General features: G+C 61.1%; 57 protein-coding genes (2 of these 57 only partly in view). 29 read left to right on the plus strand and 28 right to left on the minus strand.

From position 1 onward, the window contains the following. Positions 1-199 carry the 5' end (the start) of a cyclic nucleotide-binding domain-containing protein gene (locus AC1DPR_RS03505; RefSeq protein ID WP_112655454.1) on the minus strand. Its footprint begins 257 nt before the window's first position, so the window shows 199 of its 456 coding nt (coding positions 1-199); it begins with the start codon at positions 197-199; its stop codon lies off the left edge, out of view. A 1-nt stretch (position 200) separates the two neighbouring features. Then, complete coding sequence (locus tag AC1DPR_RS03510; protein WP_018855834.1) at positions 201-884, minus strand: response regulator transcription factor; 684 nt, start codon at positions 882-884, stop codon at positions 201-203. Between the two features lie 224 nt (positions 885-1108). Between AC1DPR_RS03510 and AC1DPR_RS03515 the strand changes: the two genes are divergently transcribed. Together AC1DPR_RS03515 and AC1DPR_RS03520 are read left to right on the plus strand one after the other, a co-directional pair. After that, the gene (locus AC1DPR_RS03515) at positions 1109-1576 is read left to right on the plus strand and encodes a L,D-transpeptidase family protein (protein WP_477815755.1); all 468 of its coding nucleotides are present in this window, start codon (positions 1109-1111) and stop codon (positions 1574-1576) included. Between the two features lie 138 nt (positions 1577-1714). Then, complete coding sequence (locus AC1DPR_RS03520; RefSeq protein WP_169683148.1) at positions 1715-2545, plus strand: aldo/keto reductase; 831 nt, start codon at positions 1715-1717, stop codon at positions 2543-2545. Between the two features lie 56 nt (positions 2546-2601). Here AC1DPR_RS03520 and AC1DPR_RS03525 read toward each other — a convergent pair whose 3' ends face one another. The 6 genes from AC1DPR_RS03525 to rplS form a co-directional block, all read right to left on the minus strand. Then, positions 2602-3138 (minus strand): SixA phosphatase family protein, encoded by a 537-nt coding sequence (locus AC1DPR_RS03525; protein WP_025658126.1) that lies wholly within the window; start codon positions 3136-3138, stop codon positions 2602-2604. Positions 3139-3249: 111 nt separating this feature from the next. Next, a complete protein-coding gene (leuC, locus tag AC1DPR_RS03530) occupies positions 3250-4659 on the minus strand; it encodes a 3-isopropylmalate dehydratase large subunit (protein WP_018855831.1) in 1410 nt (469 codons plus the stop codon). A 245-nt stretch (positions 4660-4904) separates the two neighbouring features. Further along, positions 4905-5726 carry an amino acid ABC transporter permease gene (locus tag AC1DPR_RS03535; RefSeq protein ID WP_026371599.1) on the minus strand — a complete coding sequence of 274 codons (822 nt, stop codon included), beginning with the start codon at positions 5724-5726 and terminating at the stop codon, positions 4905-4907. Positions 5727-5748: 22 nt separating this feature from the next. Next, a complete protein-coding gene (locus tag AC1DPR_RS03540) occupies positions 5749-6546 on the minus strand; it encodes a transporter substrate-binding domain-containing protein (RefSeq protein WP_018855828.1) in 798 nt (265 codons plus the stop codon). Positions 6547-6700: 154 nt separating this feature from the next. Further along, positions 6701-7570 carry an aldo/keto reductase family oxidoreductase gene (locus AC1DPR_RS03545; protein WP_477815756.1) on the minus strand — a complete coding sequence of 290 codons (870 nt, stop codon included), beginning with the start codon at positions 7568-7570 and terminating at the stop codon, positions 6701-6703. Positions 7571-7771: 201 nt separating this feature from the next. Then, positions 7772-8308: a 50S ribosomal protein L19 gene (gene rplS / locus AC1DPR_RS03550; RefSeq protein ID WP_018855826.1), complete on the minus strand. Its 537-nt coding sequence runs from the start codon at positions 8306-8308 to the stop codon at positions 7772-7774. 230 nt (positions 8309-8538) lie between these two features. Here rplS and AC1DPR_RS03555 point away from each other — a divergent pair, with 230 nt between their 5' ends. Further along, entirely contained in the window at positions 8539-9393 is an 855-nt protein-coding gene (locus tag AC1DPR_RS03555; RefSeq protein WP_477815773.1) for a cytosine permease, read from the plus strand. A 39-nt stretch (positions 9394-9432) separates the two neighbouring features. On the opposite strand, the gene trmD is transcribed toward AC1DPR_RS03555, so the two are convergent. From trmD to ffh, 5 genes are all read right to left on the minus strand, one after another. After that, the gene (gene trmD / locus AC1DPR_RS03560; protein ID WP_018855824.1) at positions 9433-10113 is read right to left on the minus strand and encodes a tRNA (guanosine(37)-N1)-methyltransferase TrmD; all 681 of its coding nucleotides are present in this window, start codon (positions 10111-10113) and stop codon (positions 9433-9435) included. Between the two features lie 8 nt (positions 10114-10121). Next, a complete protein-coding gene (rimM, locus tag AC1DPR_RS03565) occupies positions 10122-10691 on the minus strand; it encodes a ribosome maturation factor RimM (RefSeq protein WP_018855823.1) in 570 nt (189 codons plus the stop codon). A 117-nt stretch (positions 10692-10808) separates the two neighbouring features. Next, entirely contained in the window at positions 10809-11177 is a 369-nt protein-coding gene (gene rpsP / locus AC1DPR_RS03570; protein WP_018855822.1) for a 30S ribosomal protein S16, read from the minus strand. A 49-nt stretch (positions 11178-11226) separates the two neighbouring features. Further along, positions 11227-11547, minus strand: coding sequence for a chorismate mutase (locus AC1DPR_RS03575; protein ID WP_016556656.1), 321 nt, complete (start codon positions 11545-11547; stop codon positions 11227-11229). 16 nt (positions 11548-11563) lie between these two features. Further along, positions 11564-13132 carry a signal recognition particle protein gene (gene ffh, locus AC1DPR_RS03580; RefSeq protein WP_018855821.1) on the minus strand — a complete coding sequence of 523 codons (1569 nt, stop codon included), beginning with the start codon at positions 13130-13132 and terminating at the stop codon, positions 11564-11566. 303 nt (positions 13133-13435) lie between these two features. On the opposite strand from ffh, the gene AC1DPR_RS03585 reads away from it, so the two are divergent. Beyond that, positions 13436-14440: an MBL fold metallo-hydrolase gene (locus AC1DPR_RS03585; RefSeq protein ID WP_018855820.1), complete on the plus strand. Its 1005-nt coding sequence runs from the start codon at positions 13436-13438 to the stop codon at positions 14438-14440. On the opposite strand, the gene AC1DPR_RS03590 is transcribed toward AC1DPR_RS03585, so the two are convergent. Further along, a complete protein-coding gene (locus AC1DPR_RS03590) occupies positions 14441-16393 on the minus strand; it encodes an elongation factor G (RefSeq protein ID WP_018855819.1) in 1953 nt (650 codons plus the stop codon). It lies immediately after the preceding gene. Between the two features lie 206 nt (positions 16394-16599). Between AC1DPR_RS03590 and dapF the strand changes: the two genes are divergently transcribed. The 5 genes from dapF (at position 16600) to AC1DPR_RS03615 (ending at position 21677) form a co-directional block, all read left to right on the plus strand. Beyond that, on the plus strand, positions 16600-17505 hold the full coding sequence (dapF, locus tag AC1DPR_RS03595; protein WP_018855818.1) for a diaminopimelate epimerase: 906 nt from the start codon (positions 16600-16602) through the stop codon (positions 17503-17505). Continuing rightward, positions 17502-18776, plus strand: a complete 1275-nt coding sequence (gene mtaB, locus AC1DPR_RS03600; RefSeq protein ID WP_018855817.1) for a tRNA (N(6)-L-threonylcarbamoyladenosine(37)-C(2))-methylthiotransferase MtaB — start codon at positions 17502-17504, stop codon at positions 18774-18776. Before dapF ends, mtaB begins: the two co-directional genes overlap by 4 nt. Positions 18777-18791: 15 nt before the next feature. Beyond that, positions 18792-20384, plus strand: coding sequence for a signal recognition particle-docking protein FtsY (gene ftsY, locus AC1DPR_RS03605; RefSeq protein WP_018855816.1), 1593 nt, complete (start codon positions 18792-18794; stop codon positions 20382-20384). A gap of 64 nt (positions 20385-20448) precedes the next feature. Then, positions 20449-21093 (plus strand): septation protein A, encoded by a 645-nt coding sequence (locus AC1DPR_RS03610; protein ID WP_477815757.1) that lies wholly within the window; start codon positions 20449-20451, stop codon positions 21091-21093. After that, complete coding sequence (locus tag AC1DPR_RS03615) at positions 21090-21677, plus strand: DUF2585 domain-containing protein (RefSeq protein ID WP_477815758.1); 588 nt, start codon at positions 21090-21092, stop codon at positions 21675-21677. Before AC1DPR_RS03610 ends, AC1DPR_RS03615 begins: the two co-directional genes overlap by 4 nt. On the opposite strand, the gene AC1DPR_RS03620 is transcribed toward AC1DPR_RS03615, so the two are convergent. The 5 genes from AC1DPR_RS03620 to ccmA are packed head-to-tail and all read right to left on the minus strand — an operon-like array spanning position 21678 to position 24563. Further along, positions 21678-22283 (minus strand): DsbE family thiol:disulfide interchange protein, encoded by a 606-nt coding sequence (locus AC1DPR_RS03620; RefSeq protein WP_169683140.1) that lies wholly within the window; start codon positions 22281-22283, stop codon positions 21678-21680. It lies immediately after the preceding gene. Next, positions 22280-22447: a heme exporter protein CcmD gene (gene ccmD, locus AC1DPR_RS03625; protein WP_018855812.1), complete on the minus strand. Its 168-nt coding sequence runs from the start codon at positions 22445-22447 to the stop codon at positions 22280-22282. Before ccmD ends, AC1DPR_RS03620 begins: the two co-directional genes overlap by 4 nt. A 2-nt stretch (positions 22448-22449) precedes the next feature. After that, positions 22450-23211, minus strand: a complete 762-nt coding sequence (locus tag AC1DPR_RS03630; protein ID WP_018855811.1) for a heme ABC transporter permease — start codon at positions 23209-23211, stop codon at positions 22450-22452. Positions 23212-23259: 48 nt separating this feature from the next. Further along, positions 23260-23919, minus strand: coding sequence for a heme exporter protein CcmB (ccmB, locus tag AC1DPR_RS03635; RefSeq protein ID WP_018855810.1), 660 nt, complete (start codon positions 23917-23919; stop codon positions 23260-23262). Next, positions 23916-24563: a heme ABC exporter ATP-binding protein CcmA gene (gene ccmA, locus AC1DPR_RS03640; protein ID WP_018855809.1), complete on the minus strand. Its 648-nt coding sequence runs from the start codon at positions 24561-24563 to the stop codon at positions 23916-23918. Before ccmA ends, ccmB begins: the two co-directional genes overlap by 4 nt. Before the next feature lie 258 nt (positions 24564-24821). On the opposite strand from ccmA, the gene acnA reads away from it, so the two are divergent. The 3 genes from acnA to AC1DPR_RS03655 all read left to right on the plus strand — a co-directional run bounded on the left by acnA (position 24822) and on the right by AC1DPR_RS03655 (position 29252). After that, positions 24822-27512 (plus strand): aconitate hydratase AcnA, encoded by a 2691-nt coding sequence (gene acnA / locus AC1DPR_RS03645; protein WP_477815759.1) that lies wholly within the window; start codon positions 24822-24824, stop codon positions 27510-27512. 235 nt (positions 27513-27747) lie between these two features. Continuing rightward, complete coding sequence (locus AC1DPR_RS03650; protein ID WP_477815760.1) at positions 27748-28485, plus strand: DUF1223 domain-containing protein; 738 nt, start codon at positions 27748-27750, stop codon at positions 28483-28485. A gap of 365 nt (positions 28486-28850) precedes the next feature. Next, positions 28851-29252 carry a DUF2794 domain-containing protein gene (locus tag AC1DPR_RS03655; protein ID WP_018855806.1) on the plus strand — a complete coding sequence of 134 codons (402 nt, stop codon included), beginning with the start codon at positions 28851-28853 and terminating at the stop codon, positions 29250-29252. Positions 29253-29259: 7 nt separating this feature from the next. On the opposite strand, the gene AC1DPR_RS03660 is transcribed toward AC1DPR_RS03655, so the two are convergent. The 4 genes from AC1DPR_RS03660 to AC1DPR_RS03675 form a co-directional block, all read right to left on the minus strand. Beyond that, the gene (locus tag AC1DPR_RS03660; RefSeq protein WP_026371597.1) at positions 29260-29817 is read right to left on the minus strand and encodes a GNAT family N-acetyltransferase; all 558 of its coding nucleotides are present in this window, start codon (positions 29815-29817) and stop codon (positions 29260-29262) included. A gap of 109 nt (positions 29818-29926) precedes the next feature. Beyond that, positions 29927-30655, minus strand: a complete 729-nt coding sequence (locus AC1DPR_RS03665; RefSeq protein ID WP_018855804.1) for a Bax inhibitor-1/YccA family protein — start codon at positions 30653-30655, stop codon at positions 29927-29929. 178 nt (positions 30656-30833) lie between these two features. After that, a complete protein-coding gene (locus AC1DPR_RS03670) occupies positions 30834-33377 on the minus strand; it encodes an ABC transporter permease (protein ID WP_477815761.1) in 2544 nt (847 codons plus the stop codon). Then, on the minus strand, positions 33374-34081 hold the full coding sequence (locus AC1DPR_RS03675) for an ABC transporter ATP-binding protein (RefSeq protein WP_018855802.1): 708 nt from the start codon (positions 34079-34081) through the stop codon (positions 33374-33376). Before AC1DPR_RS03675 ends, AC1DPR_RS03670 begins: the two co-directional genes overlap by 4 nt. 53 nt (positions 34082-34134) lie before the next feature. Between AC1DPR_RS03675 and AC1DPR_RS03680 the strand changes: the two genes are divergently transcribed. Together AC1DPR_RS03680 and thpR are read left to right on the plus strand one after the other, a co-directional pair. After that, complete coding sequence (locus AC1DPR_RS03680; RefSeq protein WP_192241926.1) at positions 34135-34779, plus strand: arylesterase; 645 nt, start codon at positions 34135-34137, stop codon at positions 34777-34779. A gap of 68 nt (positions 34780-34847) precedes the next feature. Then, entirely contained in the window at positions 34848-35441 is a 594-nt protein-coding gene (gene thpR / locus AC1DPR_RS03685) for an RNA 2',3'-cyclic phosphodiesterase (RefSeq protein WP_083929825.1), read from the plus strand. Here the strand turns inward: thpR and AC1DPR_RS03690 are convergent. Further along, complete coding sequence (locus tag AC1DPR_RS03690) at positions 35348-35848, minus strand: low molecular weight protein-tyrosine-phosphatase (RefSeq protein ID WP_113469730.1); 501 nt, start codon at positions 35846-35848, stop codon at positions 35348-35350. The two genes, thpR and AC1DPR_RS03690, sit on opposite strands and share 94 nt — an antisense overlap. 34 nt (positions 35849-35882) lie before the next feature. Between AC1DPR_RS03690 and AC1DPR_RS03695 the strand changes: the two genes are divergently transcribed. Together AC1DPR_RS03695 and AC1DPR_RS03700 are read left to right on the plus strand one after the other, a co-directional pair. Continuing rightward, the gene (locus AC1DPR_RS03695) at positions 35883-36188 is read left to right on the plus strand and encodes a 4a-hydroxytetrahydrobiopterin dehydratase (RefSeq protein ID WP_018855798.1); all 306 of its coding nucleotides are present in this window, start codon (positions 35883-35885) and stop codon (positions 36186-36188) included. Between the two features lie 51 nt (positions 36189-36239). Then, positions 36240-36629, plus strand: a complete 390-nt coding sequence (locus AC1DPR_RS03700) for a YkvA family protein (RefSeq protein ID WP_018855797.1) — start codon at positions 36240-36242, stop codon at positions 36627-36629. A gap of 7 nt (positions 36630-36636) precedes the next feature. Here the strand turns inward: AC1DPR_RS03700 and AC1DPR_RS03705 are convergent, their stop codons facing one another. Next, positions 36637-37197 (minus strand): sigma-70 family RNA polymerase sigma factor, encoded by a 561-nt coding sequence (locus AC1DPR_RS03705; RefSeq protein ID WP_018855796.1) that lies wholly within the window; start codon positions 37195-37197, stop codon positions 36637-36639. A gap of 333 nt (positions 37198-37530) precedes the next feature. Between AC1DPR_RS03705 and AC1DPR_RS03710 the strand changes: the two genes are divergently transcribed. From AC1DPR_RS03710 to AC1DPR_RS03730, 5 genes are all read left to right on the plus strand, one after another. Continuing rightward, positions 37531-38100 carry an invasion associated locus B family protein gene (locus AC1DPR_RS03710; protein ID WP_018855795.1) on the plus strand — a complete coding sequence of 190 codons (570 nt, stop codon included), beginning with the start codon at positions 37531-37533 and terminating at the stop codon, positions 38098-38100. 227 nt (positions 38101-38327) lie between these two features. Next, positions 38328-39560 carry a dual-specificity RNA methyltransferase RlmN gene (rlmN, locus tag AC1DPR_RS03715; protein WP_018855794.1) on the plus strand — a complete coding sequence of 411 codons (1233 nt, stop codon included), beginning with the start codon at positions 38328-38330 and terminating at the stop codon, positions 39558-39560. Positions 39561-39655: 95 nt separating this feature from the next. Beyond that, complete coding sequence (locus AC1DPR_RS03720; RefSeq protein ID WP_169683132.1) at positions 39656-40609, plus strand: ABC transporter substrate-binding protein; 954 nt, start codon at positions 39656-39658, stop codon at positions 40607-40609. 122 nt (positions 40610-40731) lie between these two features. Next, positions 40732-41613 (plus strand): ABC transporter permease, encoded by an 882-nt coding sequence (locus tag AC1DPR_RS03725; protein ID WP_016556625.1) that lies wholly within the window; start codon positions 40732-40734, stop codon positions 41611-41613. Next, a complete protein-coding gene (locus tag AC1DPR_RS03730; protein WP_192241928.1) occupies positions 41610-42404 on the plus strand; it encodes an ABC transporter ATP-binding protein in 795 nt (264 codons plus the stop codon). Before AC1DPR_RS03725 ends, AC1DPR_RS03730 begins: the two co-directional genes overlap by 4 nt. A 42-nt stretch (positions 42405-42446) precedes the next feature. Here the strand turns inward: AC1DPR_RS03730 and AC1DPR_RS03735 are convergent, their stop codons facing one another. Together AC1DPR_RS03735 and AC1DPR_RS03740 are read right to left on the minus strand one after the other, a co-directional pair. Beyond that, a complete protein-coding gene (locus AC1DPR_RS03735; protein WP_018855791.1) occupies positions 42447-43088 on the minus strand; it encodes a LysE family translocator in 642 nt (213 codons plus the stop codon). 81 nt (positions 43089-43169) lie between these two features. Then, complete coding sequence (locus AC1DPR_RS03740; RefSeq protein WP_018855790.1) at positions 43170-44024, minus strand: SDR family NAD(P)-dependent oxidoreductase; 855 nt, start codon at positions 44022-44024, stop codon at positions 43170-43172. Between the two features lie 186 nt (positions 44025-44210). Here AC1DPR_RS03740 and AC1DPR_RS03745 point away from each other — a divergent pair, with 186 nt between their 5' ends. Then, positions 44211-45434 (plus strand): argininosuccinate synthase, encoded by a 1224-nt coding sequence (locus AC1DPR_RS03745; protein WP_477815762.1) that lies wholly within the window; start codon positions 44211-44213, stop codon positions 45432-45434. Between the two features lie 261 nt (positions 45435-45695). Here the strand turns inward: AC1DPR_RS03745 and AC1DPR_RS03750 are convergent, their stop codons facing one another. After that, on the minus strand, positions 45696-46880 hold the full coding sequence (locus AC1DPR_RS03750) for a multidrug effflux MFS transporter (RefSeq protein ID WP_477815774.1): 1185 nt from the start codon (positions 46878-46880) through the stop codon (positions 45696-45698). A gap of 200 nt (positions 46881-47080) precedes the next feature. Between AC1DPR_RS03750 and AC1DPR_RS03755 the strand changes: the two genes are divergently transcribed. The 7 genes from AC1DPR_RS03755 to typA all read left to right on the plus strand — a co-directional run. Next, the gene (locus tag AC1DPR_RS03755; RefSeq protein ID WP_026371595.1) at positions 47081-47722 is read left to right on the plus strand and encodes a LysE family translocator; all 642 of its coding nucleotides are present in this window, start codon (positions 47081-47083) and stop codon (positions 47720-47722) included. Between the two features lie 158 nt (positions 47723-47880). Further along, positions 47881-49968, plus strand: coding sequence for a M3 family metallopeptidase (locus AC1DPR_RS03760; RefSeq protein WP_477815763.1), 2088 nt, complete (start codon positions 47881-47883; stop codon positions 49966-49968). 138 nt (positions 49969-50106) lie between these two features. Beyond that, positions 50107-51222 carry an ABC transporter ATP-binding protein gene (locus AC1DPR_RS03765; protein WP_018855785.1) on the plus strand — a complete coding sequence of 372 codons (1116 nt, stop codon included), beginning with the start codon at positions 50107-50109 and terminating at the stop codon, positions 51220-51222. Next, positions 51215-52174, plus strand: coding sequence for an ABC transporter substrate-binding protein (locus tag AC1DPR_RS03770; RefSeq protein WP_018855784.1), 960 nt, complete (start codon positions 51215-51217; stop codon positions 52172-52174). Before AC1DPR_RS03765 ends, AC1DPR_RS03770 begins: the two co-directional genes overlap by 8 nt. 10 nt (positions 52175-52184) lie before the next feature. Then, complete coding sequence (locus tag AC1DPR_RS03775; protein WP_477815764.1) at positions 52185-53864, plus strand: ABC transporter permease; 1680 nt, start codon at positions 52185-52187, stop codon at positions 53862-53864. A gap of 128 nt (positions 53865-53992) precedes the next feature. Beyond that, the gene (locus AC1DPR_RS03780; RefSeq protein ID WP_192303238.1) at positions 53993-55570 is read left to right on the plus strand and encodes an alkaline phosphatase D family protein; all 1578 of its coding nucleotides are present in this window, start codon (positions 53993-53995) and stop codon (positions 55568-55570) included. A 125-nt stretch (positions 55571-55695) separates the two neighbouring features. After that, positions 55696-56788, plus strand: the 5' portion of a protein-coding gene (gene typA / locus AC1DPR_RS03785; protein ID WP_018855781.1) for a translational GTPase TypA. The gene runs 725 nt beyond the window's last position; the window shows 1093 of its 1818 coding nt (coding positions 1-1093); its start codon is at positions 55696-55698; the stop codon falls past the right edge of the window.

Here is a 56788-nt window from a genome sequence, read left to right on the forward strand (position 1 = left end):
GACCGGTGCGGCTGAGTTCGACATTGCCGCTGAGGATCACATAGGCGCTTTCTGCCGGCGAGCCCTCGCGGAAGAGCATCTGGCCGGCCGACATGACGCGGCGATCCGCACCAAAGGCGATCAGACGCAGCTGATCCTCGGACATGCCGTGGAACAGCGGCAGCTGCGACAGTAGCCTGATGTCGTCGTTTAGGGCCATGCTACGGTATGATCTTGTAGCCGCCGTTTTCCGTTACCAGAATCTCGGCGTTGGAGGGATCGCGTTCGATCTTCTGGCGGAGACGGTAAACGTGGGTTTCCAGGGTGTGTGTCGTCACCCCCGAATTGTAACCCCACACCTCTTCCAGCAGCACGTCACGGGTGACGACCTTTTGCTCCGCGCGATAGAGGTAGCGAATGATCGCGGCTTCCTTTTCGGTCAGACGGATCTTCTGCCCGCTGTCCATCGTCAGGAGCTTCTGGCTCGGCTTGAAGACATAGGGGCCGACATTGAAGGTGGCGTCCTCGCTCTGCTCGTGCTGCCGGAGCTGCACGCGGATGCGGGCAAGCAGGACGGCAAAGCGGAAGGGCTTCGCGATGTAGTCGTTAGCGCCAGCCTCCAAGCCCAGGATCGTATCCGAGTCCGTGTCATGGCCGGTCAGCATGATGATCGGGGCTTTCAAGCCGCCCTTGCGCAGCAGCTTCACGGCTTCGCGGCCGTCCATGTCAGGCAGGCCCACATCCATGATCAACAGGTCGATCGGCGTTGATCGCGCGCGCTCGACACCCTTGGCCGCTGTCGTTTCCTGGAGGACCGTGAATTCGTCATAGAGCGAAAGCTGCTCCGTGAGTGTCTCGCGGAGGTCGTCATCATCATCCACCAAGAGAATGGTGCGTGCGGTCATGCGGCTCTTTCCCTCGCCTACGGTCCCTCACTCCTACGCCAATTTTCCGGCATTGGCAAAGATCGGGCGACCGAGCTGTTGTCGTATACGATGCTATGTGATTTCAATCACAATCCTAGCAATCGCAAACACATGTGAGAAAAATGGAGAAAACAAGGCGTCCGACGCGGATAAAGTCGACGACCCTCCTCGTTCGTCCTGCGCCCGGCTAAAAAAGCAGGGCTTTGATCCAGTTCGGCGCCCTCAGGGTGCCTGCAGCGATCGGTCGTTCAGGCCGAACGGTTCTCAAGCGCGAGGGAGATGGCGCCACCCCAATCGCCTCGATGAAGCTGCTTTCCGGCTTCCGCCGTGGCGACCGGCCCACACATCTGGAGACGCCGCTTGCAATTCGCCGCATCCGTGAGGATATGCTCTGGTGCGACCAGCCGGACGACGCCAATTACAATCGCCTGGTCCGGGCGCCCTTCGGCCGCAGCCATGAGGAGATGAAGCGCAAGGACGGCCTCTACGACATCTGCCTCGTGCTCGACTGGAACGTCACGGCTCGGGCGCGCAATCGGGGCTCCGCGATTTTCTTCCATCTGATCAGGCCGGGTTACGAGCCGACCGTCGGCTGCGTCGCCGTTCATCCGCGCGATATGCAGCGTCTTCTGCCCTTCATGCGCAGAGGCAATGTCGTTCGTGTTCTTTGACGCTCGGGGGTGATAAACCAGTCCCGCTTACCTATATGCCCTTTCGACCGGCGCACGGCTGAAATGCGCGCAGGGAAATCCGCAAGAAGCGGATTCAATCATGCCCCGTCCAATTCTTCAAAATTACGGAGACATATTGTGGCACAGCAACCCATCATCACTTTCCATGACGGACATTCCATTCCCCAGGTCGGTCTCGGCGTGTGGCAGACGCCCCAGGAGATTGCGGCACCGACGGTGCGCACGGCCATTGCCGCCGGCTATCGCCACATCGACACGGCGTCCGGCTACGACAACGAGGAAGGCGTCGGCGAGGGCATCCGCTCGTCCGGCCTCGATCGCAAGGACATTTTCGTCACCACCAAGCTCCGCAACACCGACCAGGGCTACGACGCGACCATGCGCGCCTTCGAAGGCAGCCTGAGGAAGCTCGGTACTGATTATGTCGATCTCTACCTCATCCACTGGCCGTCGCCGCAGCGTGGGCTCTATCGCGAAACCTGGAAGGCCTTCGTGAAGATCCGGGAAGAGGGCCGCGCTCGTTCGATCGGCGTTTCCAACTTCTATCCCGACCATCTCGAACAGATCATCGGCGATACAGGTGTCGTCCCTGTCATCAACCAGATCGAGCTGCATCCGGATTTCCAGCAGCGGGCGGCGCAGGAAGCGCACAAGAAGCTGAACATTGCCACCGAATCCTGGAGCCCGCTCGGTCAGGGCAAGTTGATCGCCGATGCGACGATTGGCGAGATCGCCAGGAAGCACGGAAAGACACCCGCGCAGGTCATCATCCGTTGGCACATCGACAGCGGTCTCGTCGTCATTCCGAAGTCGGTGACGCCGTCGCGCATTGAGGAGAATTTCAAGGTCTTCGATTTCAAGCTGGATGCTGCCGACATGGCGGCGATTGCCAAGCTTGACGACAAGAGCGCCCGCATGGGGCCGGATCCGTACACGGCCAATTTCTGATCTGAACTTTGCGCTCCCTCCTCTTTATGCGGGGAGGAGGGAGACGCAGTTTTCACTCAGGCGAGCGAACGCGGCGTGACGAACCGCTCCAGCGTGCCGCTCTTTGGCTTTAGCCCTTTCCAGCGATCCACATCGAACTCGATGACGGCAAGTGCGGCTGTCGGGAATTTCTCCCTGATGCCAACACATGCCTCCGGGTCGCCTGCACCGATCAGGCCATCCGCAAGATCCTGAAAACCGGGATTGTGTCCGATCAGCATGAGGGTCCGGACCGATGGATCGATCGACTGTACGACGGCAGCGATCTTCGCCGCAGAGGCTTCGTACAAGTCCTCCGAATCTTGCTTTGCGATCGAGGGCGGCAGCTTTTTGGCGACGAGTTTCCAGGTCTGCTGCGTGCGGCGCGCGGACGATACAAGCACGAGATCGGGAATAAGCTTTTCACGCGCGAGGTAGCGGCCCATCAATGGCGCTGTCTTTTCTCCACGGCCGGCCAGCGGGCGGTCGTGGTCGGCCACGTCCTCCGGCCATGCGGATTTGGCGTGACGAAGAAGAAGCAGGCGTCGTTTGGTGGAGGGTTTTGCGGCGCTCATATGCTCACCTGAAAGGAGCCAGGGGGTCGAACGCGGCGATTGTCGCACCGAATACGTCCGGTGTCTGCTGAGATAGCCTCCCCCTCGTTTCCGAAGGGGAGGCCTTTATGCTTAGTTCCACTCGCGGATATCGACGAAGTGGCCGGCGATCGCCGCTGCGGCGGCCATCGCTGGAGACACCAGGTGCGTACGACCCTTGAAGCCCTGGCGGCCTTCGAAGTTGCGGTTCGAGGTCGAGGCGCAACGTTCGCCGGGCTTCAGGCGGTCGTCGTTCATGGCGAGGCACATGGAGCAGCCGGGCTCGCGCCAGTCAAAGCCGGCCGCCTTGAAGATCTTGTCGAGGCCTTCCTTCTCCGCTTGCTCCTTCACGAGGCCGGAGCCCGGAACGATCATGGCGTTGACGGTCGAGGCAACGGTCTTGCCCTCGACGACCTTGGCAACAGCGCGCAGGTCTTCGATGCGGCCGTTCGTGCAGGAGCCGATGAAGACGCGGTCGATGTTGATCTCGGTGATCGGGGTGCCGGGCTTCAGGCCCATGTAATCAAGCGCACGCCACTTGGAAGCGCGCTTCGTCTCTTCGGGGATTTCATCAGGGTTCGGAACGACGCCCTGAACGGAAATGACGTCCTCCGGCGAAGAGCCCCAGGATACGATTGGCGGCAGTTCGGCGGCGTTGAGCTTCACGACGCGGTCGAAATGCGCGCCTTCGTCCGACTTCAGGGTCTTCCAGTAAGCGATTGCCTGTTCCAGCGCCTCGCCCTTCGGCGCGCGCGGCTTGCCCTTGATGTACTCGAAGGTGGTCTCATCGGGCGCGATCAGGCCGGCGCGGGCGCCGCCTTCGATCGACATGTTGCAGATCGTCATGCGGCCTTCCATCGACAGCGCGCGAATGGCTTCGCCGGCGTATTCGATGACGTAGCCGGTGCCGCCGGCGGTGCCGATTTCACCGATGATGGCGAGAACGATATCCTTGGCGGTGACGCCAGCCGGCAGTACGCCGTCGACCTGCACCAGCATGTTCTTCGCCTTCTTCTGGATCAGCGTCTGGGTGGCGAGCACGTGCTCGACCTCAGACGTGCCGATGCCATGGGCGAGCGAGCCGAAGGCGCCATGCGTCGAGGTGTGGCTGTCGCCGCAGACAATCGTCATGCCGGGCAGGGTGAAGCCCTGTTCCGGTCCGATGATGTGGACGATGCCCTGGCGCTTGTCGTTTTCCGAGTAGTACTCGACATTGAATTCGGCGGCGTTGATGGCGAGTTGCTCGACCTGGATACGGCTCTCTTCGTTCTTGATGCCGAGATGGCGATCAGGTGACGTCGGGACGTTGTGGTCGACCACAGCCAGCGTCTTTTCCGGCGCGCGAACCTTGCGGCCAGTCATGCGCAGGCCTTCGAAGGCCTGCGGCGAGGTGACTTCGTGGACCAGGTGGCGGTCGATGTAGAGAAGACAGGTGCCGTCGTCCTGCTGATCGACCAGGTGGTCGTCCCAGATCTTGTCGTAAAGGGTACGCGGTGCGCTCATGGCGGTAGGTCCGTTCTTGGATGCGTATGGAAAAATGGAGTTGGTGGCGGTGAGGCCCGCCGGGCCGTCATTCGATCAACGAAGTCGGCTGTTGAGTGCACCGGAAACGGCCGCAAAGAAACGTGCCGGCAGGCGGTAGTGATCCTGCAGCACGAAAATATGCGCCCCAATGCAACTGAACTTGGATTCCATGCGCTGTCACATACCAATTTTTCGCGACGGCGGCAATTCGAATCATTCGGCCGCTAGCGCCGGTCTTTCCCGCGCATCCGTTTCTCCACCTGCCTCAGGGCAAGCGACAAACCGATCGTCAGGATGAGGTAGATATAGGTGACGATCGAATAGGTTTCAAAGAAGCGAAAGGAGCCGGAGGCATAGATCTTGCCCATCTGCGTGATGTCGGAGACACCGAGCACCGACACCAGCGACGAGTCCTTGACCATCGCTACGAAATCGTTCGACAGGGGCGGGAAGATCACCTTGATCGCCTGCGGAAAGACGACGAAGCGGAAGCGGTGATAGCGCGACAGGCCGAGCGCCTTGGCCGCCTCGATCTGGCCGTGGTCGACGGACTGAATGCCGGCGCGGAAGACTTCGGCGATGAAAGAGGAGTAGCCGATCATAAGGGCGATGATCGCTCGCCACATCAGCGAGAAGTCGCGCACCATCACTGGTTCGCTAAAGCCTGCCTGGATCAGCGGACTGGTCAGGAAGTTGTAGGCGGCGACGATGCCGGGGGCGCCGACGAAGGCGACATAGAAGAGCAGCACCAGCATCGGCACGCCGCGGATCACCTCGATGTAAAAACGCGAGATCTGGCGGAGCGCGACACTGTCGGACAATCCGAGCAACGCGACGCCGAGGCCGAGAAGGGTCGCCAGCGCAAAGCCCACCAGCGTCACGAAGATGGTAACGCCGACGCCATTGAAGACGGTGCGGAAGACCTGCGCATAGATGTCGTTGGCGATGATGACGACGGCAAGGACGATTCCGATCGCGACAAGGGCGACCAGCCACCAGGGGTAGTCGCCCTTCACATGCCCGCCAGGGGCTGGCTGCGGAGCCATCACGCGTTAACCGAAGACGGGATCATTCGCCCATCTTGTAGTCGAGGAACCACTTCTTGTTCAGCGCGTCGAAGGTGCCGTCGGCCTTCAGGCTTGCGATTGCGGCATTGACCGCGGCGACGAGATCGGAGCCCTTCGGGAAGATGAAACCGAAATCCTCCGTGCCGAGCGGGCCGCCAATGACCTTCAGGCCGCCGTTCGAGGCGTCGACATAACCCTTGGCAGCGACGCTGTCGGTCAGCACCACGTCGACGTCGCCGGCCTTGAGCGCCTGGACGGTGGCGCCGAAGGTTTCGAAGAGCTTGACGCGCGGGTTTTGCTCGTTGCCGTCAAGGATTTCGTAGACGGCGGTGTAGAAAGGCGACGTGCCCGGCTGCGCGCCGACGAGGCCTTCATTGAAGGCGCCGAAGGTCTTTGCGTCGGTGAAGCGGCTTTCATCGCCGCGCACCAGCATGAACTGCTGCGAACGCATGTAGGGATCGGAAAAATCGACCTTGGCCTTGCGATCATCCTTGATGGTGATACCGGTCATGCCGATGTTGTACTGGTTGTCGGAGACCGCCTGGATCATCGCGTCCCAGCTGGTGTTCTGGTACTCGACCTTGAAATTCAGCCGCTTGGCTATCTCGTTCATCGCATCATATTCCCAGCCGATCGCCTTGCCCGACTTCGGATCGACGAACTGTAACGGCGGATAGGCGTTCTCGGTGACGACGACGACCGACTTGCCCTTGAGGTCGGGAAGGTCGGCGGCGAAGGCGGCCAGCGGCGACAGGACGAGGGCGGTCAGTCCTGCAAGGACAGTGCGACGGAACGGCATTAAATATCTCCCCGAAATATAGCTCGCGAAACCTGTCATAGTTGCGAAGCGGATGGCAAGAGAATTGCCGTATGTCGCCGTTCAAAATCAGAAAAGGCGGTCCAAAGACCGCCCTTCCATGCGAAGATTTTTGCGGGACAGATCGCAAATGTCGTCAGCGAGACGCGATACCATCCAGTTTCTCAATGGCTCCGGTGGGCAAGGTGATATCGGCGACCGCGAGGTTCTCCCTGAGGTGGAGACGTGACGAGGTGCCGGGTATGAGCAAGATATTCGGCGCGCGCTGCAGAAGCCACGCAAGAGCAACCTGCATCGATGTTGCGTCAAGCTCCGCAGCGACATCCGACAGCGTGGACGATTGCAATGGCGAGAAGCCCCCGAGCGGAAAGAAAGGCACATAGGCTGTTCCTTCCGTCGCGAGCTGGTCGATCAGCGGATCATCCCCGCGATGCACAAGATTGTACTGGTTTTGAACGCAAACGATTTCGGTGATCTTTCTGCCATCCAAGACTTGCTTGGTGGTGACGTTGGAGAGGCCAACGTGTCTGACAAGGCCCTGGCGCTGAAGATCGGCGAGGACGGTGAGGGGTTCTTCCAGAGATCCCTCCGCCGGGCCATGGACATCAAATATGGCTCGCAGATTGACCACATCGATCACCTCGAGGCCCAGATTCTTGAGGTTGTCGTGAATTGCCAGCGTCAGCGCTTCTTTCGAGAAGGCCGGGTTCCACGACGCGTCTGGCCCACGCGTTGCTCCGATCTTCGTGACGATCACAAGATTATCCCGATAAGGATGCAGCGCCTCCCTGATGATCTGGTTGGTGATGTGCGGGCCGTAGAAGTCGCTGGTGTCGATGTGGTTGACGCCGCTTTCGACTGCTTCGCGCAACACAGCGATTGCCTCGGCGCGATCCTTCGGGGGTCCGAAGACGCCCTTGCCAGCAAGTTGCATGGCCCCGTAGCCAAGCCGCGCCACCGTGCTGTCGCCGAGTGTGAATGTGCCCGATTTTTCGAGATTGGACATGATCTGCTCCGTTTAAAGACAGGGCAGAAATAGGTCAGACCGGCTCTTGCGATAACGGCATGCATTCCGCACGGGCTGTTTGGAATTTCGGACAATGGCGGTGGGCGCGGCTGACGCGATCCGACCTGCCAGTGGCGCGCTAGCGAGCAACAAAAAAGGCGACCCGAAGGTCGCCTTCCCACAATCTCGAAGGATTGAAACTTATTCTGCTGCCGGTTCAGCCGCTGCGGCAGCTTCTGCTGCTGCCTTGGCTTCTGCAGCTTCCTGTGCTGCCTTTTCGGCTGCGAGCGCCTGAGCTGCTGCAACCTTTTCGGCTTCCAGGCGCGCCTTTTCCTCGGCAACTGCCTGACGCTCGGCGTCGTTGAGCTTGCGAGCGCGGGTGCCGGTGTTCTCGACGATACGAGCCGACTTGCCGCGACGATCGCGCAGGTAGTAGAGCTTCGCGCGACGGACCTTACCACGGCGAACGACTTCTACGCTTTCGATAGCAGGGGAGCAGACCGGGAATACGCGCTCGACGCCTTCGCCGTAGGAGATTTTGCGAACCGTGAAGTTCTCCTGCAGGCCGCCGCCGGAGCGAGCGATGCAAACGCCTTCGTAGGCCTGTACGCGGGTACGGTTGCCTTCCTTGACGCGGACGTTGACGCGAACGGTGTCGCCCGGGGAGAATTCCGGAAGCGTGCGCTGGGCTTCGATCTTGGCGACCTGTTCGGCCTCAAGCTGCTGAATGATATTCATGACTCAACCTCTTTGTTGGTTCAACAGCCAGAGCGCTCTGAACGATCTATCCTTGGTCGAGCCGCAGATATTTGCCGGTGAGGGCAGGAGCGAATTCGTCTGTTTTTCTTTACGTGGTTGATGGGAGTTTTCCCATTCCGGGCGTGCGCATACCGTATTGCGCAGGCTTTGTCACCCCTTTGGCCCGGAAATTTCGCAGCGCCGACCGCCAAACTGGGCTTTTGCCAGTGCTGCACGATATCAAGCCTGTGACTCATTTGATTAAATATTTGTCAAATGCACAACAGGGGAGCAGCATCGCCGGCGAGCCAGGCTCGTTTGCGGCTCTTGCCGCGGTTGCCGCGACATGGATCCCCTACTTTGCGGCTCTCTACCTGAATTTCTGCGATTTCTCGCGCTATACGAAGGACACCAAGACCTTGCGCAAGGGCAATCTCTGGGGCCTGCCGATCAACCTGCTCGCCTTCTGCCTCGTCGCGGGTGTCACAACGACGGCGGCATTCACCGTCTACGGCGAAGTACTGCTGCATCCGGAGGCGATCTCCGTGAAGTTCGACAACTGGTTCTTGGCATTGCTTGCGGCGCTGACCTTCGCCGTTGCAACGCTCGGCATCAACGTGGTCGCCAACTTCGTCTCGCCGGCCTTCGATTTCTCGAATGTCTTCCCCCGCCAGATCAGCTTTAAGCGGGGCGGTTGGATTGCCGCCCTGATTGCGTTGGTGCTCTATCCGTTCGCGCCGTGGGAAACGGGTGCCGCGCACTTCGTCAACTTCATCGGTTCGACGATGGGCCCGATCTTCGGGATCATGATGGTCGACTACTATCTGATCCGGAAGGGTGAGCTGAACGTCGCGGATCTTTATCAGGAGTATGGCGAGTTCCGCTTCCAGAATGGCTGGCACACGAATGCCTTCATCGCCTTCGTGGTCGGCTCGCTATTCTCATCGATCCTGCCGACGTTCACGTCGATCTTGCCGGAATGGTGGGGGACCTATGGCTGGTTCTTCGGCGTCGGCATCGGCGGTGATGTCTACTACGCATTGCGCGCGAGCGCACGCGGCTCTGCGGTGGGCGCTACCAACTGACACCCAAAACTCGAATGCCCGGGATCGGCCGGGCATTTTTTATTCTTCCAGCAGATCCGGGCGTCGTTCCCGGGTCAGCTGCAACGCCTGCTCGCGGCGCCATTTCTCGATCGCGCCGTGATTGCCCGATGTGAGGATCGGCGGAATCTCGCGGCCCTCCCATTCCTGGGGACGGGTGTAGTGCGGATGCTCCAGCAGGCCGCCTTCGAAGCTCTCATGCAGTCCGGAAAGATCATTGCCCATGACGCCAGGCAGGATGCGGACGATCGCATCCAGTATGGTGAGTGCAGCCGGTTCGCCGCCCGACAGCACGTAGTCGCCGATCGAGACCTCTTCCAGCTCGCGCGCATCGATGACGCGCTGATCGACACCCTCAAAGCGACCGCAAACGATGATGACGCCATCGCCGGAAGCAAGCTCGCGTACGCGTTCCTGCGTCAGCGGTTTTCCGCGCGGGCTCATCAGCAGCCGGGGGCGGCTGTCGTTCTCGGAGGCGCTGTCGATGGCGCGGGCGAGAACGTCGGGCTTGAGCACCATGCCGGCGCCGCCGCCAGCGGGCGTATCATCGACGGTGCGGTGTTTGTCGGTGGCAAAGTCGCGGATCTGCAGGGTATCGAGCGACCATTGGCCACGCTCCATCGCCTTCCCGGCGAGGGAGTAGCCGAGATGGCCCGGAAACATTTCCGGATAGAGGGTCAGCACGGTCGCGCGAAACGCCATCGACGGCCTCACTTCTTCTTTTTCGGCTTGTCGGGCGTGAAGTTCGGTGCGTCATCCTCACTATCGACGAGGCCAGCGGCGAGCGGATCGATGGTGATCCTGCCGCTTTCAAGGTCGATGTCGAGAACCGAGGCTTCAGAGAAGGGGATCAATACCGGGCGCTTGCCGGGACCCTTGAGCTCCAGCAGATCGCCGGCGCCGAAGTCGAAAACGCCGGTCACGGTGCCATAGCTGACGCCCTGGTCGTCGAGCGCTTCCAGACCCTCGAGATCGGCGTAGAAGAATTCGTCTTCTTCCAGCTCCTCGTCCGGCAGGTTGTCGCGCTCGATGTAGAGCTCCAGTCCGTTCAGCGCCTCGGCGGCATTGCGGTCGTTGATGCCGCGGAATCGGACGACGACGACGTTCTTCATTTCCCGGATATCGAGAATCTCGAAGGTGCGGCCATCAAGGCTGTGCAGGTTGCCGTAGTCGCCGAGCGCGGTCGGATCGGCGGTATAGGCCTTAGCGCGTACTTCGCCGCGCAGGCCTTGGGCGCCACCGATCGTTGCCATCAGAACCGGATTTTCAAGCTTTGGCATGACGTCCTTCACATGAAGCCGCAAATCTGGGCTTCTCTTAAACGAAGTGCAGCGGAATGGAAACGAAAACGGGCGGCATGTCGCCATGCCGCCCGTTCGATAAGGGAAGGTTCCCGATTATTCTGCGGAAGCAGCAGCTTCAGCAGCGTCGGCGGCCTTCTGAGCCTTTTCAGCAGCGCGCTCCTGAGCCTTCTTGCCCGGCTTTGCCTTTTCCGGGTTGTTCTTGGCATCGCGCTTTGCGAGGCCGGCCTCGTTGAGGAAGCGCAGAACGCGATCGGTCGGCTGTGCGCCCTGATCGAGCCAGTGCTTGATGCGGTCGTTGTTCAGCGTGATGCGAGCGCCGTTGTCCTTGGCGAGCATCGGGTTCCAGGAACCGAGGTTCTCGAGGAAGCGGCCATCGCGCGGCGAACGGGCGTCGGCGAGAACGATGTGGTAGTACGGGCGCTTCTTGGAACCACCGCGTGCGAGACGAATTTTCAGTGCCATTTTCTTTACTCCTTGGACTTTTCTGGACCGCCTGATCCGGCGGTATGGTTCATTTTGCTGCGGCGCCGTTTTCGGCGTGGTCTGCAGCGATCTGCTCATGATGCCGGATGACTTCCTTGATGATGAAGTTCAGGAACTTCTCGGCGAAATCCGGATCCAGATTGGCATCCTTCGCCAGATGGCGGAGACGTTCGATCTGGTATTCTTCGCGCGCCGGATCGGCCGGCGGCAACTTGTACTTGGCCTTGAGAACGCCGACCTCTTTGGTGCAGCGGAAGCGTTCGGCCAGGATATGGACCAGCGCGGCGTCGATGTTGTCGATCGACTGGCGATAGTTCGAAAGTTGGGCTTTGATTTCAGGATCAATCATTGTCTACGCGACCCCTTCACTTCTTCTTGGGCAGGCCGGGAAGGCCTGGGAAACCACCGCCGAGACCCGGCAGCTTGGCGCCGCCCAGACCCGGCAAACCGCCACCGCCGAGGCCGGGCAGCCCGCCGCCCGGCTTTCCTAGACCGGCAGCTTCAGCTTGCTTCTGGAGCGCTTCGAGCTGCTTGGGGTCGATATTCGAAAGATCGGGCATGCCACCGCCAAGGCCACCAAGGCCCATCTTGCCGGCAAGGCCACCCATCATCTGCTTCATCAGGCCGCCCTTACCCTTGCCGCCCATCATCTTCATCATGTCCGCCATCTGGCGATGCATCTTCAGAAGCTTGTTGATGTCGGCGGCATCGGTGCCAGAGCCGGCGGCGATGCGCTTCTTGCGGGAGTGCTTGAGAATATCGGGGTTGGCGCGCTCGGCCTTGGTCATCGAGCCGATGATGGCGAGCTGACGGCCGAACAGGCTGTCGTTCAGACCGGCCGAGGCCATCTTGTCCTTCATCCCAGCCATGCCGGGCATCATGCTCATGATGCCGCCCATGCCACCCATCTTCTGCATCTGGCGCAGCTGGTCGGCGAGGTCGTTGAGATCGAACTTGCCCTTGGCCATCTTGGCGGCCATGGCAGCCGCCTTCTCGGCGTCGATGTTTTCAGCGGCGCGCTCGACGAGCGAAACGATATCGCCCATGCCGAGGATGCGGTCAGCAATACGGCGGGGATGGAACTCTTCGAGTTCGCCCATACGCTCGCCGACACCGATGAGCTTGATCGGCTTGCCTGTCACCGCGCGCATCGAAAGTGCTGCACCGCCACGGCCATCGCCGTCCATGCGGGTGAGCACGAGGCCGGTGATGCCGACGCGCTCGTCGAAGTTGCGCGCCAGGTTGACGGCGTCCTGACCGGTCAGCGAGTCCGCGACCAGCAGGATTTCATGCGGATTCGACTTCTTCTTGATGTCGGCCATTTCGACCATCAAGGGCTCGTCGATATGCGTGCGGCCGGCGGTGTCGAGGATGACGACGTCATGGCCACCGAGCCGGGCTGCTTGCACGGCGCGCGCGGCGATATCGGTCGGCGACTGGCCGGCAATTACGGGCAGCGTGTCGACACCAGTCTGGACACCAAGCTGGCGCAGCTGCTCCTGGGCGGCCGGACGTCGCGTATCAAGCGACGCTATCAGCACCTTCTTCTTCTCGCGGTCGGTGAGCCGTTTGGCGATCTTCGCGGTCGTCGTCGTCTTACCGGAGCCCTGCAGACCGACCATCATGATGACGACGGGGGCGGCCGCATGCAGGTCGACGCCGACGCCTTCGCCGCCGAGCATCTCGATCAGCTCGTCATGGACGATCTTGACGACCATCTGGCCGGGCTTGATCGACTTCAGGATCTCGGCGCCGACGGCCTTTTCGCGGACGCGATCGGTAAAGGAGCGCACGACATCGAGCGCCACGTCAGCCTCCAGAAGCGCGCGGCGAACCTCGCGCAGCGCTGCGGAAACATCGCTTTCCGAAAGCGCGCCACGGCCTGTCAGTCCATTCAGAATGGATCCAAGACGGTCCTGGAGGTTCTCAAACATCGGCTCTTCCTTGTGATTTCCTGAAGACGGAAACCTTGTGCTTTTCCTTGACGAAAACAAGACGCATAGCCAAAAAGCACCCGAGGGCGCATCGCGCTGTCGGGTGTGGACCTCCGGGATCTCTTTATACCTCTACGGGTCCCGGTCGGTGGCTCGAGTCTTGAAGCTCGTCGCAGATTGAGCGGCGGTAAACAGGAAAACGGACCGCGAGTCAAGGGAACGCCGAGAAAAGACGGCGTTTCGACCTTTCAAAAGCGCGCGCCCGATCCCAGATCTGCTTTCCCTGCAACGGAATCGCTTTGTATGCCTACGGCCAAAAGACGCAATCCCTACTATCAAGGGCCTGTCTCCGATCACTTCGACGGCACGCATTTCTTCAATCCGGATGGTATCGAGCCTCTCGGTTTTCGAGATCTGATGCGATGGCAGTTTGGCGGCAACCGCGATCGCTGGCCGAAGTCGGTTCCGAGCCCCTTCGTACCGGCCAAGCCGGATGCGCGCGTTGATGGCGACGATCTGCGGGTAACCATGGTCGGCCACGCGACGATGCTGGTGCAGGTCGCGGGGCTCAATATCCTGACAGATCCCGTATGGTCCGATCGGGCCAGCCCCTTCGCCTTCGCCGGACCGAAGCGCGTCGTGGCACCCGGTATCGCGTTCGACGACCTGCCGCCGATCGACCTCGTTCTCGTTTCGCATAACCACTACGATCATCTCGATGTCGCGACGCTCAGGCGGCTGCAGGCGAGGCATCGGCCGCATGTCGTAACGCCGCTTGGCAACGATACGATCATTCGTCGCGCCGTTCCCACCATGCAGGTGACGGCGATGGATTGGGGCGAGCGCATCCCGCTTGCCGGCATCCGCATCGATGCCGAGCCGGTGCATCATTGGTCGGCACGCGGCACCGGGGATCGTCGCATGGCGCTCTGGGCCGCCTTCGTCCTGTCAACGCCAGCCGGGAAGATCTACCATGTCGGGGATACGGGCTTTCATGGGGGCGTCAACTACAGGGCTGCCCAGCAGAAGCATGGTGCCTTTCGCCTCGCCGTCCTGCCTTTCGGAGCCTATGAACCGCGCTGGTTCATGAAGGGCCAACATCAGAATCCTGATGAAGCGGTGATGGGAATGGAGCTTGCCAATGCTGCCTATGTGGCCGGCCATCACTTTGCGACGTTCCAGCTGACCGACGAGGCAATCGAGACGCCGGTCAAGGCGCTAAAGACAGCCTTGGCCGAGCGCGAAATACCGCAGGAGCGGTTCAGGCCGCTTAGAGCCGGCGAGGTATTCGACGTGCCAGCGGCATGATCAATGCGCGTGGGCTCCGGCACCATGCGCATTGATGATGGTGTCGGCCTCCTTGCCGTAGAGTTCTTCGAAATGATCGAAGGTCTTGGAGAAGTGGCCGATGCCCTGCGTTGCCGATCTGAGCGACCGGGCCAATTCATCAAGCACGCCGCCAGGCACGAGCGCTCGAAATATATCCCAGCCCTTCGCGTTCTCGTCCCGGTCGAAGCCGAGCACCTGTCCCTTGAGCGAGGAGACGAGCGTCACCATTCCGCCGGAATAGACCGAGGGGATATGGATCTCCACCCGCACCACAGGCTGCATGAGAACGGCGGAAGCTTGTGAAAGCGCTTGCTTGACGCCCATTTTCCCAGCGGTCCGGAAGGCGAAATCGGAGCTGTCGACCGAGTGATACTGGCCGTCGGTCAGCACGACGTCGACATCGACGACCTGGAAGCCGAGCGGACCTTTCTCCATGGCTTCGCGGGCGCCGGCTTCAACAGCTGGGATGTAGTTTCGGGGCACGGTCCCGCCCTTGACGCTTTCGCCGAAGGTGAAGCCCTGGCCGCGCTCGTTCGGCCTGACGCTGAGTTGCACGTCTGCGAACTGTCCGGCGCCGCCCGTTTGCTTGCGGTGCCGGTAGCGCACATCCGAAGGTTTGGAAATGGTTTCTCGGTATACGGGGTTTGGTGCGCGTTCGGAAACTTCGACGCGGAAGACCTCCGACAGTGTTTTGCGGAGATCACGCAGATGGACCGGCCCCTGGGCGCAGATCAGCGCCGCGCCTGTGCCTTCCTCCTGCATCACCTTCAAGCCGCGATCGGTTTCCGCCAGTTTCGCCAGCGTCGCGGAAAGCTTGGTTTCGTCCCGTTCGCTGCCGGGAACGAGAATTCTTTCCAGCATCGGTGTCGGCGGTGTCGTCCAATCGGGCGGCTCGACGCTGGCTGTCTGCGTCAGCAGGGCAGTCGCTGGCAGATGGTCGGATTTGAGTGCGGCAAAGACGCTGCCAGCCTCCACGCTGCCACTGATTGGCTTTCCGTTGCCGGCCTCCTGCAGCGGACCCAGCGTGGCGCCGCCCAAGGGAGCGCCCTGCTTCAAGCCGTCGGCGAGCGCCCGCACCAGCACCGTCTTGCCGACATTAGCCTTGTGGTAGGCGTGGAAACTCACGGCAGAAAGGGCCGCTTCTTCCACACTTCCTGCGAGCCTCGACCGCAGTGCCGTTGCCGGCGGCGCTTCGTGGCGAAGGGCCTTCATCAGGCGCATGATGCCGTTGCTGTGCGAGGCTGAGCCGAACAGCACGGGGATAACCCGGTTCTCCTTGAGAATTCGCGAAGAGATCGTAAACAGCGTATCGCTTGCCGGCTCCCGGTCTTCGATGAGCTCCTCGAGAAGCCAGTCATCGAACTCCGAGAGCTGTTCCAGCATTTCGGCCCGCGCCTCGTGCTCCCGCTCGACGGCATCCTGCGGCAGCTCGATCAGCGCGGACGGCTGACCTTCCCGATAGCGCCAGGCGCGTTCGGAAATCAGGTCGCAGCTGCCGACGATCCGGTCGCCTTCGCGGATGGGTACTTGCCGCAGGACAAGCGGATGGTTGGAATAGGTCTGAAGTGCGGCAATGACATCGCGCAACCGGCCGCGCGGCTCGTCCATCCTGTTGATGAAAATCAGGCAGGGCGTGCCGGAGGCCTCGATGGCGCGCAGATAGGGTGCTGCCAGCACGGCTTCATCAGGCGTCGGCGATATGCAGAGGATACAGGCGTCGCTGACGAGCAGGGCATCCTGCGCCAGGGCCAGTGCCTCATTTGCCCCGGGAGTGTCGATCGCACACCACGCTTCGTCCTTGAAGTCAAATTCCGTCAGGCTTGATCCATATGGAGAGGCTGACTTTCTGGGCGTTCCCTCGAGCGAGGCCAGCTTTGCGACGAGTGTCGTTTTTCCCGTCTGCGAGGGCCCAAGTACGGTGACGCAGCGCATCGGCGATCCTCCCTGCCAAAAGCACCATCCCAGAGCAAGAATGCCCCGAAGCGGCGAAAAGCGCTAGATATCTGCACTCATTCTTAAATATGAGGTCACGGCATTTGCTCTCTGGCAATGTGTGGCTCATCCACCGCCAGTCAAGCCACTGGTAATTCCCCCGCATTTCCGCCATATACAGCCCAAACAGAGACGGACATGACACTATGAGCGCAACGGTCGAATTCGCGAAGATGAACGGGCTTGGCAACAAGATCCTGGTCGTCGACATGCGCGGCCGCACAGACAAGGTAGCGCCTGCGGCGGCAATCGCGCTGAATGCCGCTGACGACACACAGTTCGACCAGATCATGGCGATCCATGATCCAAAGGCAGCTGGCACAGATGCCTGGATCGATATTCTGAACTCCGACGGCTCGAAGGCGCAGGCCTGTGGCAACGGCACGCGCTGCGTTGTGCAGGCGCTTGCTTCGGAAACCGGCAAGAAGGTTTTCACATTCCAGACGGTGGCCGGCATCCTCAATGCCACCGAGCATGAAGACGGGACGATCTCCGTCGATATGGGCAAGCCGGTCTTCGACTGGGACAAGATCCCGCTTGCGGAAGAATTCCACGATACCAGCCGCATCGAGCTGCAAATCGGGCCGATCGACAATCCCGTGCTGCATTCGCCCTCGGTCGCTTCCATGGGCAATCCGCATGCGATCTTCTGGGTTGACCGTGATCCGATGTCGTTCGATCTCGGCCGCTTCGGGCCGCTTCTCGAAAACCATCCGATGTTTCCGGAGCGCGCCAATATCACGCTGGCGCAGGTGACTTCTCCGAACTCGATCACGACGCGCACCTGGGAACGGGGCGCGGGACTGACGCTCGCCTGCGGTTCGGCCGCTTGTGCGACGGCCGTTTCCGCCGCCCGCACCGGTCGGACAGGGCGCGAAGTCGCGGTGAAGGTTGCAAGCAGCCCCAATCAGGGCGTTCTGACGATCGAATGGCGCGAACGCGATGCTCACGTCATCATGACGGGCCCGGCTGAATGGGAATGGTCGGGCACGCTCGATCCGTCGACGGGTGCGTGGTCGCGCGATGCGGCGCCGGGAGCCGAAGCGCGGTGAGCGGCGTCGAGGTCATCACCTTCGGCTGTCGTCTCAATACCTACGAATCCGAAGTGATGCGGGCGGAGGCCGAGAAGGCCGGGCTCAATAATGCCATCCTCGTCAATACCTGTGCGGTTACCGGCGAAGCTGTGCGTCAGGCACGCCAGGCGATCCGACGTGCGCGGCGCGACAATCCTCACGCCCGCATCATCGTCACTGGCTGCGCGGCCCAGACGGAAAAAGAAACCTTCGCCGATATGGCCGAGGTCGATGCTGTCCTCGGCAACGAGGAGAAACTGAAGAGCGCTTCCTATCGCTCCCTGCCGGATTTCGGCGTTTCGGCGGAAGAGAAGCTGCGCGTCAACGACATTATGAGCGTGCGCCAGACGGCGCCGCAGATGGTCAAGCATATCGATGGTCATGTGCGGGCTTTCATCCAGGTCCAGAACGGTTGCGACCACCGCTGCACTTTCTGCATCATTCCCTATGGCCGCGGCAATTCGCGCTCCGTGCCGATGGGGGCGGTCGTCGACCAGGCGCGAAAGCTCGTCGAAACCGGCTACCGGGAGATCGTGCTGACCGGGGTCGATGCGACCAGCTATGGCGCTGACCTGCCCGGTGAGCCGACGCTCGGGCTGCTTGCCAAGACGCTGTTGAAGCAGGTGCCGGATATTCGCCGCCTGCGGCTTTCGTCGATCGACAGCATCGAAGCGGACAAGCATCTGTTGGACCTCATTGCCGACGAAGCGCGGTTCATGCCGCATCTCCACCTTTCGCTGCAGCATGGCGACGACATGATCCTGAAGCGGATGAAGCGTCGCCATTCGAGCGCGGATGCCCTAGCTTTCGTCAACGACGTGCGCCGTCTGCGGCCGCAGATGAGCTTCGGCGCGGACATGATCGCCGGCTTTCCAACCGAGAGCGAAGAAATGTTCGCCAATGCGGTGCGGCTGGCGGAAGAGGCCAATATCGCTCATCTCCACGTGTTCCCTTACAGCCCGCGGCCGGGGACACCTGCCGCGCGCATGCCGCAGCTCGATCGCGCGCTGGTCAAGGAGCGGGCAGCGCGACTGCGCGCCACTGGACATCGCCTGCATCAGTCCCATCTCGACGGAATGGTCGGAACGCAGCAATGGCTGCTGGTGGAAAACAACGGTTTGGCGCATACCGAGAACTTCACGCTTGTCGCAGCGGCGGGACTTGCGCCCCGAAGCTTCGTGCAGGCTGTCATCACCGGACACAACGGCAAACACCTCGACATGCAATTGACGGCCGCCGACGCGGCCTGAGTTTACGGAATCCTCATGGCGTTCAATTTCATCAAAAAGGTCTTCACCTTCGGCCCCAAGCCGGAGGAAGAGCAGGCGCCGGGGGCGGTCGAGACGAAAGCGCTCGAAACCGAGCTGGAGCCGCATTCGCGCGAGGAGAACCTTCCGGTTGCCGCAGACCTGGTTCTGGCGGAAGAGGTGGATACGGCCGGCGGGCCTGCCGATGACGTAGCTGAGGACGCCTCGATCGAGGAGCTTGCCGAGCAGGCCGAAGCGTTCACACCCGTTGAGGACGACGTTTCCGAGGTCTTGCCGCCTGAGATGCAGGTAGGCGATGTGGGTCTTGTGCCGCTCTCGTTGCTTGAAGACGAAGCGGAGCTCGATACTCCTGCTGGAAGCACGCTGGGAGAGACGGTTCCTGTTGCGCCTTCCCTGCAGCCGGAAATCGGCGATGAGGCAGAGGATGATAGTGTCGCGGAACTAGCATCTCTCGGCGAAACCGAAGAGACGTCGGCTGCAGAGCTTACAGCTGAAGCCGATGTGGAACAGCAGCCTATCGCCGATCGGGCCTCTCCCGCCGAGCATGAGGTATCTACGCCGGCGGAGGATGATAGCGTTTCCGGAGATATCTCCGTGACTCCCGTTCTTCCAAAGGGATTTGCCACCGGTCCCGCGGCTTCCGAGTCCGCGCCTCTGGTGCCGGCCTCAAGACTTTCCTGGTTCCAGCGCCTGCGCGCCGGCCTTGCCCGCACCTCGTCGCAACTTACCGGCCAGATCGCGGCCCTTTTTACCAAACGCAAGCTCGATGACGACACGCTGCAGGATCTCGAGGATCTGCTGATCCAGGCCGATCTTGGCGTCGAGACGGCCATGCGCGTCACCGATACGCTGGCCTCCGAGCGCTACGGCAAGGACGTCACCGGCGAGGACGTGAGCCGCATCATGGCAAGCGAGATCGCCAAGGTGCTGAAGCCGGTCGCCAAACCATTGCAGCTCGATCTCACCCACAAGCCGCACGTCATCCTCGTCGTCGGTGTCAACGGAACAGGCAAGACCACGACGATTGGCAAGCTGGCGGCCAAGCTCTCGGGCGCTGGCCTCAAGGTGATGGTTGCCGCCGGCGATACCTTCCGCGCCGCTGCCATCGAGCAGCTGAAGATCTGGGCCGACCGCACCAAGTCTGAATTCATCGGCACCAAGCTCGGTGCCGATGCGGCGGGTCTCGCCTACGATGCCTTCGAGCAGGCCAAGGCGAAGAAGTGCGATGTGTTGATCATCGATACCGCCGGCCGCCTGCAGAACAAGGCGGAGCTGATGGCAGAGCTCGAGAAGATCGTTCGGGTTCTCGGCAAGCTCGATCCGGATGCGCCGCATACGGTGCTGCAGACGCTCGATGCGACGACGGGGCAGAACGCCCTGTCGCAGGTGGAAATCTTCAGGAACGTTGCCGGCGTGAACGGACTGATCATGACGAAGCTCGACGGCACGGCGCGTGGCGGCATTCTCGTGGCGATCTCTGCCAAGCACAAGCTGCCGGTCTATTTCATCGGCGTCGGCGAAGGTGTCGATGATCTCGAACCTTTCGAGGCCGAGGATTTCGCGCACGCCATTGCCGGGCTCGGTCAATAATGCCACAGATATGCCGACAAACACGGGCAAGCGTCTCGTGTGGCACAAACGGATTTGAGATAGAATGACGACCGAGAGCGATATCACCCCAAGCGCGGCCGACCGGCATCACCCGATGCTGAAGCTGGCGCTGGAGCTTGGCCCGCTGCTGATCTTCTTCTTCGCCAACCTGCGCGGCGCCTGGCTGGTCGAAAGGTTTCCGGCTCTGTCGGAGCTTGGCGGACCACTGTTCGTGGCGACGGCCCTCTTCATGGCGGCGACGGTGACCTCGCTGGTGGTCTCGAAGATCATTCTCGGGCATCTGCCGATCATGCCCTTCGTGTCGGGCATCGTGGTCGTCATCTTCGGATCGCTGTCGATCTACCTGCAGAACGAGACCTTCATCAAGATGAAGCCGACCATCGTCAACGCGCTCTTCGGCGTTGCGCTGCTGGGCGGCCTGGCTTTCGGCAAGTCGCTGCTCGGCTACGTCTTCAATGCGGCCTTTCAGCTCGATGCCGAGGGATGGCGCAAGCTGACGATCCGCTGGGGAATCTTCTTCCTCTTCCTGGCGGTGCTGAACGAGGTCGTCTGGCGCAACTTCTCCGATGACTTCTGGATCGCCTTCAAGGTCTGGGGCACGATGCCGATCACCATCATCTTCACCATGGCGCAGATGCCGCTCATCATGAAGCACACTGTGACCTCGGCGGGAGAGGCCGAGAAGTGACGACACTGGATACGGCAGAGAGAGCCAAGCACCAGACCTTCTGGTTCGCCGCATGCGGTGCGGTCCTGCTGATCCAGATCATCGCCGAATATATGATGGGCCGCACCCCCATCTGCACCTGCGGATACATCAAGCTTTGGGAAGGCACCGTCAATTCCAGCGGTAACTCTCAGCATATTTCCGACTGGTACACGCCGTCTCACATCATTCACGGCTTCATTTTCTACGGCGTTACGCACCTTCTTTTGCGCGGCAAGCCGATTGCCGTGCGGCTGCTTCTGGCGCTCGTCATCGAATCCGGCTGGGAACTGCTGGAAAACTCGCCTGTCATCATCGACCGCTATCGAACGGCGACGATCTCGCTCGACTATTACGGCGACAGCATCGTGAACTCGGCAATGGACACGGTCTTCATGGTGATCGGGTTCTTCTTCGCCTCGCGGGCGCCGGTCGCACTGACGGTCGCAATCGCGATCTTCTTCGAGCTTCTGACCGGCTACCTGATCCGTGACAACCTGACGCTCAACGTGCTGATGCTGATCTGGCCGGTCGAGGCGATCAAGACCTGGCAGAGTGCGCTCTGATCAGGAGGCCGGCTTGCCGAGCGCCGTCTCCACGGCGTGGAAGAGGCCTTCCCTGAGACTGACATCGTCGAACGGGCCGACCCGCTTGTAGAGGATCGTGCCATCAGGGGCGACGAGATAGCTTTCGGGGATGCCATAGACACCCCAATCGATGGCCGCCTGCCCTTTGGGATCGACGCCGATGGCGGCGAAGGGATTGCCGAGTTCGCCGAGGAAGCGAAGCGCGTTGTCGTTCTTGTCCTTGTAGTTGATGGCAACCACATTGAGCCGGCTGTCCTTTGCCAGTTGCATCAGGATCGGATGCTCGTCGCGACAGGGAATGCACCAGGAGGCAAAGACGTTGACGAGCGTCAGTTTTCCCTTGATGGCACTGTCGGTCAGCGCCGGCAGGTTGGCGCCTTCGAGCGGCGCAAGGTTCAGCGCCGGCGCCTTCGTGCCGATCAGTGCGGAGGGGATTTCCGAGATATTCTTGCCGTGGACGTCCTGATCGTAGAGCATCTTTGCTGCGGTGGCTGCGATGCCGGCGAAGACAACCAACGGGATCAAGGCGACGGCATAGCGTCCAAATCCGCGCTTGGCGGAGTTCGTTTCAGGGGTGGTGCTCATTTGCCATCCGTTGTTCGCGATGAGCGGCGGCGGATGCCGGAGGCTTCAAGGGCTGCCAGTTCTTTCCGCCGAGCGCGGCCATCGGCCCAGGTCCAAAGGGTAACCGCGGCCGCGATAAGGGCGGCAAAGCCGTAAGCGCCATAGACATAGAAAGCGTGTGTCATGACTATCCCTCGCGGCTTGCCAGGCGGGCGGCCAGTCGACGCTGAGCGGCGACGCGGCGACGCCAGATCTCGTTGCGGATCGCCATGATGTGCAGCGTGAGGAAGAGCGCGGTAAATGCAACCGCCATCACCAGCAACGGCCGCAGGAACTCGGGATCGATGGCCGGACCATCGAGGCGCAGCACACTCGCGGATTGATGCAGTGTATTCCACCATTCGACCGAAAACTTGATGATCGGGATGTTGACGAAGCCAACGAGAATGAGGACGGCGCTGACGCGGGCGGCCTTTGAAGGGTCGTCGATCGCGCGATTGAGGGCGATGAGCCCGAGATACATCAGGAACAGAACGAAGACGGAGGTGAGCCGGGCGTCCCAGACCCACCAGGTGCCCCACATCGGCTTGCCCCAGAGGGACCCAGTCACCAGGGCAATCAGCGTGAAGGCGGCGCCGAGCGGGGCTGCGGCCTTCGCCGACACATCCGCCAGCGGATGGCGCCAGACCAGCGTGCCGACGGCCGAGAGGCTCATGATCGTGTAGCCCATCATCGCCAGCCACGCGGCCGGCACGTGGACATACATGATGCGAACCGTTTCACCCTGCTGGTAGTCGCCTTCTGTCGTGAAGCTGAGATACAGCCCCACGATAAAACAGAGGGCCGTGAAACCGGCCATCCACGGGAGGATGCGTGCGGCCAGCGCCAGAAACCGTGTCGGATTGGCGAGATCGCTGAATTTCGTGATGGCAAGGCTCGTTTCGCTCATGCCGTTTTCCTTACCGCGATATGCCTGACGCCGCAATCGAGTGCCCGATCAATCCGACGTGTGACGCAGCGCAAGCGCGGCAGCCACCGGTCCGATCACCGCGAAGAAGAGGGTCAGCGCCATCAGGATGAGGAAGGGCGGCAGAAAGGGCGATGGCCCCTCGACCGCCGCGTAAGTGGCACTGACGCCGAAGATCAGCACGGGGATCGTCAGCGGCAGCACCAGAATCGACACCAGCAGACCGCCACGCGGCAAGGCGACGGCAACGGCAGCGCCGACGGCACCGATGAAGGTAATCGCGGGAGAACCGACGAGCAGCGTCAGCATGGTCGCGCCGATGGCGGTCTCGCTCATATTCATGAAGAGGCCAAGCAACGGCGAGGCGATAACCAGCGGCAGGCTGGTGGCGACCCAGTGCGCCAGGCATTTGACGAGCACCGTCAGCACCAGCGGCGTTTCCTGCATCAGCATCAGATCGAGTGAGCCATCATCGCGCTCGGCTTGAAACAGGCGGTCAAGACCGAGCAGCGCCGCAAGCAGCGCACCGATCCAGACGATTGCCGGGCCGATGCGGGACAACAGTGCGAGATCGGGCCCGACACCGAAGGGGATGACCGCGACAATGGTCAAGAAAAAGAGAACGCCGATCAGCGCGCCGCCGCCGGCGCGTATCGAAAGCTTGAGGTCTCGCAGAAGCAGGGCAGTCATTCCCACACTCCCGGTCCGGCGTGGGCAAATCCCGCCATCCGCAATTCCTGCGCGCCTTCCAGTCCTAGCGGCTGGTGGGTTGCCGCGAGCACGATGCCGCCGTTGCAGCGATGCGCTTCAACAAGCTCGGCAAACAGACGGTCGCCGCTTTTATCCAGCGCAGCAGTCGGCTCATCAAGGATCCAGACCGGCCGGTGGGCGATAAGCAGCTTGGCGAACGCGAAGCGGCGCTGCTGCCCGGCAGAGAGGTAGCCGAACGGAAGGTGCGTGATGCCCTCGAGACCGACCGCCTCGGCTGCCTCGTCGATCGAGACGGTGGAAGCGCCATGGCTATCGCCAAGAAAGCACCGCCAGAAATCGAGGTTTTCGGCGACCGTCAACTCGCTCTTCATTGCATTGCGGTGACCGAGATAGTGGCTGACTTCCCCGACGCGCCGGTGAGTGTTGCCGAGCGAATCGGTGAAGCTGACCGAGCCCTTTTCCTGATGCAGCAGACCGGCGACGACGCGCAGCAAAGTCGACTTTCCTGATCCATTTTTGCCTGTCAAAACCAGTGCTTCGCCCGATTCCAGGCGAAAGGAGAGGCCTTCGAAAATCAGGTCTTCGCCCCGGCGCGCAGCCAGATTGGCGGCCTCGAGAGACATGACTTTTCCGTGGTTTAATTTTTCAGTCATCGCAACGCAAAAAAATCCGAAATGGGTCACGCACTCTCTGGCACCTTTCATAGAAATTATCTATAAGACCCGCAACCACGCCAGCGGTCGGCGTGAATATCATCCTTGCGCCGAACATGGGCTTCGCTCCACGTGCGGACAGCGGAAATGGCCGTACCCGCATCCTGATGTGCATTACGTGCATAGGCGTCCGCACGATTGTGTTCGCTATCAGAAACGGGGTCTCTCGTGTCTAAATCTCTTGACAGCTTCAATTGTCGTTCCACGCTTTCCGTGAATGGTAAGGACTACGTCTATTTCAGCCTGCCCAAGGCTGAGGCGAATGGCCTGCCGGGTGTTTCGAAGCTCCCTTACTCGATGAAGGTTCTGCTTGAGAACCTGCTGCGCTTCGAAGACGGTCAGTCCGTGACGAAGGACCACATCCTTGCTGTTGCCGAATGGCTGAACAACAAGGGCGCTGTCGAAAACGAAATCGCTTATCGCCCGGCGCGCGTGCTGATGCAGGACTTCACCGGCGTTCCCGCCGTCGTCGACCTCGCTGCAATGCGCGACGCGATGGTGTCGCTCGGCGGCGATCCGGAAAAGATCAACCCGCTGGTTCCCGTCGATCTCGTCATCGACCACTCGGTTATCGTCGACGAATTCGGTACGCCGCAGGCGTTCGCCAAGAACGTCGAGCTGGAATACCAGCGCAACGGCGAGCGCTACCGCTTCCTGAAGTGGGGCCAGCAGGCATTCAAGAACTTCCGCGTCGTTCCTCCGGGCACCGGCATCTGTCACCAGGTCAACCTCGAATATCTCGGCCAGACCGTCTGGACGAAGGAAGAGGACGGCGAGACGATTGCTTATCCGGACACCTGCGTCGGTACGGACTCGCACACCACGATGATCAACGGTCTCGGCGTTCTTGGCTGGGGCGTCGGCGGCATCGAAGCGGAAGCGGCCATGCTCGGTCAGCCGGTCTCGATGCTCCTGCCTGAAGTCATCGGCTTCAAACTCACCGGCAAGCTCAAGGAAGGCGTCACCGCGACCGATCTCGTGCTGATGGTCGTGCAGATGCTGCGCAAGAAGGGCGTTGTCTCGAAGTTTGTTGAATTCTTCGGCCCTGGCATGGACAACATGCCGCTCGCCGACCGCGCGACCATCGGCAACATGGGTCCGGAATACGGCGCGACCTGCGGCTTCTTCCCGGTTGACGGCGAAACCATCAACTACCTCAACATGTCCGGCCGCAGTAAGGACCGTATCGCTCTCGTCGAAGCCTACTCAAAGGCACAGGGCATGTGGCGCGAAGGCGATGGTTCGGACCTCGTCTTCACAGATACGCTGGAACTCGACCTCGGCGACGTTGTGCCTGCCATGGCCGGCCCGAAGCGTCCTGAAGGCCGTATCCCGCTCGAAAACATCGCTTCCGGTTTCGCCGGCTCGATGGACACCGATTACAAGAAGCCCGGTCAGCTCTCCAATCGCTACGCGGTCGAAGGCACCGACTTCGATCTCGGCCATGGCGACGTGGCGATTGCCGCCATCACTTCCTGCACCAACACCTCCAACCCGTCGGTTCTGATCGCTGCCGGTCTTCTTGCCCGCAACGCCGTTGCCAAGGGCCTGAAGTCCAAGCCGTGGGTCAAGACCTCGCTGGCACCGGGATCGCAGGTCGTTGGTGAGTATCTGGCGAAGTCCGGCCTGCAGGCCGACCTCGACAAGCTCGGCTTCAACCTCGTCGGCTTCGGTTGCACGACCTGCATCGGCAACTCCGGTCCGCTGCCGGCGCCGATCTCGAAGACGATCAACGACAAGGGCCTGATCGTTTCAGGCGTGCTCTCGGGCAACCGCAACTTCGAAGGCCGTATTTCTCCGGATGTTCAGGCGAACTACCTGGCTTCGCCGCCGCTCGTCGTTGCCTACGCTCTGGCCGGCACGGTCCAGAAGGATCTGACCAAGGAGCCGATCGGTGAAGACCAGAACGGCAACCCTGTTTATCTCAAGGACATTTGGCCGACCTCGCACGAAGTGCAGGACTTCATCCAGAAGTACGTCACCCGCGAACTTTACGAAACGAAGTACGCCGACGTCTTCAAGGGTGATGAAAACTGGCAAGCCGTCAACGTTCCGGCCGGACAGACCTACGCCTGGGATGACAAGTCGACCTACGTGCAGAACCCGCCCTACTTTGTGGGCATGGGCAAGACCGGCACCGGCATCTCCGATATCAAGGGTGCGCGCGTTCTCGGCCTTTTCGGCGACAAGATCACCACCGACCACATTTCGCCTGCCGGTTCGATCAAGGCTGCGTCTCCGGCTGGTGCTTACCTGCTTGAGAACCACGTCGGTGTTGCCGACTTCAACCAGTACGGCACGCGTCGCGGCAACCATGAAGTCATGATGCGTGGCACGTTCGCCAATATCCGTATCCGCAACCACATGCTCGGCCCGAACGGCAAGGAAGGTGGCTACACCATCCACTATCCGTCGAAGGAAGAGGAATCGATCTATGACGCGGCTATGCAGTATAAGGCCGAGGGCGTTCCGCTCGTCATCTTTGCTGGCGTCGAGTATGGCAACGGCTCGTCCCGCGACTGGGCAGCGAAGGGCACCAACCTGCTCGGCGTGAAGGCGGTCATTGCACAGTCCTTCGAGCGTATTCACCGATCGAACCTGGTCGGAATGGGCGTCATCCCATTCGTCTTCGAAGAGGGCACGACGTGGCAGAGCCTCGGCCTGAAGGGCGACGAAATCGTCAGCATCGAGGGCCTTGAGAACATCAAGCCGCGCGAAAAGAAGATTGCCAAGATTACCTACGGGGACGGCACCGTGAAGGAAGTTCCGCTGTTGTCGCGCGTCGATACGCTCGACGAAGTGATCTACCTCAACAACGGCGGCATCCTGCAGACGGTTCTGCGCGATCTCGCTGCCTGATTGTTAACAGACTTGCATGACAATGACCGCCGGAGAGAGATTTCCGGCGGTTTTTTGTTTGAGTACGAGGTATTTAGATGCCCGGTCACGCTGATGTGTTTCAGCTTGGCTTCTCCGAAGCTTGGTCTCACCCCTTCGTGACTTTCCGTTTAGATCGGGAACCATTATCTCTACGTTCAGACATCGGAACCTATGGCGAAGGGTGGCGGTGGTTGCTGAAGAAAAGGTGCAGTGAATGTCCCCGCGGTTTCTGATTTCTCTGGTTGCAGGTGTGGCGCTTGCCGGCCCACTGTTTGCCCAGGACGCGCCAAAAGGCGTGGTCGAACTCTTCACCTCGCAGGGATGTTCTTCTTGTCCTCCAGCCGATGCGGCTTTCCGCAAGATTGTCGAGGCTGGCGGCGTTATTGCCCTCGCTTATCACGTCGACTACTGGAACTACATGGGCTGGGCCGACACGCTGAGTTCGAAAGAAAACACCGAGCGCCAGTATGGCTACGCGCAGACCATGGGCCGCGCCAATGTCTATACGCCGCAGGTGATCGTCAATGGTCGTGATCATGTGGCAGGGGCCGACCTGGGCGCGATCAATAAGAAAATCGATAGCTATGCAGCCGAAGGCAAGGGATTGTCGGTGCCGRTCACCGCACAGATGCGCGACGACCAACTCGAGATCAAGATTGGCGCGGGCCAGGGCAAAGCCAATGTCGTCATGGTCTATTTCAACCGCGAGAAGACCATCGAGGTCGAGAAGGGCGAAAACAGCGGTCAGAAGATTGCTTATCTGAACAGCGTTGCCGATGTCGAAACCGTCGGCATGTGGGAGGGCAAGGAAACGAGCTTGACGCTGCCGGCCAGCGTGATGCAGAAGCCGGATCTTGAGGGCTGCGCGATTCTACTTCAATCCTCCACCGCCGACGGCAATCCATCGGCGATTCTCGGAGCGACGGTCGTCATGGCTGGGAAGAATATCTGACCGTTTCATCTGCCTTGCGGATGGAAAACGGGGCGGCCCGGCTGATCGTATTCGGGGCTGGGGTTAAGGTCGATACGGTCAGCCGGGCCCTTTGGCGCGCTGGCGCCAAACTCGCACAAAACCTTTTCAGCAGACCAAATCCGGCAAAAAGATCATGCGCAAATCAGGTGCGACGCGGGTCCGAACGGCCCCGCGGCGCAGTCGTGAGGGAATTTCTCCTCCAAATGAGGCGCTGTTTTGACTGAATTGCGGCGCTCGGGAGATTGCACAGACTATGATTAATGTGACTGATCGCCCGCTTGCAATTTGTAAACGCTAAGGCAAACTGTCATGTACCCGTCACAAGCGGAGGCACAGGGAGACTGATGACAGATCAGCCGGATTTGCGGCGCGGCGAGAGCCGGTCAGCCGACAACAGTTCCTCAGTCGTCGTAGATCTCAAGGAATACAAGCAGAGCAAGGATCCAGCGCCGGTTACATTCCACCGACGCGAGCTCGACGCGATTTTATGGATTTATGGCCGCATGGTCGGCGAGGGCGAGTGGCGGGACTATGCGATCGATCATCTGAAGGATCGTGCCGTCTTCTCCGTTTTCAAGCGATCAGGTGAAATGCCACTCTTTCGCATCGAGAAGAATCCGAAGCTCACTGCCAAGCAGGGTGCTTATTCCGTTATCAATACGCACGGCGTTATCCTGAAGCGTGGGCACGAACTCCCCCAGGTTCTGAAGGTCTTCAACAAGGCGTTGAAGCTGGTCGAGAAGTAGCTCGAGCTCAGGCCTTGAACAGCGTGCCTGGATAGGTCGAGGCATCGGGGTCGGTCGCCGCCCCATCACCCAGGGCACGCTGCATGATCATCGTGTCGAGCCAGCGACCGTGCTTGTAGCCTGTTGCCTTGAGTCGGCCGGTTTCTGCAAAGCCCAGTGTCTGATGCAGGGCAATGGATGCCGGATGCGCGCCGCCGATCACGGCCACCATCTGGCGAAAGCCGAGATCGGTGCAGCGTTGGATCAGTTCGGCGAGCAGCAGCCTTCCAATTCCCTTGCCGCGCGCTTCCGGCCCCAGGTAGATCGAATCCTCGACCATCCAGCGATAGGCCGGCCGCGTGCGGAAGGCCGAGGCGTAGGCGTAACCAAGCAGCCCGCCATTCTCATCGATCGCGGCGATGTAGGGGTAGCTCTGGCCCGTGATTGCGGAAAATCGTGCCGCCATCTCGCTCTCGTCCGGTGGGACGATCTCGTAGCTTGCGACACCGTTCAGGACGGATTCGCGATAGATGGCCGTGATGGCAGGGAGGTCGGATGAGGAAGCGTCGCGGAGGAAGATGGGCATTCGGTCGGCCGGCAGATATGACGATGGACTCTTCCAGAAATCATCCTCGGCATGATCGAGCAACAAAAAAGGCGGCCGAAGCCGCCTTTTTCGATAACGTTCCTGTTCCTTATTTGCGGTCGCCCATGAACTGCAGGAGGAACATGAAGAGGTTGATGAAGTCCAGATACAGGGTCAGTGCGCCCATGATTGCCTTGCGGCCGGCAACATCCGCGCCGTCTGCGGCGTAGTACATTTCCTTGATGCGCTGCGTGTCGTAGGCGGTAAGGCCTGCGAAGATCAGCACGCCGATCGCGGAGACCGCGAACTGCAGGGCAGACGATGCCAGGAAGATGTTCACGATCGACGCGATGATCAGGCCGAAGAGACCCATGATCAGGAACGAGCCCATCGCGGAGAGATCACGCTTGGTCGTGTAGCCGTAAAGCGACAGCGCACCAAAGGAGGCGGCCGTCACGAAGAACGTCTGCGTGATGCTCGACTGCGTGTAGACCAGGAAGATCGACGAAAGCGACAGGCCCACCAGCGCGGCGTAGACCCAGAAGGTCGTCTGCGCGGCGGCAACGCTCATCCGGTTAATCCTGAAGCTCAGGAAGAACACGGCAGCCAGCGGTGCAAGGATGATCACCCAACGGAGCGGCGACTGGAAAAGCAATACGCCAAACTGCGTCAGCTGGCCGTCCTGGACGGCGAAATTGAAGCCCAGATAGGCGGCTACACCCGTGATCGCCAAACCCAGCGCCATCAGGTTGTAGACCTTGAGCATATAGCTGCGCAGGCCCTGGTCGATCATCTCGCCAGTCTGTACGCGGCCTTGGTAATTACGAAGGTCAGCCATAGTTTCCTCTTATAAGCTCCGGTGTGGACACGGTGGCGGGTCAACGACCCGGGCGCCGCTGCGGAGCCCAGCATGCCTGCACACAATATGAGCCTTTCGGCTTTCGCAAACAAGGCCCTTGCAACCCGCGATCGGGTTAAATCGCCGTAAGGTGAAGGAAATTTCTCCGTTTGATCAATCAGAGTTCGCGCAAAACGGGTGCCGCTTTCTGGCCGAGGATGCGCCAGGTGCCGATGAGTCCGATACCAACGGTCAGGACCAGAGCCGTCACAAGTGTCAGGCCGGCAACATCGGGCAGGAAGTGCGAGGGGATGCGCATGATCCGGGCGGTGATGAACCAGGCCGCAACGCTGCCGGCAAAAAGGGCGAAGACTGCGGTCGCCGCCCCAAGGATCAAATATTCGTAGCAGAAGGCACGGATCAGCATTCGCCTCGTCGCGCCGAGTGTCTTGAGGACGACCGCGTCATGGGTACGGGCGCGGTTACCGGCGGCCAGCGCGCCGGCCAGAACCAGGACCGAGGCGATCAGCGCAACGGAGGCGGCGGCGCGGATCGCCGTCGCCAACTGCGCCACCAGCGTGTTGACGATGTCGATCGCGTCCTTGACCCGCACGCTTGTGATGGTCGGATACGTGTTTGTAACGGACTTCAAGATCGCGGCCTCCTGGCCAGAGGTCGCCGTCGGGTCGGTGAGCGTCGCCAGCCAGGCGTGCGGGGCGCCGCGAAATGTATTCGGCGAGAAGATCATCACGAAGTTGATGGAAAGCGACTCCCACTCGACCTTGCGCAGGCTCGCAATCCTCGCGGTGATGTTGCGGCCGAGCACGTTGACGGTGATGGTGTCACCGATCGTCAGGCCGAGTTCATTTGCCTCCTCGGCAGAGAAGGAGACGAGCGGTTCGCCGCTATAGTCCTTCGGCCACCATGATCCCTCGGTCAGCGATGCATTTTCCGGCAGCGTTTCCGAATAGGTGATGCCGCGGTCGCCACGCAGCACCCACTGGCCACCCGGCGGAACCTTGCGCTTGGTGACATCCTCGCCGTTGAAGGCGAGGATCCGGCCGCGCAGCATCGGCACTTCGACCAGTTTGCCGTCCGGCGAACCGGCTTTGACGACGCTGCGAAATGTCTCGAGTTCCGACCCCTGAATGTCCACGAAGAAAAAATTCGGCGCGCCGGCGGACATGCGCCCGGTCAGTTGCTGGCGCATGTTGCCGTCGATGAGGGTGAGCGTCACGAGCAGTGCGAGCCCAAGACCGAGAGACAGGACGACGGAGGGCGTCAGTGCGCCAGGCCGGTGGATGTTGCCGATTGCGAGCCGCAAGGCTGGCGAATTCACCCGCGGGCTGCGGCGCGCCAGCCAAGCAATGCCGGCTGCGACAAGCCGCAGGATCACGAAAGCGAAGGCGATCGCGCCGACAAAGACGATCGCGATGAAACGATCATACGCGGTTACGACGGCAAGGCCGGCAAGGGCAACAAGAAAGGTCGCAGCGAGAAGGATGTAGGGCCAGGAAGGCAAGCCCCGCGCCTCGAAGCCCTGCTCGCGGAACAGGGCCGTTGCCGGAACCTTTCGTGAATGCCCAAGCGGCATGATGGCAAAGGCCAGCGTTGTCAAAATACCGAAAAGGACTGCGAGGGCCAGAGCCCCGGGGTAGAACGTCAGAGCCGTGGAGACCGGCAGGAACTGCGCCAGAAATTGCGACGCTACGATTGGCGCCAGCGCCCCGATGACGAGGCCGATCACCATCCCGCCCAAGGCAATGATGGCGATCTGGAAAAGATAGATCAACACGACGGTCGCGGCGGGCGCCCCAAGGCATTTGAATGTCGCAATAGTCGTGCGCTTGGAATCGAGGAAGGCACGCACGGCATTCGCGACGCCGACACCACCGACGATCAGGGCCGTTAATCCGACCAGCGTCAGGAACTGCGAGAAACGCTCAATGTTCTCCGTCAGTGCAGGGGCCGCCCGGTCGCTGGTGCGGATAGACCAGCCGGCCGACGGAAATTCCTTCGCGGCGCGATCGCGCAGCGTGGATCTTTCGGCCGGGTTGTCCATGCGAATCTTGTAGGCATGCTCGACCAGGCTACCGGTCTGGATGAGGCCGGACGCCTTCAGTGCTTCCCTGCTCACAAGGAGTCGGGGCGCGAAACCAAAACCTTCCGAAACCGCGTCCGGCTCCGTCTTGACCGTACCGGTGATGTTCAGAATGACATTGCCGAGGAGGATCTCATCTCCGATGGAGAGGCCGAGCCGATCCAGCAGAAGCGGAGCGGCTACCGCGCCATAGGTGCCGCTCTGCCCCGACAGAAGCCCGTGCAGCGGATAATTCGGTTCGGCCGCGAAGGTGCCGTAGAGCGGATAGGCGCCATCGACTGCCTTGACCTCGACCAGCGCCTGATCCGAGCCGTCGGGCTTGCGTGCCATCGAGCGCAGGCCCGTCGACACCGATACTTTGCCGAAGCCGCGCAAGAAGTCCATTTCGGCTTCCGTCGCCTCGCGATTGTTGAGCTCGAAGCGTGCGTCGCCGGCCAGAATCTCCTGACCTTGCGTGGCGATCGTGTTGGTGATGGACTGCGAAACCGAGTTGACGGCTGCAATGGCGCCGGTGCCGAGAGCGATGCAGGCCAGAAAGATGTAGAAGCCGCGAAGGCCGCCGCGCAGCTCGCGGAGCGCGAGACGAAAGGCGAGGGAGACGCGCGGGGTCAGCAATGTCATGCAATCGCCGCCTCAGGCTGGACAGGCGCACTATCGCTCTCAATCTGGCCCGAACGAACCCGAATCTGCCTAGAGCAGCGTTTGGCGAGCGCGGTGTCGTGGGTGACGAGCAGCAGCGTCATGCCGCGCTCGGCCTGTTTGGAAAACAGGAGATCCGCAATCTGCCGGCCGGTGTCGGTGTCGAGGTTGCCGGTCGGTTCGTCGGCGATCAGCAGCGCCGGTGACGGTGCGAGCGCGCGTGCAATCGCCACCCGTTGCTGTTCGCCGCCGGAAAGTTGGCCGGGATAGTGGTTCAACCGATCGCCAAGCCCGACGGATTTCAGTTCGCGGCGGGCGATTTCGAACGGATTGGGAAGGTTAGCGAGCTCCAGCGGCACAGCGACGTTTTCCAGGGCCGTCATGTTGGCGATCAGGTGGAAGGATTGGAAAACGATACCGATATTGCGGCCGCGGAAGTCGGCCATCTCGTCTTCACTCAGGGCATGCAGCGGTGTGCCGCTGACATTGATTTCGCCACTATCGAGCCTTTCCAGCCCTGCGAGCACCATCAGCAACGTCGATTTTCCGGAACCCGATGGTCCGACGATGCCGACCGACTCTCCGGTGCCGATCGTGAGGTCGATGCCCTTCAAAACATGGACGGAGGCGGCGGCGCTGCCAAGCGTCAAATCGGCGCGCTTCAACTCGATGATGGTTTTTGCCAACAGTATTCGCCCTATATAGATGCCGATTGTCTTGCCAATCTAGGGAAAGCGGAATGAGTTTTAAAGTTGCCGGCCTTCACATCGCCGTCATTGTTGCGTCGATGGCCTTTGCGGTCGTAGCCAATGCAAAGACAATCAGCCTGGTCGGTTTTGGCGACAGCCTGATGGCGGGCTACCAACTCCCTCCCGGTGATGGCTTTCCAGAAAAGTTGCAAGCAGCCCTGACAGCCAAGGGTGTCGAGGTATCGATCGCGAACGCGGGCGTGTCCGGCGACACGACGGCCGGTGGTCTTGCGCGAATCGATTGGTCGGTCCCCGACGGCACCGATGGCGTGATTCTCGAACTGGGCGGCAATGATGCCCTGCGCGGCATCCCTCCGGAGGAAAGTGAAAAGAACCTCGATCAGATGATTGCTCGGCTAAAGGAACGTGGTGTTGCGGTCCTTCTCGTCGGTATGCTGGCACCGCCGAACATGGGCGGCGACTATGCGGCGCGCTTCAACTCGATCTATGAGAAACTCGCGCAAAAACATGGCGTTGCGCTCTATCCCTTCTTTCTCGACGGTGTCGCCCTCGATGCCGGTCTGAAGCTTGAGGATGGGATGCACCCGAACAGCAAAGGGATCGATGTGATGGTCGAAAAGATGGAGCCGGCTATCACGCAATTCTTAGGAACGATTTCTACTGTGAAGAATTAGGGACTTGCGCAGGTGTTCAATGCGTGATTCCGTGTGAGCACCTGCAAAAGATTCGGGGAGTGCTCGTTATGCCGAGACTGTTTACCGCCCTCGAAATTCCGCGCAATGCCGCGATGAGCCTCTCATTGCTGCGCGGTGGTCTCCCTGGTGCAAGATGGATCGATGTGGAAAACTACCACATCACTTTGCGCTTCATCGGCGATGTCGATGGACGCACGGCAGACGAAATTGTCGATCGGCTCGACCGCATCGACCGGCCCGAATTCCAGATACGTCTCGATGGTATCGGCGCATTCGGGTCCAAAAAACCGCATTCGGTGTGGGCCGGCGTCTCGCCTTCACCCGAGATGTACGCCCTCCAGGCGGAAATCGAGCGGATCTGCCAGCGCATCGGATTGCCGCCGGATCCCCGCAAGTTCACGCCGCATGTCACGCTGGCGCGGTTGAAGTCGTCGCGGGTCGACGATGTCGTGCACTATCTCGCCGGGCGTGGAAACTTCCAGACGTCGGCCTTCACCGTTCCGCGCTTCGTTCTCTTGTCGTCGAGGGAATCGGTCGGCGGTGGGCCTTATTTGACGGAAGAGATCTTCCCTCTCCATGAGGCATTGTCGGTGCCCAGCGTCTCGAGCAGCTTCCTGCAGCCGGCAAAGAGCCTGGCGTAGACGCGTTCGAAGCCGTCGCTGTCGCCGAAATAGGGGTCGGGTATATCCTCGCCGCTCGCCAAAGCGAAGTCGCCGAACAGGCGGATATTTGCGGCTCCCGGGCTCATGCGATGCAGTTCGGCGACATTTGCGCGATCCATCGCGAGGATCAGGTCGAAGCCGCTGAAATCCTTCATCCTGATCTGACGGGCGCGTTGCCGGGAAATGTCGATCCCGTGGCCTCTCGCGGTGGCGATCGAGCGCCGATCCGGATGCTCGCCCTCATGCCAGCCGCCGGTGCCGGCCGAGTCGATCTCAAAACGATCGGCAAAGCCGGCCACATCGACGAGGTGCGAGAGGATCCCCTCGGCAAGAGGCGAGCGGCAGATATTGCCCATGCAAACAAACAGGATGCTAATGCGTTTCATCTGTGGTCCATGACGGAAGAGAAGGGACAATCGCATGAAACGGGAAAAACTGGAACGGCAAGCCATCGCTGCCGAGCTCGCCAAGCTCGACGGCTGGTCGCTCGACGCCGCCGGCACGGCGATATCGCGAAGCTTCAAGTTTCGCAATTTCGTTGAGGCGTTTGGCTTTATGACCGAAGCGGCACTTGCTGCGGAACGGCTCAATCACCATCCCGAATGGTTCAACGTCTATTCGCGCGTCGATGTAAAGCTTAACACCCATGATGCTGGCGGCTTGACGGAACTCGATTTCAAGCTGGCGGCAGCGATGGAGAAGGCGGCGGCGCGCCGACTTGATTGAATCCGGTGCCGCCGTCACCATATGTGCGCGTGAAAGAGAGGACCAATCGGAATGGACGACGTCAAATTCGGTGAGATCCTGCTGCCGGGCGACGATGATACGCAAAGCCGGCGCGAAGAGACAGTGCGCAAGAAATTCTGGCCGACCTTCAAGAAGGCCGTACGGCAGATCCCGTTCGCGCGCGATGTCGTCGCTGCATTCTACTGCGCGATGGATCCCCAGACGCCGACAAGGGTGCGCGGCGTTCTGCTGGCGGCACTCGCCTATTTCGTCATGCCGGTTGACATGATCCCTGATGTTTTTGCCGTGATCGGGTTTTCGGATGACGTAGCGGTCCTTTCCGCGGCCTTCGCCATGGTCAGCAGGCATCTGAAACCGAAGCACTATGAAGCAGCGGACCGTGCGCTCGCCGATAAGCCTGAAGGCATGAAGACGATCTAGCGTTACCTCAGGCGCCCTCGGCCTCCAGAACCTTTCTGAGCTTTCCGAAGGCAAGCCGGATGCGGGATTTTACCGTCCCGAGCGGCAAGCCGGTCGCCTCGGCGATTTGCGAATGGGACTGGCCGAGAAAGAAGGCGGCTCGGAGCATTTCCCGCTGTTCTTCGGGGAGTTGGCTGACAGCGGCGCGAATATGGGCATCGCGATCGTCGTTTACGAGGATCTCGTCTGCGCCGCTTTCGGCGACCGGCTGCAATGCCGGGTCTGCCTGATCCAGTGTGCGTGCTTTGGCCCGGCGCTGGAGATCGATCCGACGGTTGCGGGCGATGCGAAAAAGCCAGGTCGACAGAGAGGATCGCGCTGCATCGTAAAGCTCGGCTTTGTGCCAGAGCACGATCATCACTTCCTGAACAAGCTCCTCTGCCTCGCCGCTCGACATTCTTTGGCGAAGTAACCACGATTTAAGGCGCGGTGCGAAGTAATCGAACAGCACGGTGAATGCCTCCTGGTCGCGGCGTTCCGCAACGGCCCTTGCGAGGGCGGCGAAGCGCTGTTTCTCTTCGGCATCCATGTCCGGCCTAAAGCCCCCTGGCTCAGCGAGTTCTCCAGCGGATTTCTAATACTTATTGACGTACAACGGTTTCTGAAAAGGTCAAACTCTTGCCTGAATCTTTATGTCTTAGATTCATCCGTGACGTTGAGCCGTGTGCGCACGCGGCATCACTTCATTACGGGCGAGGCGCCGCGTCCGATGTTGACACTTGGGTGAGAATGGAACAGGCAGGGACTTCTCGCAGTCCCCGTTGACGCTTTGGTAACCTGAATTAAGTCAAAATAAAGCAGATCGTGATTATGCGCCGCCCGTTCGCTTCGGGCTCGAATCGCAAGAACCGGCAGGATATCCATGTTTCTTAGAAGTACCGCAATCGCCATTTCCCTCGTTCTCGCCGGCGCCGGCATTGCATCCGCTCAGACCAAGAAGTCGCAGCCCGCGGCGCAGCCACAGGCAGCGCAGCCCCAGGCTACTCAGGCTTCGACAGCGCCGACCCGGATCCAGCAGTTCCAGGCTTGGGGCGCCTATTCCTACAAGTCCGGCGCGAGCACTGTCTGCTACGTTCTGTCCGTGCCGACGGAAAAGAAGCCGGCCGGCATCGATCACGGCGACAACTTCTTCATCGTCTCGCAGCGCCCCGGCCAGAACATTTCCTACGAGCCGCAGGCAATGATGGGCTACACCGTCAAGGAGAACTCGAAGATCGATGTCGTGATCGACAACAAGACCTTCGTGATGTTCACCAAGGACAAGGCCGGCTGGGTCGAGAACGCAGCCCAGGAGCCGGCGCTCGTCGCGGCGATGAAGGGCGGCCACTCGATGACGGTCAACGCGACATCCCGCAAGGGCACACCGACCTCCTACAGCTACTCGCTGTCCGGAATTTCCGCTGCACTGAAGCAGGTTGAGGGCTGCAAGTAAGCCTTCGGTTACGGTGACGAAATTTCAGGAGGCCGGCCTTGTGCCGGCCTTCGTCGTTTCCATCTATAGTGACGCGCGGCGAAAATGATGCTAAAGGCCCGCGCAACAGCGGATAGATTGCGGCTTTGCCGCCCGGTCCGCATTCAATTTCTGCCATCATGCCTGTCGTGCCCGCAAGTCATCCGGCTTACCGGGGCGATTACATGTTGAATTCGGGATAAGAGACTATGTCCGTCATGGATGCGATGACTGTTACGAAGCCTGCCGGCGTGTTGCCGCAGCTCGACGCCGGCCAGAAGCCCTCGCTGATCGGCCTGAGCCGCGAAGAGATGGGGGCTGCGCTGCGCGAAAAGGGCGTGCCGGACAAGCAGATCAAGATGCGCGTTGCCCAGCTCTGGAACTGGATCTACGTGCGCGGCGTCTCCGATTTCGATCACATGACGAATGTCGCCAAGGACATGCGCGAGATGCTGAAGCAGCATTTCACCATCGCGCGTCCCGAGATCGTCGAGGAGCAGGTGTCGAACGACGGCACCCGCAAGTGGCTGCTGCGTTTCCCGCCGCGCGGGGCGGGGCGACCGGTCGAGATCGAGGCCGTCTACATCCCGGAAGAGGGTCGCGGTACGCTTTGCATCTCCAGCCAGGTGGGCTGCACGTTGACCTGTTCCTTCTGTCATACCGGAACGCAGCGGCTGGTCCGCAACCTCACCGCTGAAGAAATACTCTCCCAGCTTTTGCTTGCCCGCGATCGGCTCGGCGATTTCCCGGACCGCGAAGCGCCGCAGGGAACGATCATGCCTGCCGAGGGCCGCAAGGTCAGCAACATCGTGATGATGGGCATGGGCGAGCCGCTCTACAATTTCGATGCGGTGAAGCAGGCGCTGCTGATCGCCACCGACGGCGACGGACTGTCGCTCTCCAAGCGCCGCGTGACGCTGTCGACGTCAGGCGTGGTGCCGGAGATCTTCCGCACCGGCGACGAGATCGGCGTGATGCTGGCGATCTCGTTGCACGCGGTGCGCGACGACCTGCGCGACATTCTGGTGCCGATCAACAAGAAGTATCCGCTGAAGGAACTGATCGACGCCTGCCGCAAATATCCCGGCCTGTCGAATGCCCGCCGCATCACCTTCGAATATGTGATGCTGAAGGACGTCAACGACAGCCTGGAGGATGCCAAGGGCCTCGTTCAGCTGCTGAAGGGTGTGCCGGCGAAGATCAACCTCATTCCGTTCAACCCGTGGCCGGGCACCAACTACCAGTGTTCCGACTGGGCGCAGATCGAGAAGTTCGCCGATTTCATCAATTCGGCCGGCTATGCCTCGCCGATCCGCACGCCGCGCGGCCGCGACATTCTCGCAGCCTGCGGTCAGCTGAAGTCGGAATCGGAGCGCATGCGCAAGACCGAGCGGCTGGCCTTCGAGGCGATGATGATCGCCAACCATGGCGCCGACGACTGATCAGCAAGTTTGATCCGTTCAGTGTTTTCTAATGATTGATTTCATGGCCTGCTTTTCCTAGAAGCAGGCCAAAATCATGTCTGGAGGATACCCCAATGCGTTCAATTCTGCTTGCTGTTGCGGCCACGTTGGCCCTGACCCTGCCTGCCAAGGCCGAAGACGTGACCGTCGCGGTCACCGCGATCGTCGAGCATCCGGCGCTTGACGCCGCACGCAAGGGTGTCCTCGATGTGCTGACGGCCGCAGGCTACAAGGAAGGCGAGAACCTGAAGTTCATGTTCGAGTCTGCGCAAGGCAACCCGGCAACGGCTGCGCAGATTGCCCGCCAGTTCGCAGGCGAGGGCCCGAACGTTATCGTGCCGATCTCCACGCCATCCGCTCAGGCGGTCGTTTCCGCAACACGCGACATTCCGGTTGTCTTCACGGCCGTTTCCGATCCGCTCGGTGCCCAGCTCGTCAAGAACATGGACAAGCCCGGCGGCAACGTCACCGGCCTGTCCGACATGTCGCCGGTTGCCGAACATGTCGCGCTCATCAAGGAAATTCTGCCGAACGCCAAGACGATCGGCTATCTCTACAACTCCGGTGAGGCAAACTCCGTGTCTCTGCTCGCCGTTCTGAAGACGGAAGCCGAGAAGGCAGGCATGAAGGTCGTCGAGTCTGCGGCCACCAAGTCCGCGGAAGTGCAGGGTGCCGCCCGTGCCCTCGTCGGCCGTGCCGATGCCATCTATGTCCCGACCGACAACACGATCATCTCCGCACTTGAAGGCGCGGTTGCCGTTGCCGAAGAGAGCAAGCTGCCGCTCTTCACCGCCGACACGGATTCCGTCTCGCGCGGTTCGGTCGCCGCCCTCGGTTTCAACTACTACGATGTTGGCAAGCAGACCGGCGAAATCGTCGTTCGCATCCTCAAGGGCGAAAACCCGGGCGATATCCCGGTGAAGGTTGCTGCCGGCAGCGATCTGGTCGTCAACAAGGGTGCAGCCGCCAAGATGGGCGTCACGCTGCCGGAAAGCGTCTTGAAGCGCGCGACGAAGACGATCGACTGATCGCCGCATATTTTGGAGAAACCAGCCATCCAGCCGCTCCCGTTTAACGCGGGGGCGGCTGATGGTATTAAAAGCTTGGGTCCGGTAACAGGCGGACCGAGTCAGAAGAAAGGGCATGAGCCTTGAGTCAGATCGCATTCTGGGGAGCCGTGGAGCTGGGGCTGGTTTATGCCTTCGTGGCGCTCGGCGTTTACCTCGCATTTCGTGTGCTGGATTTTCCGGATCTGACGGTTGACGGCTCCTTCCCTCTCGGGGCTGCCGTAACGGCGGTGTTGATCATCGCTGGCGTCAATGCCTGGCTTGCTGCGCTTATCGCCATGGTCGCGGGTGCTGCGGCAGGTCTCGTTACCGCGATGCTCAACGTGCGCTTCAAGATCCTCAACCTGCTGGCCTCGATCCTGACGATGATCGCGCTGTTCTCGGTCAACCTGCGCGTCATGGGCAAGCCGAACGTCGCGCTGATCAATGCGGATACGATGATCAGTCCGTTCTTCGGTCACGGCCTGCGGGATTTCTATGTTCGACCGCTGTTCGTCGGCGTCCTTGTCGTGGTTGCCGTGATCGTCGTTTGGCGCTTCCTTGAAAGCGACTCGGGTCTGGCGATGCGCGCGACCGGTGCGAATGCCCGAATGGCCCGCGCGCAGGGCGTCGACACCAGCCGCCAGATCTATCTCGGCATGGCGATCTCGAATGCGCTGGTTGCCTTCGGCGGCGCGCTCTTCGCGCAAACCAACGGCTTTGCGGACGTCACCTCGGGCGTCGGAACGATCGTCGTCGGGCTTGCGGCCGTCATCATCGGCGAAACGCTGCTTGGCCGTCGTGGCCTGCTGATCGCGCTGGTCGGCTGCGTGCTCGGTTCGATCCTCTACCGTATCGCCATCCAATTGGCGCTCTCCACCGATGTCATCGGGCTGCAAGCCTCGGACCTTAATTTCGTGACGGCCGTTCTGGTGACAATAGCGCTCATTCTTCCCCGTCTTCGCCGCGGAGGTGCCGCATCGTGATCACGCTCAAGGACATCAAGGTCGTCTTCGGCAAGGGCACGCCGCTGCAGAAACAGGCACTGAACGGCGTCAGCCTGACCATCGAGGAAGGTTCGTTCGTCACCGTTATCGGTTCGAACGGCGCCGGCAAATCGACGCTGCTCGGCGTTCTTGCCGGTGATGTTCTCGCCAGCGAAGGCCAAGTCCTGATTGGCCATACCGATGTCACGCGCAAATCGACGGCCGCTCGCGCGGGCCTCGTTGCCCGTGTCTTCCAGGATCCGTTGACGGGAAGCTGCGGCTCGCTGTCGATCGAGGAAAATCTTGCGCTTGCGGCGCGTCGTGGTGAAAGGCGCGGGCTCGTATCAGCGCTCGGTCCGAAGCGGCGCGAACATTTCCGCGATCGGATTGCCGAGCTCAATCTCGGTCTCGAGAATCGGATGCGGGACCGCATGGACCTGCTATCGGGTGGTCAGCGTCAGGCGGTGTCGCTTGTGATGGCGACGCTTGCCGGCTCCGAAGTGCTGCTGCTCGACGAGCATACGGCAGCGCTCGATCCAGGGATGGCAGAGTTCGTCATGGGCCTCACGCAGAAGATCGTCTCGGAGCGCAAGCTGACGACGCTGATGGTCACGCACTCCATGCGCCAGGCGCTCGATTATGGCCACCGCACGATCATGCTGCATGGCGGCGAGGTCGTTCTCGACGTCAGCGGCGATAGCCGCAAGACGCTGCAGGTCGAAGACCTGATCGCGATGTTCCGCAAGATGCGCGGCCAGACCCTGGACGATGACGCGCTGCTGATCGGCTGAGGATAGACAGCTTCCGGGAAGCCAGAGCTTCCCGGCGATCGCTTAGCGCGCCTGCGTCAGCAGGATTTTTGCCGCGAAGACGGAGAAGACGCCGGCGAAGGTAAAGTCCATGCCGCGCAAAACTTTCTTGTTGGTCTGCAGCCAGCTGGCGAGCCAGTCGGCCGCGAAGACCACGGCTGCGTTGACAGGCATGCCGATCAGGATGAAGCAGAAGCCGAGGAAGAGCAGCTTCTGCGTCACCGTCGGATCGCCGGCGCTGACGAACTGCGGCAGGAAGGTCATGAAGAAGATAATGACCTTCGGGTTCAGGAGGTTGACCCAGAAGCCCGAGGAAACGTTGGCGAGTGGCGTGCCCTTTGCCGTTTCGACCTTGTTGACCGAAAACTTCGAGCCGAAGCGGATCGCCTGGACGGCGAGCCACAGGAGATAGGCAGCACCTCCGGTCTTCAGGATCAGGAAGGCTGTCGGCGACGCGGTGATCAGTGCCGAAACGCCAAAGGCGACCAGCATGGTGTGAACGACGATACCGAGGCTCGTACCGAGAACGACGAACAGCGCAGCCTTCTTGCCCTGCGCCAGTGCGCGGCTGATGGACAGCGTCATGTCGGGGCCGGGCGTCGCAGCGAGCAGCAGGGTCGCGGCTGCGAAGGCGAGAAGGGTCGGAAAGCTGGGCAGGAAGCTCATGGTACACTCTGAAAGCCGGATGAAAGCTTAGCCGTCATATCCGGCTTTCAGAAAATGTCTAATCAAACCTTCTAATACGACCTATTCCTTGCGTTCGAGATAGGCCTTGAACTTGTCGGCATAATCCTTGTGCCAGCGCGACAGCGGTGGGCGGTTCTCGATGATGTCGCCCATCGCCCAGGCCATGCGGCGTTCGTCCACCGGACGGGCGACGTCGTTGTCGGGGCAGAGGATGTAGAAGTCGCCGCGTTCCAGGCTTTCGATCATGAAATCGACCGTCTGTTCCGGCGTCCATGCGGCAGCCGGCTTTTCGGCGCGATCGCCCTTGGTGAGGCCGGTATAGACGAAGCCGGGGATCAATAGATGAGCGGAGATCTTCGAGCCTTCGGTATTGCGCAATTCATGCTCGAGCGCTTCGGTGAATACCTTCACGCCGGCTTTCGAGACGTTATACGCCGGGTTGCCAGGTGGCGTGGTGATGCCCTGCTTGGAGCCGGTATTGATGATCAGGCCCGGTTCGCCATGCGAGAGCATGTGCTGGCCGAAGGTCCGCGTGCCGTTGATGACGCCGAGCAGGTTGACGCCGAGAATCCCGTCCCAATTGGCCTGGGCGCTGAAGATTGACGTCTCGGGGCCGACGCCGGCGTTGTTCATGAGAATGTGCACTCGGCCGAAGCGCTGGATCACAGTCCGTTCGAGCGCTTCGAGGGACTCCTTCTGTGCGACGTCGGTTTCGACGGCGAGCACATGCTCCTCTCCCGAGATCGCTTTCAGTTCCTCTGCGGCGGCTGCCAGCCGATCGCCGCCGAGATCGGCAATGGCGACGCTCATGCCCGATCGGGCAAAGTGTTTCGCGGCGGCAAGTCCGATGCCCGAGGCGCCACCGGTGATGACAGCGACGTTTGATTTCTTGATGATGTCTTGGATTCTCGTCACGGCCAGCTCTCCTCCGCATTGTCAGGACGCTGGCAGATATGGGCTGCGCTTTCGGCCTGTCAAACATTATCTGGGTTGCCGATAGCCGCCGTTGCCCTTGCGTCGTCCGCCAATCTCGCTAAAAGTGCCCAGCCATACCGGGCCAGGCGGGTTTGCCGCTGCCCTCTTGCAACGGACCTCATCATCATGGCATCGCACAAAGACGTAAAGAAAGTCGTCCTCGCCTATTCCGGCGGCCTCGACACCTCGATCATCCTGAAGTGGCTGCAGACCGAACTCGGCGCAGAAGTCGTGACCTTCACCGCCGACCTCGGCCAGGGCGAAGAGCTGGAGCCAGCCCGCAAGAAGGCCGAGATGCTCGGCATCAAGGAAATCTACATCGAGGACGTGCGCGAAGAGTTCGTCAAGGACTTCGTGTTCCCGATGTTCCGCGCCAACGCCGTCTACGAGGGCGTCTACCTGCTCGGCACCTCGATCGCCCGTCCGCTGATCTCCAAGCACCTGATCGACATCGCCCGCAAGACCGGCGCCGATGCGATCGCGCATGGCGCCACCGGCAAGGGCAACGACCAGGTTCGTTTCGAACTTTCCGCATATGCCCTGAACCCCGATATCAAGATCATTGCGCCGTGGCGCGACTGGTCGTTCAAGAGCCGGACCGACCTGCTGGCCTTTGCCGAAGCGCACCAGATCCCGGTTGCCAAGGACAAGAAGGGCGAGGCGCCGTTCTCCGTCGACGCCAACCTGCTGCACTCCTCGTCCGAGGGCAAGGTTCTCGAAGATCCGGCACAGGAAGCGCCTGAGTACGTGCACATGCGCACGATTTCTCCGGAAGCGGCTCCCGACAAKGCGACCACCATCAAGGTCGGCTTCGAAAAGGGTGATGCCGTTTCGATCAACGGCGTACGCATGAGCCCGGCAACGCTGCTCGCAGCGCTCAACAATTACGGTCGCGACAACGGCATCGGTCGCCTCGACCTCGTGGAAAACCGCTTCGTCGGCATGAAGTCGCGCGGCGTTTACGAGACGCCCGGCGGCACGATCCTGCTTGCCGCGCATCGCGCCATCGAATCCATCACGCTCGACCGCGGCGCCGCGCATCTCAAGGACGAGATCATGCCGCGTTACGCCGAGCTGATCTACTACGGCTTCTGGTTCTCGCCGGAGCGCGAAATGCTGCAGGCGCTGATCGACAAGAGCCAGGAGCATGTCGAAGGCGAAGTGACGCTGAAGCTCTACAAGGGCAATGTCATGGTTACCGGCCGCGAGAGCCCGAAGTCGCTCTATTCCGACAAGCTGGTTACTTTCGAAGATGACCAGGGTGCTTACGACCAGAAGGATGCAGCCGGCTTCATCAAGCTCAACGCGCTGCGCCTGCGCACGCTCGCCAAGCGCAATCTCTCGAAGTAATCGCGAGCAGCTTGCACGAGATCGAAGGCCCGCCTCGTGCGGGCCTTCCGCTTGTTGACAAAGCCTTATGCCCCACCCGTCGTCACCCCGGCCGACGAGCCGGGGTGCAGCACGCGCAAGTCTTTGCGCGCAACAGACCTTTCGCACCGCAGACGCGGTCCCGCTGGATGCCGGCTCAAGGCCGGCATGACGGATAAAACGATCGTTCCGCAAAAAGGAACACGTCCTCATCAGTCTGAGGGCCCGTCGTACGGACACTTTTCATTCGCACGACGTGGCGTGAGGGAGCTTTGCTGCGTGCCGCGACGCGCGAACGAACCAGACGTAGCTGAGGATCGAAATCAGCGCCATGATCGGGATCACCGTTCCGAAGGCGAGAAGCGGCATGCCGATCAGCGAACCGGCGACGCCGCCGGCAAAGCCGCCACCCATCTGGATGAAGCCCATCATCGCGGATGCCGAGCCGGCGATATGCGGGAAGGGGTAGAGGCCCGAGGTCGTCATATGCGGCGTCAGGAACGCCAGTCCGAAGGCCAGGAACGCGATTGGCCCCATGATCGAAAGATAGGATGGCGTGACGAAATGGACTGACAGCGCGATCATGATGCCGGCGAAGCCGAGCAGGCCAAGCCCGACACGCACGGAACCGTCGCCGCCCAAGCGTGGCGCCGCGTAACGCAGGCAGACGGAGCCCAAGAAGTAGGAACCCGACTGCATCAGCATTCCCAAGCCGAAGGCTGTCGGTGACAGGCCGACGACCTTGATCAGGATGAATGGGAGGAGCGTCGCCTGCGCATAGAGTGCGCCGATCGAGCCGCCGAGGACGAGCGAGGCGGAGACGAAGCGAGTTTCGCGCGCAAGCTCCAGGTAGGCGCGAAGCAGCGGAACCGGGAGCGCGCGGCGCGGATCCGGCACGCTCGTCTCGAACATGAAGACGATCACGCCAAAACAGATCAGGAGTCCGAAGCCGATCAGCAGGAAGAAGACCGACTGCCAGCCGAAGGCAGCGAGTGCCAATCCGCCGATCGTTGGTGCGGCGGCCGGTCCGATGGCAATCATGATGCCGATGAGGTTCATGATGCGGGAGGCTTCGGTCCCGGTGAACTGGTCGCGCACGATGGCGCGCGCCACCGTAATCCCGACGGAAGCGCCGACGCCCTGTATCAGGCGGCCGGCGAGCAACCACTCGATGCCGGGCGCAAAGGCGGCAAGCAGGCTTCCGACGACATAGATGCCGATGAAGAGGAGTGTCGCGGTGCGGCGGCCGAAGGCGTCCGAGAGTGGACCGGCAAGGAGCTGTGCCACCGAGAAGCCGGCGAAATAGACGGAGAGCGTCATCTTGATCGCCGAGTCCGAGGTTTGGAACGCATGGACGAGTTCCGGCATAGCCGGCGTGTAGATCGACATCGAGATCGGGCCGATGGTTGCGAGAAGCGCGCCGAGCATGCTCGTTCGCCGTTCGCTCATCCGGAATGGGGGCATGGGGATACTCGATCTCTGGTAACGTGCGCGATCCGCGCGAGGCGGCACTTTCTTCTGTCGGAAGCGGCGTGATCCGGCAATTCAAAAATCTCATGGATTGCCATCATGGCTTGACGCCCTTCGATTGGCGCATAAGCTGCGACGGTCCTTTCCGGAGTTTCTCGATGACGCAATCCTTGCTCGCGGGCGCCTTTCTGGCAGCTCTCCTCTATGTGCTTATTCCAGGGCCTGCCTTCCTTGCGCTGCTTGGTATCGGCGCCGGGCAGGGCCGCCGTGCCGGCGCAATGTTCGTCGGCGGGCATTTGGTCGGCGATCTGCTGTGGGCATCGCTGGCGCTGATCGCGATCATCGGGGCGAGGACGATCGGTACCTTCGTCTTCGACGCGCTCGGTCTTCTTTGTGGTTTCTACCTTGCCTGGATCGGCTGGAATGCGGTTCGGGCGAAACCGAAGGGAGAGGGACAGGCCTTGATGGTCGTCGAGCGGCCGTTCCGCCGCGGCTTGATCTTCGGTGTCACGAACCCGAAGGGATATCCGGTCGCGCTCGCGACGTTTACTGCCCTTGTTGCTGGCTCGGCGAGCGCATTGCAGTTTCATACGTTGCCGCTCCTGCTCGCCGTTTCGTTCCTGGGCTTCATTGTTGCCGACATGATCCTGGTCACGATTATCGGCGCGGGCACGGTGCGGCGTTTCTATCGCTCGCACGAGCGGCTGATCGTCCGTTGCTCCGGCGTGCTGTTCATGGGTTTTGCCGTGCAGGCACTCTGGCATGCGACGCCGGGCCTACTCGGTTGGCGGAAGGCCTGAGATCGCGCGTGGATTGCTTCAATCCCTAGCGATTGGTTGATTCTCTTGCCGTGAACTTTTCGCAGTCGGGCGCGGGACGTGCGTCCGATCGGCAATACCAATTGCGAACGTGCCTCCCTATATTGCCTGTTCAGTTGCCTGCCACAGAGGATCTCCGCATGCCTTCCACATCAGAATTCAACCCGGCGCTTGTCGAATGGAACGGTCTCCACGGCCTGCCGCGCTTCGATGCTCTCAATGACGGCGACTTCGCGCCGGCATTCGACGCAGCACTTGCCGCGCATGAGAAAGAGATCGACACGATCGCTGATAACCCCGAGGCGCCGACATTCGAGAATACCGTCGTTGCTCTTGAGACCGCCGGCGACGCGCTGTCGCGGGTGTCGGCACTGTTCTGGAACCGCGCGGGCGCCCATACCAACGATACGATCCAGGCGCTGGAGCGGGACATTTCGCCGAAGATGTCGCGCCACTATTCCAAGATCGGCATGAATGCGGCGTTGTTTGCCCGTATTGATGCCTTGTGGGAAGCGCGCGAAAGCCTTGGCCTGACGCTGGAGCAGACGCGCGTTCTGGAGCGCCACTGGAAGGGCTTCGTCAAATCGGGCGCGAAACTGCCGAAGCCCGAGCAGGAGAAGCTCGCGGGCATGAACGAGAAGCTTGCCGGCCTCGGTACGCAGTTCGGTCAGAACGTGCTTGCCGACGAGAAGAGCTGGGCGCTGATCCTGTCCGACGGCGCGGACCTCGACGGTATTCCGGAATTTCTGAAGGATGCGATGGCGGCGGCTGCGCGCGAGCGCGGCGAAGACGGCAAATTCGCCGTCACCCTGTCGCGCTCGATCATCGAACCGTTTCTCACCTTCTCTGAGCGGCGGGATCTGCGGGAACAGGCGTTCAAGGCCTGGGTTGCGCGCGGCGAAAACGATGGCGCGACTGACAATCGCGGCATTATCCGTGACACGCTTGCGCTTCGCGACGAAGTGGCAAAGCTGCTCGGTTACGGCAACTTCGCGGAACTGAAGCTCGACAACACGATGGCGAAGACACCCGACGCCGTGAACCACCTGCTTCGGGAGGTATGGGCAAAGGCGGTCAAGCGTGCCGGCGAGGAAGAAGCCGATATCGCCAAGCTTATCGCGGACGAAGGCAAGAACCACGACGTCATGCCCTGGGACTGGCGGCACTATGCCGAGAAGATCCGGGCGCAGCGGTTCAATTTCTCCGAGGCCGAGCTGAAGCCCTATCTGCAGCTCGAGAAGATCATCGACGCCTGCTTCGACGTCGCCGGCCGGCTGTTCGGCATTCGCGCCGTCGAGAAGAAAGGTGTTCCGGCGTACCATCCCGATGTGCGCGTGTTCGAGATCCGCGATCGCGAAGACAGGCTGGTCGCGCTCTTCCTCGGCGATTACTTTGCCCGCAGCTCGAAGCGCTCGGGCGCCTGGATGAGTTCCTTCCAATCACAGCACAAGCTGCCGCTGAAGAACGGCCGCAACGGCGAACTGCCGATCATCTACAATGTCTGCAATTTCGCCAAGCCCGCCGAAGGCAAGCCGGCACTGCTGTCGCTCGACGACGCGCGCACGCTGTTCCACGAGTTCGGCCATGCGCTGCACGGGATGCTGTCGAACGTCACCTACCCCTCGGTTTCGGGCACGGGCGTCTCGCGCGATTTCGTCGAGCTGCCGTCGCAGCTTTACGAGCACTGGCTGACGGTGCCCGCGATCCTGAAGCAATATGCCGTGCATTTCGAAACCGGCGAGCCGATGCCGCAGGCCCTGCTCGACAAGGTTCTGGCCGCGCGCACCTTCAATTCCGGCTTCAATACGGTCGAGTTCACCTCGTCTGCGCTTGTCGACATGGCGTTCCACACCCGCGACAAGGTGGAGGATCCGATGGTCGTGCAGACGGAGGTCTTGTCGGAGCTCGGCATGCCGAAGTCGATCGTCATGCGGCATGCCTCGCCGCACTTCCAGCACATCTTCTCGGGCGGCTATTCAGCCGGCTACTATTCCTACATGTGGTCCGAAGTGCTCGATGCGGATGCCTTTGCCGCCTTCGAGGAAACCGGCGACGCGTTCAATCGCGAGATGGCGGCCAAGCTCAAGGACAACATCTATTCCGTCGGTGGCGCGATCGATCCTGAGGATGCCTACAAGGGTTTCCGCGGCAAGCTGCCAAGCCCGGATGCCATGCTGGTGAAGAAGGGTCTTGCGACCTTTGAAGAACTGTCGGGCAGCGACGCCTGAGGCGGCAGGTATTGCGCGTCATCGATACGCGACGGCTAAAGTATTGATGGAAGACGGCTTCTTGCCGCTTCGTCACATGACTGTCATTGAAGGTTAATAAGCAACCGGCATCGATTTTCAACCGATGCCGGTTTTTTCATGACCCCTCAACCTTCAGAGACCAATGCGGCCGTTTCGACGGCCGGCGTGGAATTGCACTATGGGGCGACCCCCGTTCTGAAGGGCATTGATATCTCGCTTTCCAAGGGCAAGACGCTGGCGCTGCTTGGGCCGTCCGGTTGCGGAAAGACCACTCTTCTGAGGCTCGTCGCCGGACTGCTCGCGCCTACGAAAGGTTCGATCGCGATTACCGGACGCACCGTTGCCGATGCCGCAACTGGCGCCTTCTCGCCGCCGGAAAAGCGCAACCTCGGCATGGTATTTCAGGACTATGCGCTCTGGCCGAACATGACCGTTGGCGGCAACGTCTCCTTTCCGCTCGAAATGCGCGGCGTCGGTAAATCCGAACGGCAGTCGCGGACGATGCGGGCGCTCGAACGCGTCGGTCTCGGTGCTTATGCCGACCGCCGGCCGAGCGATCTCTCCGGCGGCCAGCAACAGCGTGTCGCGATCGCGCGAGCGATCGTTGCCGAACCGCAGCTCATTCTCTTCGACGAACCCCTGTCCAATCTCGATCGCGAACTGCGTGAAAACATGGTCGGCGAACTTGCCGAGCTGATCGCGACGCTCGGCCTGACGGCAATCTACGTCACGCACGATCATAGCGAGGCGCTGACGCTGGCGGATGATGTTGCCGTCATGCGTGGCGGGCTGATCGAGCAGCTGGCATCGCCCGACGAGCTGATCGAGAAGCCCGCAACGCCCGAGGTGGCCGACTTCCTGCGCCTCGGCGGTATCGCCGAACTCGAATACCGCGACGAACACTGGTTCTTCAAAGGTAGCGGCCTTGCATTGCTGCGCGGCGTCGATGGTGTCGATTGCGCCGTTCGCGTCCTCATCCCCACCGGATCGATCAGCGCGGGCGAGATCCTGCCAGGCACACTTGCCGCAACGGTGCTGCGTTCGCAGTTCCGCGGGGATGGTCATCTGGCGACCGTCTCGCTGGTCGGCGCCGAAAAGATCGAATTGCAGGTTTTGAGCCGCGCCAAGCTGCGGCCCGGCGAGGGCATCGGTCTGTCGATCGATCCCGGCCAGATCCGCTGGTTCGGCAAAGAAATTCATTTGTCCAAAGAGGAGAATTTGGAGCATGCTTAAGTCGTTGAAGAGCATCACTTTCGGCGTTCTCGCCGTAACGTTGATGGCGGGCGTCGCCCACGCCGACATCACGGTCTATACCGCCGGTCCGCAGGGGCTGATCGACAAGCTGTCGGCCGGCTTCACCAAACAGACTGGGGTCAGGGTCAATGTCTTCCAGGCAACGACCGGCAAGGTCATGGCCCGTATCGAAGCAGAAGCCTCGAACCCTGTGGTCGACGTTCTCATTTCGGCTTCCTGGGATACGGCAACCGACTTCGCCAAGCGCGGCTGGCTCGTGTCCTACAGCAGCCCGAACGCCGCCAGGGTTCCTGATTTCCTGAAGACCGACACGGCCGTTGCCCAGGGCATCTCGGCGCTCGGCATCGCCTGGAACACCAAGAGCGGCACGCCGAAGCCCGCCGAGTGGGCCGACCTGACGAAGCCCGAATACAAGGACCTCGTCAATATTCCGGATCCGGCGCAATCCGGCTCGTCCTTCGAGCTGACGGCGGCACTGGCCGGCCAGGACGACTTCAAGCTCTTCAAGGATCTGAAGGATAATGGCGCGATCATCGCCGGCGCCAATGCCGAGGCTCTGAACCCGGTTCTGCAGGGTGCCAAGGCCGCTGTCTTCGGCGCCGTCGATTACATCACGCTCAACGCCAAGGAAAAGGGCGAGGCCATCGATGTGATCTTCCCGGAATCCGGCACCGTCATCGCGCCGCGTCCGGCGATGATCCTCAACTGGTCGAAAAACAAGGACGAGGCGAAGAAGTTCATCGACTACATGCTATCCGACGAAGGCCAGACGCTCGTTGCCGACCAGATGCTGATGCCGGCTCGTACCGACATTCCGGCAAACCGTCCGCTGATCAGCGATCTGAAGCTGCTGAAGTACGACACCGCTGCCGTTTACGGCAAGCGGAAGGAAACGCTGAAGCAGGTCACCGACACGTTCGGCGGCAAATAAGGGCAGGGCGATGAGGACGAACGATAGTAGCGGTGCTGCGCCGGCCGCCTGGCTGGCGATCGCGAGCTTGACCGTTGTCGTCGCCGTTCCATTCATCGCCGTTGTGCTTCAGGGCATCTTCCCCAACATCGGACAGGGCTCGTTCGCGGGCCCTTTCTCCTCGCTTGCTGCGACGCTTTTCGATAGCGCGCTGATCGACATGGCCGGGAACACCATTCTGCTCGGCAGTTGCGTGGTGCTGGCCTCGGCGCTGGTGGCGGTGCCGCTCGGCGTGTTTCGGGCACTCTACCGCATTCCGCTTGCACCGCTGTGGGATGTGCTCCTGCTCGTCCCATTCATGATCCCGCCCTACATCGCGACGCTTGGCTGGATCATGGCGCTGCAGCCGCGCGGCTATCTTCAGCAGATCGCGGGATTTAACCTCGCGCCCTTCCTCTTCTCGCTCTTCGGCATGACCATGGTCATGGCCTTCAATACCTTTCCGGTGGTCTATTTCGCCGTGTCGCGCACGGTTGAGGCTGTTGGTGCGCGTTATGCGGATGTCGGCCGCGTCTTTGGCGCGTCGCCGGCGCGCGCCTTCTTTCGGATCACGCTGCCGCTGTCGGCGCCCGGGCTCGTTGCCAGCCTGATGCTGGTCTTTGCCGCGGCGATCGAGGAATACGGTACGCCCGCTGCCCTTGGTCGTCGTGCCGGCTTCCAGGTGCTGGTCACCGGTATCGACCTGCGGATCTCGGATTGGCCGATCGATCTGCCGGGAGCGGCGATCCTGTCGATCCTGCTCGTCGTCATGTCTCTGCTGACATTCCTGCTGCAGCGATGGATCCTCGCCCGACGCTCCTATCAAACGGTGGGCGGCAAACCTGCTGCCAAGGACAAGCGACCGCTTGGGGCGATGAAGGTTCCCGTGATGATCGCCTTTGCCGTGGTTGCCTTCCTGGCAACGGGCGTGCCACTGCTATCGATCCTGCTCACGGCGCTGTCGCGGACGATTTCCGGTGGTCTGGCGCTCGACAACATCAGCGCCGAAAACTTCCTGTCGGTCTTCAACAACAGCGCCGGCGCTCTGGGGGCGCTCGCCAACAGCTTCTCGCTTGGCATCGGCACGGCCTTGATTACCGGGCTCATCGGCGTGCTGGCCGCCTATACGGTCGTCAAGACGAAGATCCGCGGACGCGTGGCGATCGACACGATGACGATCCTGCCGAATGCGCTGCCGGGCATCGTCGTTGCCGTCGGGCTGATCCTTGCTTGGAACATGCCATGGCTGCCGGCGACCCCCTACAACACGGCATTCATCCTGCTGCTCGCCTATTGCTGCATACTGCTGCCGCAGCCGGTGCGCTATACGACCGCGGCCTTCCAGCAGATCGGGGATAGCCTGGAAGCGGCGGCCCGGGTCTTCGGCGCAAGCGGGGTAACCGCCTTTCGCCGCATCCTCCTGCCGCTCGTCTTCCCGAGCCTTGCTTCGGCGATGCTATTGGTCTTTGCGCTCGCCTCGCGCGAACTGGTGGCCTCGGTTGTCGTGGCGCCTGTCGGCATGCAGACGATCGCCACCTTCATCTGGCGCCAGTTCGAACAGGGATCGATCGGGCTCGGCATGGCGATGGCCTTCATCGCTATCCTCATCACGACGCTCTTGCCGCTTCTGCTGCTGACGCTGCTTCGCCGCAGTGGTTTGGTGGCGGAATAGCGCCTCACCGGCGACGCCTCGTAGCAAAACTGTCGCTGAAGTTTCGAAAAACCGTCATGCCGCCTTCAAACGCATGACATGACAGCCGCCATAGGTTCGGCCCTCCCGTTAGCCGGATAGACCTTGGCATGACATTGACTGAAACAACCCGCCGACGCTTCCTCTCATCCATGGGCGCCGTTGGCGGATTTGCACTGGCGGGGCTGGCGATGCCCTACTACGCGCGCGGCTCGTCAAGTCGCCCGGTCTTTACAGCAGGCGTGCAATCCGGCGATGTCGATGCGAATTCGGGTATGGTCTGGGCGCAGGTGAACCGGCCGGCACGACTGCATGTCGAGTATTCGACGAGCGACCGGTTCGCCAACGCGGTGCGCGTCGCGCCCATAGACGTGACACCGGGCACCAATCTTGCGGGAAAGCTGCTGCTCCAGAATCTCCCTGATGATCAAGAGATCTTCTATCGCTTTCGTGCGGCCGACCTGCAGGACCTCAACGACCTGTCGGAACCCATCCATGGACAGTTTCGCACGGCGCCGGCGGGCAAGCGCAGCATCCGCTTCGCGTGGTCTGGGGATACGGCCGGCCAGGGCTGGGGCATCGACGAGGAGGGGATGCGCACCTATTCGACGATCGCCTACCATCGCCCGGATTTCATGATCCATTCGGGCGACACTATTTACGCCGACAATCCGATCACGGACGAGGTCAGGCTGCGAGATGGCGGCGTTTGGAAAAACCGCGTCGTCACCGAGGCAAAGCGCGACATCGCGCAGACGCTCGACCAGTTTCGCGGCCAGTGGACCTATAATCTGCTCGACGAGCACGTGAAGGCGTTCAATGCGGTCTGCCCTGTCTTCTACCAATGGGACGATCACGAGGTGCTGAACAACTGGTCGCCCTCGACCGACCTCCGTGATGATGATCGCTACAAGGAAAAATCGATCGCCACGCTTGCTGCCCGCGCAAGCCGTGCCTTCCACGAGATGACGCCGATCCGTTACGTGGCCGATGAGCCCGGTCGGATCTACCGCAAGGTGTCTTACGGTCCGCTGCTCGATGTCTTCTTCATCGACCTGCGCTCCTATCGCGGCCCGAACAGTCATGGGCTCGATGCCGAGTCGACGCCGGAGTCGCGGCTTTTGGGCGAGCGCCAGCTGGCGTGGCTGAAGCGGGAACTGGTGCGTTCGACCGCGACCTGGAAGGTGATCGCCTGCGATCTGCCGATCGGGCTGGTGATCTGGGACGATTACGGCCACCGGACGGGCAGCGAGTCGATCTCCAACGGCGACAATGGCGCCCCGCTTGGCCGCGAGCTGGAGTTCGCCGATCTGCTGCGCTTCATCCGCGATGCCGGCATAGCGAACATGATCTGGCTGACAGCCGACGTGCACTACACGGCTGTACACTATTACGATCCCGGTAAGGCCAAGTTCCGCGAGTTCCTGCCATTCTGGGAGTTCGTTGCGGGTCCGCTGCATTCCGGAACCTATGGGCCGCAGGAACTCGACATGACTTTCGGACCGGAGGTGAAGTTCATGAAAGCCGCACCCGGCGGTGCGGAGCAGAACCTGCCGCCGTCGGCAGGCATGCAGTTCTTCGGGCTTGTCGACATCGACGGGCAGACCGAGCAACTGACCGTGAGGCTGATGGATCGGAACGATACCGAGCTGTGGCGGACGACGCTCGATCCGCAGATATCGAGTTGACGTCCATGCATGGCAGGCAATCCGGCCTCCCCCCTTTCGCAAACGCGAAAAACACTGTATGAGCCGCCCAAATGAAATTGGCGCCTTCTCCCAGCGCGGCGCCCCAGCTTCAGAGATATAGACATATGGCACTTCGCAACATCGCGATTATCGCGCACGTTGACCATGGCAAGACGACACTGGTTGACGAACTCCTGAAACAGTCCGGCTCGTTCCGCGAGAACCAGCGCGTTGCAGAACGCGTCATGGACTCGAACGACCTGGAAAAGGAACGCGGCATCACGATCCTTGCCAAGGCGACATCGGTCGAGTGGAAGGGCGTTCGCATCAACATCGTCGACACCCCCGGCCACGCCGACTTTGGTGGTGAAGTCGAGCGTATTCTCTCGATGGTGGACGGCGCGATCGTTCTGGTCGACTCCTCCGAAGGCCCGATGCCGCAGACCAAGTTCGTCGTCTCCAAGGCGCTGAAGGTCGGCCTCCGTCCGATCGTTGCGATCAACAAGATCGACCGTCCCGATGGCCGCCATGAAGAAGTCATCAACGAAGTATTCGACCTCTTCGCCAGCCTCGACGCGACCGACGAACAGCTCGACTTCCCGATCCTCTACGGTTCGGGTCGCGATGGCTGGATGAACGTCAATCCTGAAGGCCCGAAGGACCAGGGTCTGGCACCGCTGCTCGACCTCGTGCTCAACCACGTTCCGGAGCCGACGGTTGCCGAAGGCCCGTTCACGATGATCGGCACGATCCTCGAAGCCAACCCCTTCCTCGGCCGCATCATCACCGGCCGCATCAATTCCGGCTCGATCAAGCCGAACCAGGCTGTCAAGGTTCTCGGCCAGGATGGCAAGCTGATCGAATCCGGTCGTATCTCCAAGATCCTCGCCTTCCGCGGCATCGAGCGCACCTCGATCGATGAAGCGCATGCAGGCGACATCGTCGCGATCGCCGGCCTCTCCAAGGGCACGGTTGCCGACACCTTCTGTGATCCCGCGATCACCGAGGCGCTGACCGCGCAGCCGATCGATCCGCCGACCGTCACCATGTCCTTCATCGTCAACGACAGCCCGCTCGCCGGCACCGAAGGTGACAAGGTCACCTCGCGCGTCATCCGCGACCGCCTGTTCAAGGAAGCAGAAGGCAACGTCGCGCTGAAGATCGAAGAAGCCGAAGGCAAGGATTCGTTCTACGTCTCCGGCCGCGGCGAATTGCAGC

This window comes from Rhizobium sp. 01T417 (assembly GCF_056398905.1).

Coding starts and splice junctions, on each gene's coding strand:
- AC1DPR_RS03510 (WP_018855834.1), bottom strand. CDS start 884: ATGACCGCACGCACCATTCTCTTGGTGGATGATGATGACGACCTCCGC.
- AC1DPR_RS03525 (WP_025658126.1), bottom strand. CDS start 3,138: ATGAGCGCCGCAAAACCCTCCACCAAACGACGCCTGCTTCTTCTTCGT.
- leuC (WP_018855831.1), bottom strand. CDS start 4,659: ATGAGCGCACCGCGTACCCTTTACGACAAGATCTGGGACGACCACCTG.
- AC1DPR_RS03535 (WP_026371599.1), bottom strand. CDS start 5,726: ATGGCTCCGCAGCCAGCCCCTGGCGGGCATGTGAAGGGCGACTACCCC.
- AC1DPR_RS03540 (WP_018855828.1), bottom strand. CDS start 6,546: ATGCCGTTCCGTCGCACTGTCCTTGCAGGACTGACCGCCCTCGTCCTG.
- AC1DPR_RS03545 (WP_477815756.1), bottom strand. CDS start 7,570: ATGTCCAATCTCGAAAAATCGGGCACATTCACACTCGGCGACAGCACG.
- rplS (WP_018855826.1), bottom strand. CDS start 8,308: ATGAATATCATTCAGCAGCTTGAGGCCGAACAGGTCGCCAAGATCGAA.
- trmD (WP_018855824.1), bottom strand. CDS start 10,113: ATGGCGTTTCGCGCGACCGTGCTGACCCTCTATCCGGAAATGTTTCCG.
- rimM (WP_018855823.1), bottom strand. CDS start 10,691: ATGCCAAAGCTTGAAAATCCGGTTCTGATGGCAACGATCGGTGGCGCC.
- rpsP (WP_018855822.1), bottom strand. CDS start 11,177: ATGGCACTGAAAATTCGTCTCGCACGCGGTGGTTCCAAGAAGCGCCCG.
- AC1DPR_RS03575 (WP_016556656.1), bottom strand. CDS start 11,547: ATGATTGATCCTGAAATCAAAGCCCAACTTTCGAACTATCGCCAGTCG.
- ffh (WP_018855821.1), bottom strand. CDS start 13,132: ATGTTTGAGAACCTCCAGGACCGTCTTGGATCCATTCTGAATGGACTG.
- AC1DPR_RS03585 (WP_018855820.1), top strand. CDS start 13,436: ATGCCTACGGCCAAAAGACGCAATCCCTACTATCAAGGGCCTGTCTCC.
- AC1DPR_RS03590 (WP_018855819.1), bottom strand. CDS start 16,393: ATGCGCTGCGTCACCGTACTTGGGCCCTCGCAGACGGGAAAAACGACA.
- dapF (WP_018855818.1), top strand. CDS start 16,600: ATGAGCGCAACGGTCGAATTCGCGAAGATGAACGGGCTTGGCAACAAG.
- ftsY (WP_018855816.1), top strand. CDS start 18,792: ATGGCGTTCAATTTCATCAAAAAGGTCTTCACCTTCGGCCCCAAGCCG.
- AC1DPR_RS03610 (WP_477815757.1), top strand. CDS start 20,449: ATGACGACCGAGAGCGATATCACCCCAAGCGCGGCCGACCGGCATCAC.
- AC1DPR_RS03620 (WP_169683140.1), bottom strand. CDS start 22,283: ATGAGCACCACCCCTGAAACGAACTCCGCCAAGCGCGGATTTGGACGC.
- ccmD (WP_018855812.1), bottom strand. CDS start 22,447: ATGACACACGCTTTCTATGTCTATGGCGCTTACGGCTTTGCCGCCCTT.
- AC1DPR_RS03630 (WP_018855811.1), bottom strand. CDS start 23,211: ATGAGCGAAACGAGCCTTGCCATCACGAAATTCAGCGATCTCGCCAAT.
- ccmB (WP_018855810.1), bottom strand. CDS start 23,919: ATGACTGCCCTGCTTCTGCGAGACCTCAAGCTTTCGATACGCGCCGGC.
- ccmA (WP_018855809.1), bottom strand. CDS start 24,563: ATGTCTCTCGAGGCCGCCAATCTGGCTGCGCGCCGGGGCGAAGACCTG.
- AC1DPR_RS03655 (WP_018855806.1), top strand. CDS start 28,851: ATGACAGATCAGCCGGATTTGCGGCGCGGCGAGAGCCGGTCAGCCGAC.
- AC1DPR_RS03660 (WP_026371597.1), bottom strand. CDS start 29,817: ATGCCCATCTTCCTCCGCGACGCTTCCTCATCCGACCTCCCTGCCATC.
- AC1DPR_RS03665 (WP_018855804.1), bottom strand. CDS start 30,655: ATGGCTGACCTTCGTAATTACCAAGGCCGCGTACAGACTGGCGAGATG.
- AC1DPR_RS03670 (WP_477815761.1), bottom strand. CDS start 33,377: ATGACATTGCTGACCCCGCGCGTCTCCCTCGCCTTTCGTCTCGCGCTC.
- AC1DPR_RS03680 (WP_192241926.1), top strand. CDS start 34,135: ATGAGTTTTAAAGTTGCCGGCCTTCACATCGCCGTCATTGTTGCGTCG.
- thpR (WP_083929825.1), top strand. CDS start 34,848: ATGCCGAGACTGTTTACCGCCCTCGAAATTCCGCGCAATGCCGCGATG.
- AC1DPR_RS03690 (WP_113469730.1), bottom strand. CDS start 35,848: ATGAAACGCATTAGCATCCTGTTTGTTTGCATGGGCAATATCTGCCGC.
- AC1DPR_RS03695 (WP_018855798.1), top strand. CDS start 35,883: ATGAAACGGGAAAAACTGGAACGGCAAGCCATCGCTGCCGAGCTCGCC.
- AC1DPR_RS03700 (WP_018855797.1), top strand. CDS start 36,240: ATGGACGACGTCAAATTCGGTGAGATCCTGCTGCCGGGCGACGATGAT.
- AC1DPR_RS03705 (WP_018855796.1), bottom strand. CDS start 37,197: ATGGATGCCGAAGAGAAACAGCGCTTCGCCGCCCTCGCAAGGGCCGTT.
- AC1DPR_RS03710 (WP_018855795.1), top strand. CDS start 37,531: ATGTTTCTTAGAAGTACCGCAATCGCCATTTCCCTCGTTCTCGCCGGC.
- rlmN (WP_018855794.1), top strand. CDS start 38,328: ATGTCCGTCATGGATGCGATGACTGTTACGAAGCCTGCCGGCGTGTTG.
- AC1DPR_RS03720 (WP_169683132.1), top strand. CDS start 39,656: ATGCGTTCAATTCTGCTTGCTGTTGCGGCCACGTTGGCCCTGACCCTG.
- AC1DPR_RS03735 (WP_018855791.1), bottom strand. CDS start 43,088: ATGAGCTTCCTGCCCAGCTTTCCGACCCTTCTCGCCTTCGCAGCCGCG.
- AC1DPR_RS03750 (WP_477815774.1), bottom strand. CDS start 46,880: ATGCTCGGCGCGCTTCTCGCAACCATCGGCCCGATCTCGATGTCGATC.
- AC1DPR_RS03755 (WP_026371595.1), top strand. CDS start 47,081: ATGACGCAATCCTTGCTCGCGGGCGCCTTTCTGGCAGCTCTCCTCTAT.
- AC1DPR_RS03760 (WP_477815763.1), top strand. CDS start 47,881: ATGCCTTCCACATCAGAATTCAACCCGGCGCTTGTCGAATGGAACGGT.
- AC1DPR_RS03765 (WP_018855785.1), top strand. CDS start 50,107: ATGACCCCTCAACCTTCAGAGACCAATGCGGCCGTTTCGACGGCCGGC.
- AC1DPR_RS03770 (WP_018855784.1), top strand. CDS start 51,215: ATGCTTAAGTCGTTGAAGAGCATCACTTTCGGCGTTCTCGCCGTAACG.
- AC1DPR_RS03775 (WP_477815764.1), top strand. CDS start 52,185: ATGAGGACGAACGATAGTAGCGGTGCTGCGCCGGCCGCCTGGCTGGCG.
- AC1DPR_RS03780 (WP_192303238.1), top strand. CDS start 53,993: ATGACATTGACTGAAACAACCCGCCGACGCTTCCTCTCATCCATGGGC.